The organism is Pedobacter sp. ASV12, from assembly GCF_016429155.1.
Classification (GTDB): Bacteria; Bacteroidota; Bacteroidia; order Sphingobacteriales; family Sphingobacteriaceae; genus Pedobacter.
Genome location: NZ_JAELUC010000020.1, coordinates 1 through 54,413, shown reverse-complemented (window position 1 = coordinate 54,413; position 54,413 = coordinate 1). Strand labels below are relative to the sequence as shown.

General features: G+C 45.0%; 47 protein-coding genes. 30 read left to right on the top strand and 17 right to left on the bottom strand.

All coding sequences use genetic code 11. From position 1 onward, the window contains the following. From trhA to JHD69_RS07480, 5 genes are all read left to right on the top strand, one after another. The coding region (gene trhA / locus JHD69_RS07500) for a PAQR family membrane homeostasis protein TrhA (protein ID WP_199138909.1) at positions 1-634 on the top strand (634 nt) is incomplete at its 5' end. Next, the gene (locus tag JHD69_RS07495) at positions 634-1,185 is read left to right on the top strand and encodes a hypothetical protein (protein ID WP_199138908.1); all 552 of its coding nucleotides are present in this window, start codon (positions 634-636) and stop codon (positions 1,183-1,185) included. The genes trhA and JHD69_RS07495, both read left to right, overlap by 1 nt. A gap of 1 nt (position 1,186) precedes the next feature. Beyond that, a complete protein-coding gene (locus JHD69_RS07490) occupies positions 1,187-1,885 on the top strand; it encodes a peptidoglycan DD-metalloendopeptidase family protein (protein WP_199138907.1) in 699 nt (232 codons plus the stop codon). A gap of 17 nt (positions 1,886-1,902) precedes the next feature. Continuing rightward, the gene (locus tag JHD69_RS07485; protein WP_199138906.1) at positions 1,903-2,556 is read left to right on the top strand and encodes an energy transducer TonB; all 654 of its coding nucleotides are present in this window, start codon (positions 1,903-1,905) and stop codon (positions 2,554-2,556) included. A 3-nt stretch (positions 2,557-2,559) separates the two neighbouring features. Continuing rightward, entirely contained in the window at positions 2,560-2,961 is a 402-nt protein-coding gene (locus JHD69_RS07480) for a hypothetical protein (protein WP_199138905.1), read from the top strand. A gap of 184 nt (positions 2,962-3,145) precedes the next feature. On the opposite strand, the gene JHD69_RS07475 is transcribed toward JHD69_RS07480, so the two are convergent. Beyond that, complete coding sequence (locus JHD69_RS07475; RefSeq protein WP_370583457.1) at positions 3,146-4,042, bottom strand: diacylglycerol/lipid kinase family protein; 897 nt, start codon at positions 4,040-4,042, stop codon at positions 3,146-3,148. Between the two features lie 57 nt (positions 4,043-4,099). Between JHD69_RS07475 and JHD69_RS07470 the strand changes: the two genes are divergently transcribed. After that, positions 4,100-5,074 (top strand): App1 family protein, encoded by a 975-nt coding sequence (locus tag JHD69_RS07470; RefSeq protein ID WP_199138904.1) that lies wholly within the window; start codon positions 4,100-4,102, stop codon positions 5,072-5,074. A gap of 46 nt (positions 5,075-5,120) precedes the next feature. Then, complete coding sequence (locus JHD69_RS07465; protein WP_199138903.1) at positions 5,121-5,519, top strand: META domain-containing protein; 399 nt, start codon at positions 5,121-5,123, stop codon at positions 5,517-5,519. A gap of 7 nt (positions 5,520-5,526) precedes the next feature. On the opposite strand, the gene JHD69_RS07460 is transcribed toward JHD69_RS07465, so the two are convergent. Beyond that, positions 5,527-5,895 carry a YccF domain-containing protein gene (locus JHD69_RS07460; RefSeq protein WP_199138902.1) on the bottom strand — a complete coding sequence of 123 codons (369 nt, stop codon included), beginning with the start codon at positions 5,893-5,895 and terminating at the stop codon, positions 5,527-5,529. A gap of 165 nt (positions 5,896-6,060) precedes the next feature. On the opposite strand from JHD69_RS07460, the gene JHD69_RS07455 reads away from it, so the two are divergent. Continuing rightward, positions 6,061-6,414 (top strand): hypothetical protein, encoded by a 354-nt coding sequence (locus JHD69_RS07455; protein ID WP_199138900.1) that lies wholly within the window; start codon positions 6,061-6,063, stop codon positions 6,412-6,414. Here JHD69_RS07455 and JHD69_RS07450 read toward each other — a convergent pair. Then, on the bottom strand, positions 6,411-7,610 hold the full coding sequence (locus tag JHD69_RS07450) for a DUF1501 domain-containing protein (RefSeq protein WP_199138898.1): 1,200 nt from the start codon (positions 7,608-7,610) through the stop codon (positions 6,411-6,413). The two genes, JHD69_RS07455 and JHD69_RS07450, sit on opposite strands and share 4 nt — an antisense overlap. 70 nt (positions 7,611-7,680) lie before the next feature. Next, entirely contained in the window at positions 7,681-9,111 is a 1,431-nt protein-coding gene (locus JHD69_RS07445) for a DUF1800 domain-containing protein (protein ID WP_199138896.1), read from the bottom strand. A gap of 75 nt (positions 9,112-9,186) precedes the next feature. On the opposite strand from JHD69_RS07445, the gene aat reads away from it, so the two are divergent. Next, entirely contained in the window at positions 9,187-9,822 is a 636-nt protein-coding gene (aat, locus tag JHD69_RS07440; protein WP_199138894.1) for a leucyl/phenylalanyl-tRNA--protein transferase, read from the top strand. Between the two features lie 120 nt (positions 9,823-9,942). On the opposite strand, the gene JHD69_RS07435 is transcribed toward aat, so the two are convergent. Then, complete coding sequence (locus JHD69_RS07435) at positions 9,943-10,605, bottom strand: DUF2927 domain-containing protein (protein WP_199138892.1); 663 nt, start codon at positions 10,603-10,605, stop codon at positions 9,943-9,945. 21 nt (positions 10,606-10,626) lie between these two features. Beyond that, positions 10,627-13,524, bottom strand: coding sequence for a DEAD/DEAH box helicase (locus JHD69_RS07430; protein ID WP_199138890.1), 2,898 nt, complete (start codon positions 13,522-13,524; stop codon positions 10,627-10,629). A 349-nt stretch (positions 13,525-13,873) separates the two neighbouring features. On the opposite strand from JHD69_RS07430, the gene JHD69_RS07425 reads away from it, so the two are divergent. Next, positions 13,874-14,521, top strand: a complete 648-nt coding sequence (locus tag JHD69_RS07425; protein ID WP_199138888.1) for a GIN domain-containing protein — start codon at positions 13,874-13,876, stop codon at positions 14,519-14,521. Between the two features lie 112 nt (positions 14,522-14,633). On the opposite strand, the gene amaB is transcribed toward JHD69_RS07425, so the two are convergent. After that, entirely contained in the window at positions 14,634-16,175 is a 1,542-nt protein-coding gene (gene amaB, locus JHD69_RS07420) for an L-piperidine-6-carboxylate dehydrogenase (protein WP_199138886.1), read from the bottom strand. A 217-nt stretch (positions 16,176-16,392) separates the two neighbouring features. Here amaB and JHD69_RS07415 point away from each other — a divergent pair, with 217 nt between their 5' ends. Next, entirely contained in the window at positions 16,393-18,894 is a 2,502-nt protein-coding gene (locus JHD69_RS07415; RefSeq protein WP_199138884.1) for a M1 family aminopeptidase, read from the top strand. A gap of 202 nt (positions 18,895-19,096) precedes the next feature. Here JHD69_RS07415 and JHD69_RS07410 read toward each other — a convergent pair whose 3' ends face one another. Next, a complete protein-coding gene (locus JHD69_RS07410) occupies positions 19,097-19,564 on the bottom strand; it encodes a nuclear transport factor 2 family protein (RefSeq protein ID WP_199138882.1) in 468 nt (155 codons plus the stop codon). A 244-nt stretch (positions 19,565-19,808) separates the two neighbouring features. Between JHD69_RS07410 and JHD69_RS07405 the strand changes: the two genes are divergently transcribed. The 8 genes from JHD69_RS07405 to JHD69_RS07370 all read left to right on the top strand — a co-directional run bounded on the left by JHD69_RS07405 (position 19,809) and on the right by JHD69_RS07370 (position 27,121). Beyond that, positions 19,809-21,212: a tetratricopeptide repeat protein gene (locus JHD69_RS07405; protein WP_199138880.1), complete on the top strand. Its 1,404-nt coding sequence runs from the start codon at positions 19,809-19,811 to the stop codon at positions 21,210-21,212. Positions 21,213-21,275: 63 nt separating this feature from the next. Beyond that, complete coding sequence (locus tag JHD69_RS07400; RefSeq protein WP_199138878.1) at positions 21,276-22,040, top strand: phosphosulfolactate synthase; 765 nt, start codon at positions 21,276-21,278, stop codon at positions 22,038-22,040. 74 nt (positions 22,041-22,114) lie between these two features. Further along, entirely contained in the window at positions 22,115-22,858 is a 744-nt protein-coding gene (locus JHD69_RS07395; protein ID WP_199138876.1) for a shikimate dehydrogenase family protein, read from the top strand. Further along, complete coding sequence (gene gldD, locus JHD69_RS07390) at positions 22,858-23,445, top strand: gliding motility lipoprotein GldD (RefSeq protein ID WP_441339459.1); 588 nt, start codon at positions 22,858-22,860, stop codon at positions 23,443-23,445. Before JHD69_RS07395 ends, gldD begins: the two co-directional genes overlap by 1 nt. A 36-nt stretch (positions 23,446-23,481) precedes the next feature. After that, a complete protein-coding gene (locus JHD69_RS07385) occupies positions 23,482-24,771 on the top strand; it encodes an alpha/beta hydrolase (RefSeq protein ID WP_199138872.1) in 1,290 nt (429 codons plus the stop codon). Position 24,772: 1 nt separating this feature from the next. Beyond that, positions 24,773-25,411 (top strand): MBL fold metallo-hydrolase, encoded by a 639-nt coding sequence (locus tag JHD69_RS07380; RefSeq protein WP_199138870.1) that lies wholly within the window; start codon positions 24,773-24,775, stop codon positions 25,409-25,411. Between the two features lie 89 nt (positions 25,412-25,500). Continuing rightward, positions 25,501-26,733, top strand: a complete 1,233-nt coding sequence (locus JHD69_RS07375; RefSeq protein ID WP_199138868.1) for an ABC transporter permease — start codon at positions 25,501-25,503, stop codon at positions 26,731-26,733. A gap of 4 nt (positions 26,734-26,737) precedes the next feature. Further along, on the top strand, positions 26,738-27,121 hold the full coding sequence (locus JHD69_RS07370) for a hypothetical protein (RefSeq protein WP_199138866.1): 384 nt from the start codon (positions 26,738-26,740) through the stop codon (positions 27,119-27,121). Between the two features lie 21 nt (positions 27,122-27,142). Here JHD69_RS07370 and JHD69_RS07365 read toward each other — a convergent pair whose 3' ends face one another. Then, positions 27,143-27,997, bottom strand: coding sequence for a menaquinone biosynthesis family protein (locus JHD69_RS07365; protein ID WP_199138864.1), 855 nt, complete (start codon positions 27,995-27,997; stop codon positions 27,143-27,145). A 45-nt stretch (positions 27,998-28,042) separates the two neighbouring features. Next, complete coding sequence (gene mqnB / locus JHD69_RS07360; protein ID WP_199138862.1) at positions 28,043-28,681, bottom strand: futalosine hydrolase; 639 nt, start codon at positions 28,679-28,681, stop codon at positions 28,043-28,045. A gap of 111 nt (positions 28,682-28,792) precedes the next feature. Here mqnB and JHD69_RS07355 point away from each other — a divergent pair, with 111 nt between their 5' ends. From JHD69_RS07355 to JHD69_RS07340, 4 genes are all read left to right on the top strand, one after another. Next, positions 28,793-29,203: a 6-pyruvoyl trahydropterin synthase family protein gene (locus JHD69_RS07355; RefSeq protein WP_199138861.1), complete on the top strand. Its 411-nt coding sequence runs from the start codon at positions 28,793-28,795 to the stop codon at positions 29,201-29,203. 10 nt (positions 29,204-29,213) lie between these two features. Continuing rightward, positions 29,214-29,849: a GTP cyclohydrolase I FolE gene (gene folE / locus JHD69_RS07350; protein WP_199138859.1), complete on the top strand. Its 636-nt coding sequence runs from the start codon at positions 29,214-29,216 to the stop codon at positions 29,847-29,849. A 136-nt stretch (positions 29,850-29,985) separates the two neighbouring features. Beyond that, positions 29,986-30,867, top strand: coding sequence for an ACP S-malonyltransferase (fabD, locus tag JHD69_RS07345; protein ID WP_199138857.1), 882 nt, complete (start codon positions 29,986-29,988; stop codon positions 30,865-30,867). A gap of 49 nt (positions 30,868-30,916) precedes the next feature. Further along, positions 30,917-34,681 (top strand): sensor histidine kinase, encoded by a 3,765-nt coding sequence (locus tag JHD69_RS07340; protein WP_233165765.1) that lies wholly within the window; start codon positions 30,917-30,919, stop codon positions 34,679-34,681. Here JHD69_RS07340 and JHD69_RS07335 read toward each other — a convergent pair whose 3' ends face one another. After that, complete coding sequence (locus tag JHD69_RS07335) at positions 34,682-35,587, bottom strand: hypothetical protein (RefSeq protein WP_199138855.1); 906 nt, start codon at positions 35,585-35,587, stop codon at positions 34,682-34,684. It abuts the gene before it with no gap. A 225-nt stretch (positions 35,588-35,812) separates the two neighbouring features. Here JHD69_RS07335 and JHD69_RS07330 point away from each other — a divergent pair, with 225 nt between their 5' ends. Beyond that, the gene (locus JHD69_RS07330; RefSeq protein ID WP_199138853.1) at positions 35,813-37,354 is read left to right on the top strand and encodes a glycoside hydrolase family 10 protein; all 1,542 of its coding nucleotides are present in this window, start codon (positions 35,813-35,815) and stop codon (positions 37,352-37,354) included. Here the strand turns inward: JHD69_RS07330 and JHD69_RS07325 are convergent, their stop codons facing one another. The 4 genes from JHD69_RS07325 to nagB all read right to left on the bottom strand — a co-directional run bounded on the left by JHD69_RS07325 (position 37,355) and on the right by nagB (position 44,335). Next, positions 37,355-38,140, bottom strand: a complete 786-nt coding sequence (locus JHD69_RS07325; protein ID WP_199138851.1) for a DUF1835 domain-containing protein — start codon at positions 38,138-38,140, stop codon at positions 37,355-37,357. It abuts the gene before it with no gap. A 57-nt stretch (positions 38,141-38,197) separates the two neighbouring features. Then, complete coding sequence (locus JHD69_RS07320; RefSeq protein WP_199138849.1) at positions 38,198-41,059, bottom strand: M16 family metallopeptidase; 2,862 nt, start codon at positions 41,057-41,059, stop codon at positions 38,198-38,200. Between the two features lie 65 nt (positions 41,060-41,124). Next, on the bottom strand, positions 41,125-42,273 hold the full coding sequence (locus tag JHD69_RS07315; protein WP_199138847.1) for an acyltransferase family protein: 1,149 nt from the start codon (positions 42,271-42,273) through the stop codon (positions 41,125-41,127). Between the two features lie 142 nt (positions 42,274-42,415). Then, positions 42,416-44,335 carry a glucosamine-6-phosphate deaminase gene (gene nagB / locus JHD69_RS07310; protein WP_199138845.1) on the bottom strand — a complete coding sequence of 640 codons (1,920 nt, stop codon included), beginning with the start codon at positions 44,333-44,335 and terminating at the stop codon, positions 42,416-42,418. A 114-nt stretch (positions 44,336-44,449) separates the two neighbouring features. On the opposite strand from nagB, the gene JHD69_RS07305 reads away from it, so the two are divergent. After that, the gene (locus JHD69_RS07305; RefSeq protein WP_199138843.1) at positions 44,450-45,649 is read left to right on the top strand and encodes an anhydro-N-acetylmuramic acid kinase; all 1,200 of its coding nucleotides are present in this window, start codon (positions 44,450-44,452) and stop codon (positions 45,647-45,649) included. A gap of 3 nt (positions 45,650-45,652) precedes the next feature. Here the strand turns inward: JHD69_RS07305 and JHD69_RS07300 are convergent, their stop codons facing one another. Beyond that, on the bottom strand, positions 45,653-46,399 hold the full coding sequence (locus JHD69_RS07300; RefSeq protein WP_199138841.1) for a DeoR/GlpR family DNA-binding transcription regulator: 747 nt from the start codon (positions 46,397-46,399) through the stop codon (positions 45,653-45,655). Between the two features lie 242 nt (positions 46,400-46,641). On the opposite strand from JHD69_RS07300, the gene JHD69_RS07295 reads away from it, so the two are divergent. The 3 genes from JHD69_RS07295 to JHD69_RS07285 are packed head-to-tail and all read left to right on the top strand — an operon-like array spanning position 46,642 to position 52,153. Next, a complete protein-coding gene (locus tag JHD69_RS07295) occupies positions 46,642-49,749 on the top strand; it encodes a SusC/RagA family TonB-linked outer membrane protein (protein ID WP_199138839.1) in 3,108 nt (1,035 codons plus the stop codon). An 18-nt stretch (positions 49,750-49,767) separates the two neighbouring features. Next, positions 49,768-51,357: a SusD/RagB family nutrient-binding outer membrane lipoprotein gene (locus tag JHD69_RS07290; protein ID WP_199138837.1), complete on the top strand. Its 1,590-nt coding sequence runs from the start codon at positions 49,768-49,770 to the stop codon at positions 51,355-51,357. Positions 51,358-51,364: 7 nt separating this feature from the next. Further along, entirely contained in the window at positions 51,365-52,153 is a 789-nt protein-coding gene (locus JHD69_RS07285; protein ID WP_233165764.1) for a DUF4397 domain-containing protein, read from the top strand. A gap of 66 nt (positions 52,154-52,219) precedes the next feature. Here JHD69_RS07285 and JHD69_RS07280 read toward each other — a convergent pair whose 3' ends face one another. After that, the gene (locus JHD69_RS07280) at positions 52,220-52,564 is read right to left on the bottom strand and encodes a hypothetical protein (RefSeq protein ID WP_199138833.1); all 345 of its coding nucleotides are present in this window, start codon (positions 52,562-52,564) and stop codon (positions 52,220-52,222) included. Between the two features lie 200 nt (positions 52,565-52,764). On the opposite strand from JHD69_RS07280, the gene JHD69_RS07275 reads away from it, so the two are divergent. After that, complete coding sequence (locus JHD69_RS07275) at positions 52,765-52,980, top strand: hypothetical protein (RefSeq protein ID WP_199138828.1); 216 nt, start codon at positions 52,765-52,767, stop codon at positions 52,978-52,980. Between the two features lie 57 nt (positions 52,981-53,037). Continuing rightward, a complete protein-coding gene (locus JHD69_RS07270; protein WP_199138826.1) occupies positions 53,038-54,360 on the top strand; it encodes a S41 family peptidase in 1,323 nt (440 codons plus the stop codon). Positions 54,361-54,413: the final 53 nt, after the last annotated feature.

Genomic DNA, 54,413 nt, shown 5'->3' with positions numbered 1-54,413 from the left:
CAATAGGTACATTCGCGAACCAGGAAATTTTTTTACCCATGCAGTACCGGCCATTTTGGCCATTCCGGCTTTGTATTTGCTGCTGCAGGCGGCTAGTACCTCTTTTGCTTATACCGCCGCTTATGTGTACGGAATTGGCATTTGGGTATTGTTTAGCGTAAGCGCCATTTACCATAGCCTGCCCAAAACAGAATATGGCATCCGTTTTTGGCAAAAATTCGACCATTGTTGCATCTATTTGATGATTGCCGGCTCGTTTACGCCTACGGCGCTACTGGTGTTTGAGGGCTGGATCCGCTGGTTGCTGTTCGGCTTGGTATGGTCTATTGCCCTGGTAGGTTGTTTGCTCAAGATCTTTAACCGCCTCAAAAACCAGGCGGTATCAACCGGGCTTTACATTGCCATGGGCTGTCTCATTATTCCGTTCGTTACCAAAATGGTCGAAACCTTGCCAGCAATGGCTTTGGTATGGCTTTTTTTGGGCGGTATTTTTTACATCGGCGGCACCTATTTCTATGCCAAGGACAAACCGCTGTACAAATACTTCCATACCCATGAAATATGGCATCTATTTGTGAATTTTGGTGCTTTGTCGCATTTTATCTATAATTACGTCTATGTTTTTAAAGGCTGATGAGAAAGGTATTGTGTTTTGCTCTTCTTTTTGTTAGCGCCCTGTTGGCCAAGGCCCAGCCCTTGACCCAAACCTATATCGACAGCTTGGTAAAGGTTTATAACAATCATATCCCCTCGGTACACCACTATGAATACTTTTTGCCCTATTCGGGATTTTATGAAGCCAAGGATAGTTTGAAGCTCAATAGAAAACTAAAGTCCAAAACGGCTAAGGATTTGTTGCGCGTAATGCTGATGCATCCGATAGCCAATACCGAGGAGGCGCTCGGTGTGGAGGATTTTTCGAAAGGCTTCATCACCATCGAGCTTAAAAGCAGGCAATCCAAGCAACAAAAACGTGAAGCACTTGCCGAAGCTAGGGAAGTGTTTGCCATTGAGGCTGAAAAGCCAATGGTTCGCCCAAATGAGGCAAACGCAACGCTGGCAAAAATCAAGTTTGAGGAGCTGGATGCTATTACCAGGTATTACAGGCCGCTTTCGGCCGCGATTTACGGCCAACAAGGTGCCAATGGAATGATACAGGTTTGGATTCGCCCTTTAAAAAAATAAGATGCTTCCGTTTAAAGAAATCATAAACAAACACATTGGCCTCATTGGCAAAGTGGTAGATTTTGACCCTGCTAGCGACCGGCTTTTGCCTTTCGATTTTACGGCGAACAATACTGAGCTTGACCCAAGCATTTTGGCCGATACCAGTCGTTTTTCGGCTTGGGTTGATGAAAAATTGGCTAAAAACAAGGCGCGCTATGGCGTTGGCGGTTATAACGAACATCGCACCATTTACAGCAGAAGTACGCATTTTGACCAAGGCGAAGAACCTAGACGCCTGCATTTGGGTGTAGATATTTGGGGGCCTGCCGGAACGCCTGTTTATAATTGCTACAACGCCAAAGTACACAGCTTTCGGTTTAACAACAATTTTGGCGATTACGGCGCTACGATTATTCTGCAATATCAGTTTTACGAACTCACCTTTTATGCCTTGTATGGCCATTTAGCGCTAAGCTCGTTGCAAAATCTGTACGAAGGCATGACCATACCGAAAGGCAAGGCTTTTGCGCACTTTGGAAAGCCTGCCGAAAACGGACAATGGCCGCCACACCTGCATTTGCAGCTTATACTCGACATGCACGGTCTTAAAGGCGATTATCCAGGTGTTTGCCAATTCTCCCAGCGCGAGGCCTATTTGCAGAACTGCCCAGATCCGGCCTTGATTTTAACACAGACTTTTGCATCGGCTTTGCCATAAAATTCGTAAATTGAAGCATGATAAGAATAGCCACCCTTTTTTTGCTCTTCGTTTCTACTTTTGCGCAGGCGCAGCAACCTAGTATAAAAGGGGGCTTGTCGGCCTTTATCAAAAGGAACATCATTTATCCTGCCTATTCGTTGCATCACTGCATTCAGGGCACGGTAAATGTAGGGTTTAAGCTCAATGCCAAAGGCGAGGTGTATTACACTGCCATCAACAAGGGCATGGGGACCGATCTTGACGATGAAGCTTTGAGGCTGATCCGGATGAGCAGTGGCAAATGGACTGTACCATTAAGTCACGATACCACGGCTTTGCTGGTGGTACCCGTTAATTTTAGTCTCGACGGCTACGACTGCCGATTTGTAAGTGCCAACGATATCGCTCTTGCAATAAAAGGCTATAAAGATGAGCAGGCGTTGGTTAATGTGGTGCTCAACTATTACCGTAACAAGGAAAATGGCAACCTCAAACCCGAAGAATTGCCCAAAATCATGAAACTCAAAGCCGAATTGGGCATTGACGATGATTACCTGAACAGCAGGATTGAAGCCGGTTTGAGCAAATACAAGCAGGGCGATAAGCTTGGTGCCTGCGAAGAATTCAGCTTTGTTAAATATATGGGCTCTCCAAAGGCCAAGGAGTACTTAGATAAATACTGTAAATAAAAAATGCGCCTACTTTTCCGTTGCTTTGCTTTCCTCGACCTCGTTTCTCTCGTTTTCATGTCCATGCAATTGTGGCAAATCGCTACACAGTTTAACAAACTGCCCAATCAGCTTTCGGCTCAAATTAGCTCCATTTTAATGTTCCCGATGTTTATATTGGTACTGTTGGGAGCTTACGGACAGTTCAGATTGAAGAAATTCGGCTTCGTGCTTTATTACATCCAGTTTCCTTTGAGGTTATACCTGTGGGTGTTTTCGGTTGGCTTTATTACCTTGCTGCCCGAGGCATTGAGCTATTACGGCGATAAATGGTTTGACGTATTGCTCAAAGTCTGCATCATGTTCGAATTTGTAAGGCTCTACCTGACCATTAGAGGTCAAGTAAAGCTAAAAGAAATGCAATAATGCGCTTGGTTTGACCGCCTAAGGCACCTTAGAGTGGCTGAGGTTTGGTCGCTTTAATTCTTCATTTGCTCAATGCCTTAATGGGTTGCCTAATCCAATGTAGGCAGGCTAAGCTGAAAAAGTAATAGTACGCTTGGTTTGACCGCTACGACGTCTCAGGGCGGCTGAAGTTAAGCCGGCAATTTCATTTAGAGCTCGTTTTTGGCGCATGTGAAGCCGGAACGACTATCTGGATTGCCCGAGGGATAATTTTTGCCTTGAGCGCGCTTATTTTACCCAAATATTCGCCGTCTACCTGAAAATGTACCCGATGCTTGGTATTGATGTGCAGCTTGGTAGTTTGAAAGCTCTCTATCTTTTTCGGGTTGAAAGGCAGTTTGCTGATCCATATCTTCAGAATTTCCATTACGGCATATTCTTTGACCAGGATTACTTCAAAAAGCTCATCGTCCAATTTCCCGTCGGGATTGATCTGTAGCCCCGTACCGTATTGCGTGGCATTGGCAATGGCCACCATGGCGGCTTTTTGCCGGATGGTTTTTGGGCCAATTGAAAATTCTACATCCATCTTGCGATGGTTCCAAAGTGCATGCCAGAGGGCTTTGGCATAGGTAATCATCCCTCTTTCGGGTAGTTCGTCAAATTTTTTTACCAAGTAGGCGTTAAAGCCGATATCAGCCAGGTGTATGCACAGCTGGTTGTTGATGAGGATGGCATGGATCTGCTTAGGTTGTCCGCTAGCAGCTAAATCCAGCGCTTCGTTTATCTCCAACGGAATGCCCAGCTCTTTGGCCATGCCATTAGCCGAGCCCGCCGGAATAATGGCAATAGGTGTTTCGCTTTCCAACAGGCATTCGGCCACCAATTTGAGGGTGCCATCGCCACCAACGGCAACTACACGGTCGGCCTTTGCGTTTTTGATGATGGCTTTCAGCTCTTTCATGGCACAGTTTTTAGGCAGCTGGTAAAGCTCAGCCTGCTCCTCCCTGTCGTTAAAAAAAGAAACAATGGTTTCGGCAAAATTTTGGGTTCCGTGACCAGAACCTGGATTGATGATAAAAAGAAGCTTTTTTGTTTTCACGTACCTAATTTGAAGTGCCTACAAAACAACTGGTAGCCAAAGCCTGTTTTAAATATCATGAATAAAAAACTGAGCGTAAAAATATACCATGGCTATGGACATACCCATAACTTGGTGCTTTATGGCCATGTGTTTAAGTTCAAAGCCAAAACCAAGCAGGGCTTTAGCCGTAATTTTTTGGTTAATATGGTGCACCTGTTTAAATTGTTTATGGTAAAGCCGTATCCTTTTGCCCGGGTCAGGTTGCATTTTAATACGCAGGTTATCCATCAAAAAGCAGCGTACGACGGTTTTTTCAAGTTCGAGTGGCAAGCACAAGAAAACGTAGCGGCTGGTTGGCACCAGGTAAGGGTTGATGCGGTTGACGAGGCCGATCAGGTATTGGCAACAGCCAATGGCGAGATTTTTGTGCCCCACATTACCCAATACGCCTTTATTTCTGATATAGATGATACGGTTATGGTGTCGCATTCGGCAAAATTGGGCCGGCGATTAAAAGAACTCTTTACCCGTAATCCGCGCACGCGCAAAACCTTTGCCATGACGCAAATGCATTACCAATTATTGGCCAATGCCCATACCGAAGCTACGCAGCCTAACCCTTTCTTTTATGTATCGAGCAGCGAATGGAACCTGTACGATTACCTGGTAGAGACTTTTAGGTTTAACCAATTGCCAGAAGGCGCATTTCTGCTCAATCAGCTTAAGCGATGGAAAAGCCTCTTTAAAACCGGGAAAACCGGACACGAGGGAAAACTGCTTAGGGTGATGCGCATTATTGATGCCTTTCCGAAACAACGGTTTATCTTTTTTGGCGACAACTCGCAGCAAGACCCAGTCATTTATCATACCATTGCCAAGCGATATCCGCAAAACATAGCTGCGGTTTACATCAGAAACATCAGGCCCAAAAAACAAAAGGAAACCTTGGCGCTTTTAAGCGAGCTCGAACAAAGCCAAATACACACCTGCCTGTTTACGAATAGCGAAGAAGCCATCAGCCACTCGAAAAAGATCGGATTAATTGCTTAGCAGGCAAATGCTGCTTATCTTTAGGTAAACCCTATTCAAAATGACCATGAAACATGTATTCTTTGGCTTAGTAATGATATTGATTGTTCAAGCCTGCGCCCCAAAAATGCAAAGTGCCAATGTAGCAAACACCAAATGGGTATTAAGCGAATGGCCCGGTAAAACCCTGCCTGCCAAGGCCAAAGCTACTTTGAGTTTTGACGGCAACAATCGCGTTAGTGGTAAATCGTTTTGCAACGGTTTTGGTGGCTCGGCAATCATCAAAGGCGATTCGGTAAAATTTGATCAGCTTATTGGCACCATGATGTACTGCGAAGAAGTGGGACAGGCAGAAAACAATTTCCTCAACAATCTTAAAAGCGCCAATACCCTAAAAGCAAGCGCTAATAAGCTACAGCTTTTGAAAGACGGGACGGTACTTCTGGTATTTACCCCAGCTAAATAAAAAACAACTAGCTGATTGATTTGCCAAACGGCGAAAAGGCCAGGCTCATTAGCTTAAAGTGCTGCAGGCCGAACGGAATGCCTACGATGGTTATGCACAGCAAAAGGCCAAAAAGCAGGTGGGTAAGCACAATGCTTAAACCGCCGAAAATCAGCCAGATGATGTTCATGATGGTCGATAAGCAGCCTACGCCATAAGTAGTGTGGGTAATTTTAACGCCAAATGGCGCCAATCCAACGATGGCAAATTTAAAGCATTGAATACCGAATGGAATGCCAACAATGGTTAAGCAAAGAATAAGGCCACCAAAAATATATTGGAAAAAGATCAATAACCCACCAAAAATAATCCAGATAATATTGCCAATCAGGTTCATGTATATGCTTTTTATTAAGAGCGAATACCTGCCCGAATGTTACAGCGCCTAGCGGGATGTTTCTGTTGGATTTTCATGCCAAACTCATGTTAAATTAACCCTAATTACTTATTGGGATATTACAATTGTGTATATTTAGGATACACACAAATAATCAATAAGAACATGAAAAAGATGATTTTTTTAATGGCTATGGCCATTGGTATGACATTTGGCGTCAAAGCACAAACCGTAGGCGACCAAAAACTGAGCGAAATCAAGTCGCCCTACATCGAGCTAAGGGAAGTTGGAAAATTTCTGAGCAACAAAAGATGGGTAAAGCTGGATTATGGCCAGAAAATAAACCAGGAAGAGGAAGCCTATATCAAAGATGACAAGGGCAAGGAACTCGAATTCAACTCGGTGCTCGATTGCGTAAACCAAATGAAAAACTATGGCTACGAGCTTTTTCAGGTCTATGTAATTGTAGGCGAATATGGAAGCTACAAATATTACGTACTCAAGCGTACAGCCAACTAGATAAAATCCAGGGTTTGGAATTTCTTGGTCAGGATTTGCTGATTGCTTACATCGAGCCAGTTGTCTAAAATGGTTCCATAAACCTCTCTAAAATCTACTTGGTACTTAAGGTCGCCATTGTCTAAATCACTTAAATTCGGGGCATTGTTATAAATGCCCTGTTTTTTTAACCGGCCCCCAAATAAAAATAGGTTGTTGGCAGTGCCATGGTCGGTGCCGTTGCTGGCATTCTGTTCTACCCGGCGTCCAAACTCAGAAAAGGTAATCACTAAGGTGTCGTTCAGTTTGTCGTGCTGCTTCAGGTCGTTTAAAAACGCGGCCATGCCTTCGCTGTATTGCTTAAACAGGTTGCCCTGTTGCTGCAGCTGGTTGACGTGGGTATCGAAACCGCTTAGGGAAACATAGTAAACCTTGGTTTTTAAGCCAGAAGAAATAAATCTCGATACCGTTTTAAGCTGATTGGCGAAACCGCTGTTGGGATAAGTGGCTTTGCTTTCATAAATTTTGGAAGTCTGCTGAATATAATTGGCCGACGAGGAGGTTTCGACCATGGTTTTGTACAGGTAGCCCAAATTATCTTCATCCAAATGGTCTTTGCTGCTGTTGAGCACTTGTTTAAAAAAGGCTTCGTTGGTGTTTCTAAACAACGTGTTGGGGTCTTTGAGGGCAATTCCCTTTTTCGAGTTTCCCTTCAGGGCCAACGACAGGCTATCGTCTACCTCAATTGCCGTATAGGGGAATTTGCAGGTTTCGCAATTCGAATCGAGGTAGCGGCCAATCCATCCGGTAGAAAGAAACTGATTGCTGTCGCTGCCGGTTTGCCAAATGTCCATCGAGCGGAAGTGCGAACGGTCGGGGTTGGGATAGCCCACGTCGTTGATGATGGTCATCCAGCCTTGGTCGTAGATTTCCCTCAAGGCACCCAGGTTAGGGTTAAGGCCCTGCATGTCGTTCAGTTTGATTACATCCTCGGGCTTAATGGCAATGCTCTTTCTTTTTTGGTAATAAATGTCGTTGCCAAAAGGAATAACCGTATTGAGGCCATCGTTGCCACCCGAAAGCTGTACCACCACCAGGTTTTTGTAAGGGCTCAGCTCGTCTAAGGCCAAGGCCTCGAAAGGTTTCATAAACACCGGAACAAACAAGCTGCCGGCGGCGGCAAGGGCAGAATTCTTTAAAAAATCTCTTCTTTTCATCTTCTTAGGTTTATGGTCCATGTCGATAGTTAAGGCACATAAGCGGTGGACTATCAACTATAAGCCTTTGTTAGCAGAGCTGATACTCTGGCAAACTGGTTACTTCTATGGCTGTGCTTTTCAGGCCTTGGTTGTTGACTATCATATCGGTAATTCTTTGGTTTAGTGCAGGCTGCAGTAAGAACCTGGCCAAGTCGAGGGGTTTGGTTCCTTTGGGCAGGCTTGCCAAAAACTTGGGCCAATCGCTTTGCGCATCTACATACGATTTGGGTTTGGGCTTGGCATTGGCTGGTTTGTTCAAGGCAATTACCGCTTCGTCTTCGGGGTCGGCCTTGCCGCTAAAGTCAATCTGGCCGTCGTTTAGCACCAGCGATGGGATTTTCATCCTGAGCATAAGCGAAGAGCTGTCTATCCAGTTTTTGCCACCCGGCCAACCTGCTACGTTGGGCGGATTAAACAGGTATTGCCCTAAACTGCTTTGCAACTGGATGAGTACCTGAGGCTTGTTGTAGGTCACATAAAATTCGCGGCTCAAGCCAACCAAAAATTCGGCCGGCGATTTGATCTTGGTGCCCACATTGGGCGCGCTGTAAAACCAGTCGGCCATAAACATCTTTTTCAGCACCGCCGAAATATCGTACTGACTGGCATGAAAATAATCGGCCAGTTCCTTTACATGCGCTTCGTTTGGTGTTTCGTTTACAAAAAACACATACAACTTTCTCGAAATGAAAACGGCTGTTTTGGGGTTTTCCAAAATCATGTCGATGATCGATTCGCCATCGAAATTGCCTGTTTTGCCAAAAAAGGTTTTGTTGCCTTCATCGTGAAAGGCTGGTCGCAGCTGAAAATCGCCATTTTTATCATAGGTCCAGCCGGTAAACGACCGTGCCGATTCTTTGATGTCCTGTTCGGTATAATTGCCAATGCCCAAGGTAAAAAGTTCCATCAGCTCGCGAGCAAAATTCTCGTTGGGCCTGCCTTTGCGGTTCTGTTGGTTGTTGAGGTATTGCAACATGGCCGGCGACTTGGAAACCTCAACCAGCAAAGTCCTGAAACTGCCCAGTGCGTATTGGCGCTGTATATTGTTGAGCTGTTGGGCAAACATGGGGTTGTTAGAACGGCAGGCAAAATGGCCATGCCAAAACAGGGTCATTTTCTCGCGCAGCGATGCATTGGTGCTGATCATGCGCATAAGCCAATCGATGTTGAGCGAACGGCTCCTTTCGTTCTGTATTTTGGTAATTTCCTGTCGCTGATCTTTTTCTTCCTGGGTAAGTTCTTTTTTGGCACCTAGGGTTGCCTGTAATTCCATTTGCTGTCTTACTTCGGCCGGATCTACGCTTTTCAGTTCTTCGAAAACGGCAGAATCCTTAAAGAGCTGTTCTACTACCTTGTTCAGGTTTTTTCTGCTGAGGTCTTGCAGCTTGGGGTAGGAAATTCCGAAAGAGGCGCGGCTATATAAATGCTTAACACTGTTGAAATTATCTTTTCTCTCCATGGGAGTTCGATTTACAGTTATGACTCTTTTAAAACGCTTGGGTTTAACTATTGTTTTGTTTGCTATTATTGCAGCATGATTTTTAGATTGCTAGACGATGTGCTGCTTTTTCCGGATACGGCTTTGGCCGAGCCCGATGGGTTATTGGCCATTGGAGGCGATCTGCGTGTAGAGCGATTGGAACTGGCTTATCAGCGTGGCATATTCCCTTGGTTTAGCCATGGCGATCCTATTTTGTGGTATGCACCGCATGAGCGTTGCGTAATTTTTCCGGAACGGATAAAGGTGAGCAAGAGCATGGCCAAGGTCATTAAAGACGGCGTTTTTGAGGTCACGGTAAACCTGGATTTCGAAAATGTGATCAGGAATTGCGCGGCTGTGCCCCGCGAAGGACAGGATGGAACCTGGATTACCAACGAGATGCAGTCGGCTTATGTCAAACTTCATCAAAAGGGACTGGCGCACAGCATAGAAGTTTGGCAGCAAGGCCAACTGGTAGGGGGCTTGTATGGCGTTAAAATCAATAAGGTGTTCTGTGGCGAAAGCATGTTCAGCTTGGTGAGCAATGCCTCTAAAACAGCACTTATTTACCTTTGCCAAAACATGGGTTTTGAACTGATCGATTGTCAATTGCCAAATGAACATTTGATGAGCTTAGGCGCCGAAATGATTAGCAGGGAGGCGTATTTGGAGATTTTGCAGGGTGACTGATTTATTGCTAGCGTAGCTTGTTGGTGAAGAACACCAACAAGTGCATGAAATCTGATGAACGGAGGGGGAATAGCGGTGTAGGCTATCGTTTGGCGTTCTTCACCGGTGATAAATCAAGCATTAATTCGGCTTTAAAATAGCATCCACTTCCTCTTTGGTCATTCCTGGCCTGATGCTTTCCTGGTAAAAGGCCGAAATGATATGCGCATCGAAATCATCTATTTTGAGTTTGTCGTTATGGTCCGAATAAAACAAGCTGTTCGCGTTGCGCTCGGTAGGGGTTAACAGGCCGATACTTCTTAAGAGGTTCTTTTTTAGCGAATGCCTCAAAGGGGCTCTATCCCGGTAACTTTCGGGAAAAATCAGGTTTTCGGCCCGGTAAATTTCAGATTTGCTGTTCGATTTGAAATAAAAGCCTCCATAAGCATTGGCATAGTTCACGATGCCTTCAGATAATTTGTTCAATGCGCTTTCTTCCCGCCCCGCTACGATCAGAAAATTTACCTCATCATCATCGTTGGTTTTTTTGATGTCGAGTTTGGTGAGCCTTCTGATTTGGCTAAAGGTACTGTCAATTTCCTTCTTGATGTACTGGCTGGTATCGCCATAGATTTTATACCTGATTGGAACCACCCATTTTACAATTACCCTATAGTCATTAGGCCTGGCTCTGTAAAATGCAATATCGTCAAATGCGGCCTTTTCTTTTTCGTTAAGTTTTTGGGCAAAAGCACCCAAACTGAAGCCCAGTAAGAGGAAAATAAGCAGTTTGATCTTTTTCATCAGCAAGAAGTTTATAGGTCTCTAATTCAACAACTCTCTAATATCGTCTTTACTGAGCGATTTGAAGAAACTTTCTTCGGTGGTAATCAGTGAATTGGCCAATGATTTCTTGCGTCGCTGCAGGGCTAGTATCTTCTCTTCAACGGTATCTTTGGAAATGAATTTGTAGATAAATACCTTTTTCTCCTGCCCAATGCGGTGCGTACGGTCGATGGCCTGTTGTTCTACGGCCGGGTTCCACCATGGGTCGAGGATAAACACGTAATCGGCTTGGGTAAGGTTTAAGCCCACGCCACCAGCTTTGATCGAAATCAGGAAAACCTTTAAATCGGTATTCTGCTGAAACTCGGCCACAATTTCGCCACGGTTTTTGGTACTGCCGTCTAAATAAGCATAGGGGATATGCTCTTTCTCGAAGTAGTTCTTGAAAATGCCCAAATGCCTCACAAATTGTGAGAAAATCAACACTTTATGGCCACCTTTCAGCACATTGTCGAGCGTGTGCACTACGTTTTCAAATTTGCCCGAATCCGATTCGTAGCCTTCGTCAATCATCGCTGGATGGTTGGCCAGTTGCCTTAAAGCGGTTAAGCCTTGCAGCAGTTGTACCTGTTTTTTGGCATAGGTGCCATCGTCCATGCTGGTCAGGAGGTCGTTACGGTAAGCCGACTTGGTTTTCTCGTAAACGGCCGCCTGGTCTTCGCTCATGTCGCAATAAAAAATATGCTCGGTTTTGGGTGGCAGTTCGGCGGCAACCTGCTCCTTGGTTCTTCTCAGTACAAAAGGCTTGATGATGGCCTGTAGTTTTTTGGCTTTGTCTTCGTCCTTTCTTTTTTCGATGGCCTGTACGTATTCTTCGTTAAAAAAAGATTGGGTGCCCAACAAACCTGGATTCAGAAAAGTAAGCTGCGTCCATAAGTCGGCCACCGAGTTTTCTACCGGCGTACCGCTCAAAATAAGGCGATGGCGCGATCGGAGCATGCGTACGCTTTTGAACGATTTGGACGAAGGATTTTTGATGTTCTGACTCTCGTCTAAAATAATATAGTTGAAATAAAACTCCCTCAGCAGCTCGGCATCAACCCGGGTAATGCCATAGGTGGTAATCACCAGGTCGTACTTGCCAAAAAGGCTGATGTCTTTGTTGCGGAAAGTGCCGGTGTGGGCATGGATCTTGAGTTTGGGCGTAAATTTTTTGGCTTCGTTTAGCCAGTTGTAGATTAAAGAAGTTGGCATAATGATGAGCGAGGTGCTGTGCGTACCGTTTTGCTCGTCTTCTTCCTTCAGCTTTTGCAACATGGCCAAAGTCTGGATGGTTTTACCCAAACCCATATCGTCGGCCAAACAGCCTCCAAAATTGTATTCGCGCAAAAAGCTGAACCAGTTGTAGCCCGCTTTTTGGTAATGGCGCAGGTCGCCTTTAAAGTGGGTAGGCATGGCGCTGTCGGCAATATGCTCAAAATCGTTCAGGCGTTGCAGTTTACGGTCTAAAGTGACGTTGGCCAGGCTATCTTCGGCCAAATCGTTGACCAAACCGATGTGGTGCTTTTTCAGCTTCAGGTTTTTGTTGCCGTCGGCCAGGCTGAATAAGGTGCTATATTGTGTAAACCATTTTTCGGGGATAATGGCAATATCGCCGTCAGGCAGGGTAAATTCTCTCTTTTTATGGAGGATGTGCTGTTTTAAGGCGATAAACGGGATGGGATGGATGCCAAAATACACGATGGCATTGATGTCGAACCAATCGTTGTCTTCCTTGATTTCGAAATCGATTTTATTGGCGCCAAAAACAAAGCGTTTGCTGCTGTTGGCCTGCTCAATTTCATAGCCATGTTCTTTCAGCAGGTCGATATGCTCGTTTACCCAGGTAATAATGGCGTAAGACGGATTATGGCTTTCGTCGAGGTTGGGCAGTTCCAGGTGATGAAAGAGCGCACTTGTTTTTTTGAGCCCCAGGCTTTGCAGCAAGGCAAATTTCTCCTTCTCCCATTCGCTGTTGCGTTTGATGCGGGTAAAAGTATAGTTGTCGTTTTCCTTGCTTAGCCTAACCGTTACCTTTTGATCGTTGCCCATGGCAAAGGCATATTGACCGTACTTAAAATATAGCTGCAGCTGCGAAACGCCGCCATCAACATAAATGACCTTGATGACAGGCCTGGCTTCCAGTTTTTCGGTTCTGATTTCGAAACCTTCGGCATAAACATGGTATTTTTCGATCAGCGGACCTACAAACTTTTCGAAATAGGTGGCTTCGGTAGCCTTCGGAATGGTAATGTAGCGCTTGTTAAGGAAGGGCATCAGCTTTTTGCCCTCTATATCCTGTTCAAAGAAATACAGTACATCGTTAAGCAGGAGCCAGGCCGGCTGGTTGCAAACCACCTGTGCCTCTTTAAACATAAAATCGATGCGCATGCCCTGGTACTTGATGGTTGGGAAGTACCGCGTTTCGGTTTCGCTGCGCCTGAAATGGAAAAGCACCGTAGCTGGTTCGGTGGCCAGGTCTATCTTACGTTCGGCAGGCCAGCCGTCTTTGTCCATCAGGTAGAGGCCGTCCTTGGTTTTGAGGATTTCCAATACCTCGGCCAGTTTTTTCTCGATTTTTGGCCTTACGTTGTCGTAGAACTTCTCGTCGAAAAACTTGCTGAAGAACTCGAAAGGCCTGATGGCTTTTTTGTGGTATTTTTTGATGATGAAATCCTGTTCGGTTTCGTCGAGGATCTTGATCAGCTTAAAATCTACTTCGCTCAGGTGCTTGGCAAATTCTTTGGCCGTATGCGTAAACAGCCGCTGGTAGGTGAGCGAGAAATCGCCCTGCGGATTGAGCTGTACAATGTGCGGTTCGATCAAATAGCCCAAAAACTCATGCTTACATAATGAATATACGATTTGGCAAGGACTGGAACTATTTACGCGTAACATTGAATAAAAGCTAAAAGAAAGAAAAGCTAGGCATCTAAAAAATGTTAAACATACATCAAATTGTTTTTTATTCAAACAGCGAGGGCATAAATTCTGAACATTTTATCGTGCCTTGCAATCCAATAACCTTACAAATCAAATAGTTGCTTATCGACGAAATTTTTTTGTGCGAGTTCGTCGAAAAATTACAGGCGTTCGTCTAGTGTTACCCAAGGCTGGTATAATACGCCGATTTCCGGTGCAACTTTTCTCATCTGATGCAGTCTTATTTACGAAACCCGCCCAGAAGAACGGCGGGCCCAAACAAAAAATAAATAACAGTTATACAACAGTTTAAAATATTAAAGTCATGAAAACCTCTATTAAAACCTTATTCGCAGCCGCCTTATCACTAGTCGTATTAAGCAGTTCTGCATTTGCTTCAACAGGAGTAAAAGAAAACAACAATGTAACCGTGTTAAACCAAGTAAAAAACATCAGCAAAATCGAAGTAAAAGGTAATGTTGAAGTGATCTTGGTACAAGCGCCAACAGAAAGCGTAAAAGTGTACGACAGCTACTATGCTAAAAACGCTTTGGTACAGCAACAAGAAGGCGTGTTGCGCATCAGCTCTTTCCAAAAAGAAACCTTAACCGTAGCGGTTTATGTACGTAATTTGGCTGCCATCGAAGCTTCCGATAACGCCGTTGTTAGAACTTACGGAAAAGTAAACTTCCTTAACCTGAACATCGACTTGAAAGGCGCCGCCAAGGCCGATATCAACGCCAGTACCATTAACTTGTACACTTCGGTTAAAGATAGCGCGAACTTAAAATTGAGTGGCAGCACGACCGAGCACTATGCCGTACTGGGATCAAAAGCGAAAATGAGCATGGATCAGTTTGTTGCCGATAGCACCAGCGTAAACACCGTAGCGCCGCTAATTGCCAAAGTGGCTCCGGTTAGCCAAACTTTAGAGAGCATTATCCTTGCCGAAGATGCCAAACTTGCAAAGTAATAAGCCCATCATATATCAGTTTTTTTAAAAGGAAAGCGCCCCGAATTCGAGGCGCTTTTTTTTGGCAAACACTTCCGAAGTTTCAAGAATTGCGGAAGTGTAAAATTGAATTTTAAAGGTCAAATTTTATGCCCTGTGCTAAAGGCAGGGTATTCGAATAATTGATGGTATTGGTTTGACGGCGCATGTAGGCTTTCCAGGCATCCGAGCCGCTCTCGCGACCGCCACCGGTTTCTTTTTCGCCACCAAAGGCCCCGCCAATTTCGGCGCCAGAAGTACCGATGTTTACATTGGCAATGCCACAATCAGAGCCCTGGGCCGATAAAAACTGCTCGGCTTCCCTTAAATTGAGGGTCATGATGGCCGACGATAAACCTTGTGGAACGCCATTTTGCAAAGCAATGGCCTCTTCGAGTTCTTTGTATTTGATCAGGTATAAAATTGGCGCAAAGGTTTCATGCTGTACAATTTCATAATCATTTCTTACTTCGGCTATGCATGGTTTGACATAGCAGCCAGAGCTGTAATCGCCACCGCTCAAAACACCGCCTTCAACTATAAAGTTTCCGCCTTCGGCCTTGCATTTGGCTATCGAATCTAAATAGCTGGCCACGGCATCGGTATCGATCAGTGGCCCTACATGGTTGTGCTGGTCTAGCGGATTGCCAATGCGCAATTGGCCATAGGCTTTGACAAGTTTCTTTTTAAAGGCCTCGTATACGCTTTCGTGGATGATGAGCCTGCGGGTAGAAGTACAACGTTGTCCGGCAGTACCTACCGCACCAAATACCGCTCCGATAATCGACATATCGAGGTCGGCATCTTTAGATATGATGATGGCATTATTGCCACCCAATTCCAAGAGGCTTTTGCCCAGACGTGCACCTACAGCGGCTCCAACGGCTTTGCCCATGCGGGTAGATCCGGTGGCCGAAACCAGCGGAATCCGAACGTCTTTGCTCATGAGCTCGCCAATGGTTCTGTCGCCGATAACCAGGTTCGAAACCCCTTCTGGAACATCGTTAGCCGTTAATACGCGACTAATAATGTGCTGACAGGCCACAGCAGTTAAAGGTGTTTTTTCTGATGGCTTCCAGATACAAACATTGCCGCAAACCCAAGCCAGGGCCGTATTCCAGCTCCAAACTGCCACCGGGAAATTAAAGGCCGAGATAATGCCCACAATGCCTACCGGATGCCATTGCTCGTACATGCGGTGCGAAGGCCTTTCGCTGTGCATGGTTAATCCGTAAAGCTGGCGCGACAGGCCAACGGCAAAATCGCAGATGTCTATCATTTCCTGTACTTCGCCAAAACCTTCTTGCAAACTTTTGCCCATTTCGTACGAAACCAAGGTGCCCAAAGCCTCTTTGTTTTTTCGCAATTCTTCACCAAACTGGCGCACCATTTCGCCCCGTTTGGGTGCAGGTACGGTTCGCCAGTGTAAAAATGCCTTTTGGGCAACCTCAACCACCTGGTTGTAGTCTTTGGTCGATGCCACTTGCACCGACGCTATTTTTTTGCCATCAACGGGAGAGTGGCTGTCGATAATTTTTTCGTTGCTCGGGTTTGCCCAGTTTTGGCCTGTGCTGTAGGCCGGATTGATGGATTCTATTCCTAATTGCTTTAAAATAGCACTGATATTTGTTTCCATTCTATTAAGGTTTGATCTGAAATCGATTTCTACAAAGCAACAAAAAATTAAGGAGGATTGCCACAAAATAAGCGGATTTAGGTTGACAAACCTGCACGGCTGAGTTGCAGTACACGCTTGGCCATGTTGCTTTTGCCCAATTACTTGTCCTGCTGGTTGTAATTGTATGCGTTAACTTTGCTACATTAGCCCATTGCAAACCAAAAGCACATCAGTCATGAATAAAATTTTTACTACCGGTTTAATTGGGTTGGCCCTGCTTTGTGGCCTTACTTCGCTCCATGCACAGCAAGAAGCACCCAAAACCAATCAGGTGTACAGGGCTACGCCTACCAAAATAAACGATTTGGTGCATACCAAGCTCGACGTCAGTTTCGACTATGCCAAACGCTACTTGTATGGCAAGGCCTGGCTTACCTTAACGCCACATTTTTACCCAACCGATACGCTTACCCTCGATGCCAAAGGCATGGACATTAAAAGCGTAGCCTTGGTAGGGGCCAAGGCCAATACCCCGTTAAAATATACCTACGATAACGAACAGTTGTTTGTGCAGCTGAACAAAAAATACACGCGCAATGAGAAATACACCATTTACATCGCTTACACGGCCAAACCCGACGAACTGAAAGTAAAAGGCAGCGCAGCGATTACCGATGCCAAAGGCCTGTATTTTATCAACCCTGATGGCGCCATTAAAGATAAGCCGATCGAAATCTGGACCCAAGGTGAAACCGAAGCTTCTTCGGCGTGGTTCCCTACCATCGATAAGCCCAACCAAAAAACCACGGCCGAAATCGCCATGACGGTACAGTCTAAATATACCACTTTGTCTAATGGCAAGCTGGTATCGCAAAAAGCCAATGCCAACGGCACCCGTACCGATGTTTGGAAAATGGACCAGCCACACTCGCCATACCTGTTTATGATGGCTGTTGGTCCTTTTCAAGTCTACAAAGACACCTGGAAAGGCAAGGAGGTAAGCTATTATCTAGAACCAAAATATGCACCTTATGCCAAGCAGATTTTTGGCAAGACGCCAGAAATGATGACGTTTTACAGCAACATCTTGGGCATAGACTACCCTTGGGTAAAATATGCGCAGGTAGTGGCCAGAGATTATGTGTCGGGCGCAATGGAGAATACTTCGGCAACCCTGCATGGCGAGCATGTGCAGAAAACGCCGAGAGAGCTGATTGATGCCAACGAACAAGGCACCATTGCACACGAGTTGTTTCACCAATGGTTTGGCGATTATGTAACCGCCGAATCGTGGTCTAACCTTACCATGAACGAATCATTCGCCACTTTTGGAGAGGTAGTTTGGCACGGCCACGACGAGGGTAAGGATGCTGAAGACGAATCGCGCTATGGCAAACTGACTTCTTATTTGAGCTCGACCAAAAACGGCGAAAGCCCGGTATTGGCCCGTTTTTACTATAACGATAAAGAAGACATGTTCGATAACGTAAGCTATGCCAAAGGATCGATTATTTTATACGCTTTAAAAAACCTCTTGGGCGACGATGCCTTTTACAAAGGATTGAACCTTTACCTCAGAACCAATGCCTATAAAAACGGCGAACCTCATCAATTGCGCTTGGCTTTAGAAGAAGTAAGCGGCAGGGATTTATTGCCTTATTTTAACCAATGGTATTATGCGGGCGGCCATCCGATTTTGGACGTGAGGTACGATTACAAAAATGGCAATGCGGTGATTGATGTTAAACAAACGCAGTCGCCCGATGTACAAACCTTTACCTTGCCATTGAAAGTCGATTTGTATGTGGGCGGGCAAAAAATCAGCAAGGAAATAACCATTAACAGCAGGGAACAAAGCTTTAGCTTCCCGGTTTCGGCTAAACCCGACCTGATTGATCTTGATGCCGACAAAATTTTGGTAGGACAAATCAAAGACAACAAAACCTTCGATAACTATATTTTCCAATACAGCTATGCGCCATCTTATGCAAACCGCTTGAAAGCTATCGAGCAGGCCGTGATCAATAACAAAGAACAAGCCGCGCAACAGTTGCTTTTGAAAGCGCTCGACGATAAAAATGCAACATTAAGAGCTGCGGCTTTAAAAGGATTTAACCTTAAAGACGATCAGATTAAAGCGATGGCCGGCGAAAAAATCGTGGCCCTGGCTAAAAACGACAAAAACTCAAACGTCAGGTCTACCGCTATTGCAAGGCTGGCCATGAGTGGCGATAAAGCTTACATACCGGTGTTTCAAAATGGCTTGAAAGAGCAATCATATAAAGTAATCGGTACCGCGTTGCAAGCCATGAACATGGTAGAGCCAACGGCCCTAGGCCCAATTGTAGCGGGTTTGGATCAGGATACGAAAGACCATGTGCCGTCGCAGCTGGCGCAGATCTATGCCAGTTTAGGCGACGACAGCTTCCATCAGTTTTACCTGAACATTGCCAACACAGGAAACATCAATGCCCTGGCTGGTGTGGTAATGGCTTATTCGAACTATTTGGTAAAAAACAAAAATCCGAAGATTACCCAACAAGGTGCACAGGCCATTGTTAACGGCATGAACCGCACCAAGTTGGCCCAGTATTACGGCAAGCAGTTCGTACAGGTATTTACCACGGCTGAGCAAACCAAAATCAAAGAAGCAGAAAATGCCAGTGGCGATGCCAAAGACAATTTGTTGATGCAAGCGGCTTACTTTAAGGCCGCTGCCGCAGAATTGAATAAATAGTTCGTCTTGGCGATGAGCCTGGCGAAAAATCTATCTCTTTCAATAAAGCGCCCGCCTGAATTTCAGGCGGGCGCTTTCGTGTAGACTAGGAGATGAGGGGCTTAATCCGCCCCATGCGATATGCTGCTCCCACAATATGTTGACGTCTTCCCTGTGCTGGCCACAGCAAACCCTGGTTGCGTATAAGAAGTTTATAAGTGCATTATTTCACCGCATCACTACACCCCTCTTTCCGTCTCGTATCGATAATGTAAATGATTTTCCACCCCTCTTCGCCCTTAAACAGCTGGAACGAATTAACGCCGCAATGGCTAAACTTGTCGCCGATATAAAATTTATAGTCGGTCCAAACGCTAGCCAGGTTGGCATCTACCAACACTTTGGTAAACACAATGCGCTCGTCGTATTTTTCGGGATGCGGGGTCCCAACGGCTTTGACAAAGCCATCAACGCTTTCGGTGCGGACGATCGATTTGCCGTCCTTACCCTTCACAATGGTCTGCATTACGTTTTGCTTGGCAAAGGCCTGGCGCACCAAGGCGGTATCTGCCTTGCGCATGCCCTCAAAAAGTTGGTTAATGGTTGTTTTTACAGCTTCTTCTTCGGTGGTTTGGGCAAAAGAGGTAAACCCCAATACCCATAGTAAAACAATAATGCTAAGGTGCTTCATGACTTAAATTTTACGGTTATCAAACTAAATATATGTAAATTTGTAGTCTATTTAAAAGAACGGCAGCCACCTGACCTACCTATTGCCGGTCGCTCACAGCCCCTTATCGGCTAAATCTTTTATTATTAATCAATTATGGAAAGGGGTGTGTGTATGTTGATAATTATATTTTTGCGCCTCTTATAAATAGCGTAAACTTATGATTAATTAAACAATTGGGCTGTTCTTTAAATATTCAGGATACATGGAAGAAGAATTTGAATTTGATTTTAATGAAGATGCGCAACATTCTGTAGAACGTTATGAAGAAATGATCCGCAATGAGGATCAGTATTTTTTCGATGCGCAGGCATTTGAATATATAATTGACAATTATATAGAGAAGAACGATCCAGTTAAGGCTTTGCAGGTGATAGAGTATGCCCTGAGCCAACACCCCTACGCTGCGGTTTTTTTGATTAAACAGGCCCAGCTCTTATTGTTTACCAATCAGGTAGAGAAGGCATTTGCTTCGCTTGAAAAGGCAGAAATGCTCGAGCCTTCCGAAGCAGATATCTATGTGCTCAGAGGCAACATCTACCAAAACCTAGACCGCCACTCGGAAGCTTTAGAAAACTTTGAAAAAGCACTGGGACTGGCCGAAACCACCGACGAGATTTTACTGCAGATGGCTTACGTGTACCAAAACATGCACGATTATGAAAATGCCATCGTTTACATCAAGCGCAGCTTGGAACAAAATATGGAAAACAAAGACGGTTTGTACGAACTGGCCTTTTGCTACGATATTTTGGATAAACAGGAAGAAAGCATCCATTTTTACCAGGAATATATAGACAACGATCCCTATTCGTATGCGGCCTGGTATAACCTGGCCAATTCGTACCATAAATTGGATCTTTTCGAAAAAGCCATCGATGCCTACGATTATGCCATCCTGATCAAAGAAAACTTTGCTTCGGCCTATTACAACAAAGGCAATGCACTGGTGCAGCTCGAAAAATACGAAGACGCCATTGCGGTTTATAAGCAGACTTTCGAGTACGAACCACCCAATGCCGATACCTATTGCGCTATTGGCGAGTGCTATGAGAAACTGGAGCAGATGGGCGAGGCACGTGCCTACTACAAAAAATCGGTTAAAATGGATTCAAAAATGGCTGATGCCTGGTTTGGCATTGGCGTAACCCTTAATTTTGAGGAACGTTTCTTCGAATCGCTGCATTTTTATAAAAAAGCGCTGGAGCTGGACGAAGAAAATCCTGATTTTTGGTTTGCCATTGCCGATGCTCACTATAAATTGGGCCAGATAGACCAATCGATAGAGGCTTACTACAAGGTATTGGAATATAATCCGGTTGATGTAGAGGCCTGGCTCGATTTCTCGACGGTGCTTTATGAACAGGGCAAATTGGTAGAAGCCTCTGAAACCATGGCCGAAGCCATCAAAAACAACCCCGATGCGGCCGAACTGTATTACCGCATGGTAGCCTACCTGTTTGCCTTGGGCCAGAGCAAAGATGCCATTGCCTATTTGGAAACAGCCCTGGTTACCGATCCCGAAAAACACTACATCTTGTTCGAATACCTGCCCCAGTTACAGGACAATGGCTTGATTATCGACGTAATTAATAAGTACATCAAATAGAAATGTCATTAATTAGATGTTTATTTTAAAAAATAGCAGAGTTTTTTAACCTTTGCATCCTATATGAACTACAAATTAAACGACATTCCTGAGCGCTCGGTTAAACCCCGCCAAAAGGGCTTAACCATGGTGATGGACAAGGGCCTAAGCCTAAGGCAAGTAGAAGATTTTATAGAAGTTGCTGGCGTACATACCGATATTGTTAAGTTGGGATGGGCCACTTCTTTTGTAACGCCTAACCTCAAAGAAAAATTAGCCATATATCGCAGTGCGGGTATTCCAGTCTATTTTGGAGGAACCTTATTCGAGGCATTTGCCATCCGCAACCAATTCGACGATTATTGCAGGGTTTTGGAAGAGTTCGGCATGGAATATGCCGAAATATCAGACGGATCGATGGATATTGAGCACGAAGAAAAATGCGAATTCATCCATAAATTGTCTAAGCAGGTTACTGTAATTTCTGAAGTAGGCTCTAAAGATGCCACCAAGATTTTCGCACCCTACAAATGGATCAAACTGATGAAGGCCGAAATCGAAGCGGGTTCGTGGAAAGTAATTGCCGAAGCCCGCGAAGGCGGCAACGTAGGTATCTACCGCGGTACCGGCGAAGTGCGTGAGGGTTTGGTAGACGAAATCCTGACCCAAATTCCGGAAGAAACCATTATCTGGGAAGCCCCGCAAAAAGAGCAACAGGTTTGGTTCATCAAGCTGATCGGAACCAACGTTAACTTGGGCAATATCGCACCGGCAGAAGTCATTCCGTTAGAAACCATCCGTTTGGGTCTAAGAGGCGATACTTTTGATTATTTCTTGAACAAAAAATAAATCGTCGACGAGCGGAGCATGAAGCCTCATAGAAATGTCTTCTTCCTGCTTCCTCGCCATGACCTTATTCGCCTATGAGACTTTTCGGATTAATCGGTTTCCCGCTTTCGCATTCTTTTTCGAAGAAATACTTCACCGAGAAATTCGCAAAGGAAGGAATAGCCAATTGTCGCTATGAGCTTTTTCCAATCAGGCAGGCCAGTGAGTTTGGAGACCTGATTTCGGCATATGCCGAGCTTTGCGGCATCAATGTAACCATACCCCACAAAGTAGAAATACTGCCTTTTTTAAACGAAATTGACGAAGCGGCGGCGGCAATAGGGGCGGTAAACTGCATCAAGATCGAAAGAAAAGACAACTTGCCATCGATTAAAGGCTATAACACCGATGCCTATGGTTTTGCCGAATCGCTAAAGCCATTGCTTGACGAACGTCACCAAAAAGCCTTGATTTTCGGCGATGGAGGCGCGGCTAAAGCCGTTAAGTATACCTTAGAACAATTGCAGATCCCGTACCTCACGGTAGTCCGCAACCCTGCTCCCGATGCTATTCTGTACAGTCAGGTAGACGAAAAATTGCTAAACGAGCATCAGTTGCTCGTCAACACCACGCCTTTGGGCATGTCGCCAAACTACGATAGCTTTCCGCCTATTCCCTACCAGTTTTTAGGGCCTCAGCATTTGGCCTACGACCTGGTTTATAACCCGGAAGAAACCGAATTCCTGAGCAAAGTGAAGACGCAGGGCGGAAAAATCAAGAACGGAATGGAAATGCTCTACCTGCAAGCCGAACGTTCTTGGTATATTTGGAATACATGATGACCAACCGAAACATTTTTTTGCTGTTGTTTATGGCCGCAAGCCTTTTGGCCTGTACCCAGCAACAGCCAAGTACACCTAAGCCACGAGGGTATTTTCGAATCGATTTTCCGAAAAAGGCCTATCAAACCTTCAATTCCGATTGTCCCTTTACTTTCGAATATCCGGTGTATGCCGTTATGGCCAAAGATAACGACCGCAATGCCCAGCCTTGTTGGAACAACCTCAATTTTCCGCAATTTAATGGGGTGTTGCACTTAACCTATCATGGTGTTTTTTCTAGGGAAGCATACGATAAAATGACCGAGGCCGCCCGTTTCCTAGCCATGAAACATACGGTAAGGGCCAACGCCATCGACCAAAAGCTCATTAATTATCCCGAGCGAAAAGTATATGGCATTTATTACGCCATAGAAGGCAATACGGCATCTTCGGTACAGTTTTTTTTAACCGACAGCGCCAAGCACTATTTTAGGGGAGCGCTCTATTTTAACGAACGCCCGCAATATGATTCTATCCAGCCAGTGGTTAAATTCATCAAGAAAGACATAGACCGGCTCATCGAAACGTTTAAATGGAAAAATTAATAGTCCGATGTTTTAAATGCCATTAAACAGATTATCATGAAAAAAATTACGTTATTGTTCTTCAGTTTTTGTTTGGCTACGCAGGTTTTTGCACAAAGTGAAAACATCAATCTTGCCAATCAGTTCTTGGCCGATTTTAAGGCCAAAAAATTCGAAGTGCTAAGCAACTATTTCGATGCCAGCATAGCGGACAAGATTACGGTCAAGCTGATGCAACAAACCCATACCGCTTTAACCGCGCAATTTGGCGATTTGCGTACCGGCGATGCGGAAGAAACAAAGTCAGGACAATACCAGTTGGTAAAAATGCCGGTGCTCAATGAACCCCAAAATATGGTGGTACAGTTCATTTTTAACGCGGCTCATAAAATGTTGGGCTTTACATTGGTGCCCAAGCCTAAAGTCTCGCTGTATAAAGATCCTGCCTATGCAGACGCCAGCCTGTATGTCGAGGAAAAAATAACCATTACAAGTGGCAATTTTAAGTTGCCGGGTATTTTAACGAAACCCAAAACCGGCAATGATTTTCCGGTGGTTATCCTGGTGCACGGTTCTGGACCTGGCGATAGGGATGCAACCGTTGGCAATACCAAAGCCTTCAGGGATTTGGCTCTGGGTTTGGCCGCCAAAGGCATTGCCACCATCAGGTATGATAAACGTACCCGGGTATATGGCCCTAAATCGGCCCCCGACGGTGTAGCATTAACCATTAAGGAAGAAGTAACAGACGATGTACAAGCCGCCGTTAGATTGGCGCAGCAGCTGCCTGGGCTCAACGCCAAAAAAATAGTGGTACTGGGCCATAGCTTGGGCGCTATGCTTGCCCCAAAAATTGCAGCAGAACAGCAGGGGCTGGCCGGCATCATCATGATGTCTGCTCCGGCACGTCCTTTTGGCCCTACCATTAAAGACCAGTTTGCCTACCTCATCAAAGATCAGGAGCAGCTACAAAAACAGCTCCATTTGGCCGATGAAATTACGCACGCCGATACGGTTAAAGACCAGCATAAACTGATAATGGGCATTGAGGCCAGTTACTTTACCAACCTTAACCAATATAACCAGGTTAAAGTGGCAAAAGCACTTCGATTGCCCATTTTAGTGTTGCAGGGCGAAAGAGATTATCAGGTTACCTTAAAAGACCTGGCTATTTGGAGAGCCGAACTGGGCAAAAACAAAAATGTAACCATTAAAAGCTATCCCAAGCTTAACCATTTGTATACCGAGGGAGAGGGCGCGCTCAGTACGCCTGCCGAGTACGAAACTCCGGCAAATGTGCCTTTATACGTCATAGAAGATATCGCTAATTGGATTTTAAAACACTAAGATGATCAGTTTACAAAAATTTACTTTCAATCCTTACCAGGAAAATACTTATGTTTTGTTTGATGAAAGCAAGGAATGCGTAATTATAGATCCGGGCATGTACGATGGGAGAGAGCAGAACCAGTTGGCCTCGTTTATCAACGAAAACGATTTAAAGGTGGTGCTTTTGCTCAATACACATTGCCATATTGACCATGTGCTGGGCAATAAGTTTGTATTTGACCATTGGGGGTTGAAACCGCAGTTTCACCAAGGCGAACTGTACATTTTACAAGCCGTACCTGGTTATGCGCCACAAATGGGCATGCGTTACGAACTTTCGCCAGAGCCGGAGACCTTTTTGCCTGAAAGTGGTACCGTTTATTTTGGCAACAGCCAGCTGGAGCTGATTTTTGCCCCGGGACACTCGCCTGCGCATCTCTGCTTTTATGCCAGGGAAGAGAATTTCCTGATTGGAGGCGACGTGCTGTTCCATCAAAGCATAGGTCGTACCGATCTTCCGGGTGGAAACCACCAGCAACTGATCAACAGCATTAAGCAACAACTGTTTGTATTGCCCAACGATTGCGAGGTGTTTCCGGGCCACGGCCCTTCTACTACCATAGGTTTTGAAAAGCTGAACAATCCTTTCTTAAGGTAGGATGTAAGCGCCGAGAGCAGATAGGCTTGGGTTCTCTCGGCCTTTTAACCTCTTCCTCCCACCTTGAACCTTTTCCGTATATTTGTCAAGTGAACACCGCATTTTATATCGCCCGCAGGTATCTTTTTGCAAAAAAATCAACCAATGCCATCAATATCATTTCGGCCATTTCGGCGGTTGGTGTTTTTGTAGGCAGCACGGCCTTGGTTATTATTTTGTCGGTATTTAACGGATTTGAGGAAGTGGTGCTCAACATGTTCAATACCATTACGCCTCAAATTCTGATCGAACCGGCAAAAGGGAAGACATTTGACCCGAATACAGCTGATTTGCAGACATTGCGCAACGATAAGTCGATTTTCTCGTACACCGAAGTACTTTCAGAAAATGCGCTGGTTAGGTACAACGAAAAGCAGTCGCCGGCCTTGATTAAGGGGGTAAGCAACGATTTCCTGAAAAATAAAAGCTTAGATACCGTGATGCTGGAGGGCCATTTTGTGCTCGAAAACAGAAACGGGCCAAATGCGGTGGTTGGTTCGGCCCTGCAGGCTTATTTGGGCATTAATTCGAGCGATCCTTTTGAACAACTGCAGATTTATTCGCCCAAAAAAGATGTTCGGGCAAGTTCTATCAATCCGATGGACGATTTTACCGTGCTGAATATCCCGCCTTCGGGTGTATTTGAAATCCAACAGGATTTTGATAACTTGGTTATCGTGCCCTTGTCTTTCGCAAGGCAGTTGCTTGGCGAAGAAAAAAAAGTGAGTGCCATCGAAATCAATTTGAATGACGGGGTGGATGTTGAGAAATTTAAGCAACAAATTGAGGATAAACTGGGAATTTCTTACTTAGTAAAGAACAGGGTACAGCAGAACCAAGCGCTGTATAATGTTTTGGGTTCAGAAAAGTGGATGGTGTACATCATACTGACCTTTATTCTAATCATTGCCATTTTCAACATTATTGGTTCGTTAACCATGCTGGTGATCGATAAACTTAAAGATATTGCCGTGCTGAACAGCCTTGGGGCCGGAAAAAAGCTAATTAAGCGAATTTTTTTGGCAGAAGGTATGATGATCACCTTAACAGGTTGTATCTTTGGCCTGTTAATCGGATTCTTGTTCTGCTTGTTGCAGCAGCATTACGGCTGGGTAAAAATGGGCGAATCAAATTTATTGATCAGCAATGCTTACCCAATCGCTTTCAAGTGGAAAGATTTTGTGCTGGTTTTCGTAACGGTTAGCTTTTTTTCTTTTATTGCATCAGCTTTGGCATCAAATTTAAGCGTAAAGAAAATAGACCATTTAAATCAAGACCTTTAAAAACATGAACACCTATAAAAGTCTCCTGCTCGCTCTATTTGCTTCCTTGTTTGTATTGGCGGCCTGCAACCGCAATAAATCAAGTGATTCTGGCCAAAAAACAGCCGTTGTTGCCAAGGGGCTTTATAGCTTTGGGCCAGAAATCAGGTCTTTTACCGATTGCGAGGAAGGACGCGAATATTGGGTAATTGATAGTGCCAAAACGCTAGAACTGGCCTATAGCAACCTGGGCTTCGAAAAACCTTATACACCGGTTTATATCGAGGCAGAATGTCACTTTATCAAGTCTGATACCACAACGGTTACCGGCGACTATGATTCGACGATGGTGGTTACCAAACTGCTCAAAATCAGCAAGCAGATCCCGGAAGGGCCTTGTAACCAATAGTTAAAAGGGATAGGCCGATTTTTAAGGATTGACGTAAAGAGGCTGGCCGATCGGTGGAATCACTTCGCGTTCGGTAGCCATGTCAAACAAGGTGTCTATCGCTTTGCGCCCAGCGATGCCCAAATCAACAGAATAGTCGTTTACATACAGTTCGATATGCTTGTACATAACGGCTTCTTCCATTTCCTGTGCATGCTTACGGATAAACTCGATGCCCGATTTGGGGTGGGCGAATGCAAATTCTACAGATTGACGCACCAGCCGGTTGATTTGCTGCTGTACTTCTACTGGCAACCTGCGGTTAACCACAATGCCTCCAAGCGGAATGGCGCAACCCGTTAACTGCTCCCAATAGCTGCCCAAATCAACCACCTTATGCAAGCCTTTTTCCTGATAGGTAAAGCGGTTTTCGTGGATGATAAGGCCTAAATCTATGGCCTCGTTCAGCAAGGCATCTTCAATGCCCGAAAATACCATTTCCTGTTTGTTGGTTAATTGCGGAAAGGCTACCCCCAACAAAAAATTGGCCGTGGTATATTGGCCGGGGATGCCAACTCTGAGATTGGAGATTGGAGATTGGAGATTGGAGAGGATCTGCTCTTGGTATTCTTTTTTGCAGATGAGTAGAGGGCCTACGCCGAAACCGAGCGCACTGCCTGCATCTAAAAGCGCATAGCTGTTGGCCACATAGGCAAAAGCATGGAAACTGAGCTTGGTAATGTCGAGCTGGCCCTGCATGGCCTTTTGGTTCAGCGTTTCCACATCGTCAAAAGTTACCTCAAATTCGAGGCCTTCGGTATCTATTTTGCCATGGATCAGCGCATCAAAGATAAAAGTATCGTTAGGGCAGGGCGAAAAGCCAAGGGTAAGTTTCATGCCGTAAAAATAAAGTTAAATGTAATTTCAATCGTCATGTCCAGTTCATTTCCTGTCGTTTGTCACGAAATTGATGAGCCAGCTGTTCAGGTTTTGAATGGCCAATCCAATTTGCCAGCTTTCCCGGTTTCTGGGCTCAACGTAGTTGGAAATGCTTCTTACCTGTAGGCAGGGTAGGTTCAGTTGGCTACAGGCGTAAAACACGGCGGCGCCTTCCATGCTTTCTGTTTGCGGCTCAAAACGTATCTTGGCTAAGGCAATGCTCTGCGTCTGGCCATGTACTTGGTTAACGGTAATGCCTTTTACCTTGGGCAATTGGTCTACGGCTGGCGATGTCTTTGCATAATTATTGAAATAGGTAGAGGTACCAAAGCCCAATTGGTCGATGCTCAAGAACGAATCATGGTCTTCTGCACCCAGTTCGGCAAAAATATCGGTAGTGATGTTGACCAGGCTGCCCAGCTTCAGTGTTGGGTCAAAGCTGCCGGCAATGCCAACATTCAGCACCAAGCCATAGCTTGGGTTGAGCTGTCTGCCTAAGGCAAAGGCCGTGGCCGTCATGCCCACGCCTGTAATCAAGATGTCAAATTTGGGCGTTTGCACAAAGTTGGCTTCGGCCAGTCCAAAATGCTGGTAAAGACCGCTGATTTCTACGCTGGTGGCAGCAACTACCAATAATTTCATCAGGTAAATTTAACATTTTTTGTTTGCTTATTTATCCGGATATTGTGCCTTAGGCAAATTAGGGCATAGGCTTGGCCATTTATCCGTATATTTGCCTTTTATTTGTAAGCAATGATTTATATAACCCGAAAAGCAAGTTTTAATGCCGCCCATAAGCTGTCGAGAGCCGATTGGAGCCCCGATAAAAATACCGAAGTGTATGGCAAATGTGCCAACCCCAATTGGCATGGGCACAACTACCAGCTTTATGTAACCGTAAAAGGGGAAGTAAATCCGGAAACCGGATTTTTGGTAGACCTCAAATGGCTAAAAGATGTAATCAATACCTACGTAGTTGATAAAATCGATCATAAAAACCTTAATTTGGATGTAGATTTTATGAAAGACAAACTGGCTTCTACAGAAAATTTAGCCATCGCCATTTGGCAAGAACTCCTTGCGCCTATTACCGAAAGCGGCGCACAATTGCACAGTATTAAGATTTACGAGACCGAAAACAATTTTGTTGAATACTTCGGTTAACAGCATTTATATGGAACACGACAAATACGATCACGACGAAGAAGTATTGGGCTACCAGAAAATAGACCGCTATGATGATGATAAAATCAACTCGGTAGCTACCCATTATAAAGATATTTTGGCCCAATTGGGCGAAGACCCTGCCCGCGAAGGTTTGGTTAAAACACCAGAGCGCGTGGCCAAGGCCCTACAGTATTTAACGCATGGCTATGATATCCAGCCGGACGAAATCCTGCGCTCGGCCATGTTTAAAGAAGATTATAGCCAAATGGTTGTGGTGAAAGATATCGAGGTTTTCTCCATGTGCGAGCACCACATGCTGCCTTTCTTTGGCAAGGCGCATATTGCCTATATCCCTAACGGACATATTGTTGGCCTGAGTAAAATTCCGAGAGTGGTTGATGCCTTTGCACGCAGGCTACAGGTGCAGGAGCGCCTGACCAACGAAATCAGAGACTGCATCCAGGAAACCCTGCAGCCTTCGGGCGTTGCAGTGGTTATTGAGTGCAAGCACCTCTGCATGGCTATGCGTGGTGTACAAAAACAGAACTCGGTAACAACCACATCGGCATTTACCGGCGAGTTTATCAGCAACGATAAAACAAGAGCAGAGTTTTTGAGGTTAATTACAGCAAACCTGCACTAGTTAAACGAATTTCAATAAGGCCATTTCGGAGAACAATATCCAAAATGGCCGAAAACATTTATCAATAAACCTTAAACAAAAAATAGAGGCCGGTATTGGCATGGTTTCAAGCCAATGCCGGTTTAAATCTGTAAGTATGAAAGCATACGTTTTTCCAGGGCAAGGTGCCCAGTTTTCGGGTATGGGCAAAGACCTTTACGAAAACCCGATGGCCAAAGAATTATTTGAAAAGGCCAACGAGATTATGGGGTTTCGCATCAGCGATATCATGTTTGGCGGTACCGACGAGGAACTTAAACAAACCAATGTAACCCAGCCTGCCATTTTCCTGCATTCGGTTATCTTGGCCAAAGTATTGGGCAGCAGCTTTAAGCCTGATATGGTTGCCGGGCACTCCTTGGGCGAATTTTCTGCTTTGGTGGCCGCCAATGCGCTTTCTTTTGAAGATGGCCTTAAATTGGTCGTGGCACGTGCCAATGCCATGCAAAAAGCCTGCGAAATCCAACCTTCAACCATGGCCGCCATTTTGGGCCTTGCCGATGAAGTGGTTGAACAGATCTGTGCCGAAATTGACGAAGTGGTTGTGCCGGCCAATTACAATTGCCCTGGACAGCTGGTAATTTCGGGCAGTATTGAAGGTGTTGACCTGGCTTGCCAGAAACTAACCGAAGCCGGTGCCAAAAGAGCTTTGAAACTCAACGTTGGTGGTGCATTCCACTCGCCATTGATGGAGCCCGCCAAACTGGAGTTGCAAGCGGCTATCGAACAAACACAGATTTCGGCGCCGGTATGCCCAATTTACCAAAACGTAAATGCCCAGCCTACCACCGATCCCGAAGTGATTAAAGCTAACCTGATTGCCCAATTAACCGGTGCTGTAAGGTGGACACAAACCGTAGCCAACATGATTGCCGATGGCGCTACAGAATTTGTAGAAGTTGGCCCAGGCAACGTGCTGCAGGGACTGGTGAAAAAAGTAAATAGAGAAACACAGACCAGCAGCGCATCTTTGGCCTAAAATATGCTGTGCCTAACGCATTGCTTTGGCATGGCCAAGGCAATGCGCTTTGATAAATACCCTAACTAAATTAAACTTTAACGTGAGTATTGGAGGTAAAATTAGGTTTCTGTTATTGATTTTGGGCCTTTGCTGTATTGTAACGGCATTGTCGCTCGATAATTCGATTACCCAAACCGATCTCCTTTTGCACGAAGCCGGCGAGCTGCAGCGTAACCTTTCGGCCAAAGAACGCATTGTACAGCAGTATCTTTCCGATCCGGAGAAGCTAGCCGAACTCCAATCGCTGTATAAAGACGACAAACTTGCCGTTAAATTCATTAACGATTACCGCGAACAGGGTATCAACGTGCTGGTTTACCAGAACGGCATCCTCGATTTTTGGAGCTCTGCCAAGGCCTTTCCGGCCAATGTAGAGCGTTTAAAGGAAGGTACTTCATTTAGTCAGCTGTCTAACGGCTGGTATGAACTGATCAAAAAAACGGTCGATGATCATATTTTTGTTTTCCTTATTACCGTAAAAACACAGTTCAGCATTGAGAACCAATACCTCAAAAACCAGATCGCGCCTGAGCTTTTTGCCAATAACAGCCTAGACCTGGCCACTTTTACGGACAAAGACATTACCGAGATTTTCAACATCCACAAGGAATACCTTTTTCCGGTCAAGCTGAGCGAAGAATACTCTAAAAATATTTACAGCACCATTCAGCTTTGGCTTTGGATAACCGGCCTGCTCAGCATCTGTATCTTTGTCAATTCGTATTGCTCGTGGCTAGCCAAAAGGGGCTTTATTTTATCAGCTACCTTGGTGCTTGCCATTTTTTTTACAGCCGTAAGGCTTACCGACTTGCAGTTCTTTTGGTTTAACCACCAGTTTAACCTCGAAATCTTCAGCCCATCCATTTATGCAGAAAGCGATTTTTTGCCCTCCCTGGGCGATTTGTTGCTGAACGTGCTTGCCATTACCTGGGTCTCGCTTTTTGTGTACGTGCATCGCTATAAGTACCATTTCCCCAAAGGCATAACCCAGAGCAGGCTTTTTGGCTATCTGTTTCATATCCTGGCCTTATTGGTATTGGCTTATATCGGTTTTTTGGTTGACGATGTGTTTTTTGGCCTGATTTATAACTCAAAGATCAACTTTGATATCACCAATATCATCAACATGGGCTGGATCAGCTGGACAAGTATCTTCATTCTCTGTCTGGTCTGGTTTAATGTTTATCTGCTGGTTAATGTCATCATCGAGCTGAGCAAGCAGTTCCATTTTAACAACCGCGAACGCCTTTTTATTTTCCTGGCTTTGCTGGCCGTTTATTTTGTGTACAAGGTCATCGACGATTTTAATGTTTTCTTCCTGGTATACGCGCTGTTCATTTTTATCATTGCCTGGAACGGCTATATACAACATCGACGGTTTTCTATCGGTATTTTTGCCACTTTGTTCCTGTGCATGGCTTTTTTAACCGCCATTAAATACATCAAATACATCGATATCAAGGAAAGGGGCATCAGGGCCACCATTGCCGAGAAGCTTCCTTATTCAGACGATCCGAAAGTTATCAATTCGATTGATAGCTTTGAAAAAGGTGTCTCGTCCGATTCGCTGGTGGTCGACTATTTTAAACGCCCATTGCTTAGTCAAACCAACAGTTTCCACAATTACATTGTTAAAAGGTACCTCGATGGTTATTTGTCGCGCTTCGATTACAGGATGTACGAGTATAACAACCAGGATTCGACCTTGAAAAAGGAAGAAGTAATTCCCTTTTCGAAGTTTAGGGACCTGGTAAGGTCGGGTGCAGTAAAAGTACAGGAAACAGAATTTGCCTATCGCATTAACAATACCTTTGGCTTTCAGAGCTATTTTTGCATTATTCCGATCCTCGAAGGCAAAAACCTGTTGGGCAGTATGGTGATCGAACTCAAGTCGCAGCCTTATGATTCGAATAGCCACTTCCCTGAATTGCTAATAGACGGCAAGCTTAAAAGCGATGAGGACTTTAGCGATTATTCATTCGCATTTTATAAAGACAACAAGCTTTACGGCCAGTCGGGTACCTACACCTACGACATGGTTAACCAGGATTTTAAGGGGAGCATTGGCAAGGTCGAATTTTTGAATGAGGATACGGCCGATGGAACCAGCTATAGCCATGCCATCTATAAGCCAGATGCCTCGAAACTGATTGTCATTACCAAGAGCAAAATTCCTTATGTAGTGCGCTTGGCTACTTTGTCTTTCTTTTTTCTGGTATTTATCTTGTTTGGCATCTTGCTGTATGTTTTTATGTGGCTGGTCAAAAACATCAACAGTAACCAGGGAGGCTGGTTCAGCCTTAATCGCTACCTGATGATCAATGCCAATAAGATTCTTTATAAAACCCGCATCCAGTTCTCCATTGTGTTGTCGGTTGTGGCCACCTTGCTTATTGTGGGTTGGACTACCTTCTTTTACATCAAAGACGAATACCTGAAGCAGCAGGAGGGGGCTATCAGAGAAAAGCTGAGGAAAGTACAGCTTTCTTACGAGCGCCAGATCTTGAACAGCGGCATGCTTAAGAAAGATGCCGAGGCCGAATCGGCATTTAGCCAGTTTGCCGATGTGAACGCGTCGTTCCTGAACCTTTACCTCACCAATGGCGATTTATACCTTACCTCTTTGCCAAAAATGTACAATTATGGTATTTTGGGCCGGAAAATGGCCTCCAAAGCCTATATTGAACTACACCTGAAGCAGCGCTCAGAATATTTGAATACTGCAGAAAGAATAGGCAATTTCAAATATGCGGCAGCCTATGCGCCGATCCGTAATGCACAGAATCAGACCGTTGCCTACATCGGCATTCCGTATTATTCGAACGAAGAAGATTATGAAGCGAAAATAGGTTTGTTTATCAATACACTGATCAACATCTATGCTTTGGTATTCGTGCTTATTGGCGTATTGGCGGTGTTTTTGGCCAACCAGATCACCAACCCGCTTACTTTTATACAAGAGAGCATCAAAAAGACCAAACTGGGTCAGAAGAACCAGCCCATTGTTTGGCATCGGCAGGATGAAATCGGGTCTTTGATTAAAGAGTATAATAAAATGATTGCCGCCCTGGAGGCGAGTGCCAATAAGCTGGCCCGCTCCGAACGAGAAAGTGCCTGGCGCGAAATGGCCAAACAGGTGGCGCACGAAATCAAAAACCCGCTTACACCCTTAAAATTGGGCGTTCAGCTGTTGGAAAAATCATGGAAGGAAAAAGATCCCAATTTTGAGAAAAAGTTTGCGAGCTTCAACAAATCTTTCGTAGAGCAGATTGATAGCTTGGCTACCATTGCCTCAGAGTTTTCGAACTTTGCCAAAATGCCCGATACCAAGCTCGAAAACCTGGAGCTGTTGCCGGTTATCGAACAGGCTATTGCGGTATTCAATACGGCCGATAATATAGAGATTGCGGTAATTAACCGTACCAATAAAAACATCGTGGTTTTAGGAGATAAGGACCAGTTGCTGCGTACCTTCAATAACCTGCTTAAAAATGCGATAGAAGCCTCGGAAGGCCGCGAAAGATGTGCCATCAAAATACACCTCATCAACGACGAAAAAAAGGTTTACATCGAAGTTGAAGACAATGGCAAAGGCATAGATCCGAGCCTGCAGCATAAAATCTTCGTGCCAAACTTTACCACCAAATCGTCGGGTACAGGTCTGGGCTTAGCCTTTGTTAAACAGGCCACAGAGAATGCGGGAGGAACAATAGAGTTTCGGTCGGAAGTAAATAACGGAACTACGTTCTACTTCAGCTTCCCTTTGGTTTAGCTATTTGAGTACGATCTGGTCTTTGCCCATCACAAAGCCATCGGCATAAAGAATAACGGCATAGGCGCCTTTCATAAACTCTTTTGGATTGGTCCAGTCGATTTTATAAGCCGTATCGTCATCGTTGTACGAAATCTCGATGGCGCTGCTATACTGCATCTGTTGTCCGTCGGCTTCAAACAGGTTGTTGCCATTGGCAATGAGGTTGCCTGCCGGATCAAATACACGAAGATAGATTTTATGGTAGTTTTTTTCGGCCAGGGTATTGGGCGCAATAGAAAAGTCGATCACCAGCTTTTGGGCTGTGCTGGCTCGGGTTACCTCTACCAGGCGGCCGCTGCTTTTGACCTTAAATGCGGTAATGTTTATTTTGGCCGCCTTTAAGGCGGCCCCCACCTTTACTTTTGCGCTCAGGTTTTCGTTTTCGCGCTCTAGGCTTTGTGCTTTTTGGTTAATGGCGTTGGCGGTGTTCTTCAGGCTGTCGCGCTCTGATTTAAGGTAAGAGTTCTCTTTTTCGAGCCTGATGATCTGGTCGTTATAGTTCTTTACAAATTCCCTCAACTCTTTTACCTGTGCCTGCGCCTTGTCAAGGTCGCCCTGGGTGAGTTCGCCCTTTTGCAAGGCCAGCTTAAGTTCGGCTATTTTTTCGCGGGCCAGCTTCTGTTCGTGCTGCAGTTTTTCGCTCAGGCTTACATTAATGGCATTTACGCGGTCTAATTCTACTTCTATTTTTTCAACCTCGAGTTTAAGCCGGTCTTTTTCGGTGTTTACGGTAACAAAACGGCTGCTTTGCTGTTTGTCTTTGAAATAGAGATAGGCGTTGATGCCCAAGAGCGCGGCGATAACAACAACCAAAAAATAGACCTTATTCCTATCAACTTTATTTACGGGATCCTGATTCTGCATAGTCATTAATTTTTACTGACATCAAAGCGAAGGCAATAAACTTTAATTTAATTTTCATTTTACGGGGAGGCTAACATAGTATAAAAAAATGAAAAGCTTAAATTTGCAATGTTTTTGTATCAGATTTTTTAGAAAAAACCGTTTACTTATAAAGTTTAACACCAAGGTGTACCTTTACGACTACAAAATTTAAACCGAACATATTTGCTATTACCAAACCAAATAATGAATAAAAGCCCTTTTATTGCACTTTTACTTTCATTAGTAACCTCATTTTCCCTAACAGCGCAAACTACCACAAAAATTACTCCAAAACGAGAGTTTAGAGGTGTGTGGGTAGCTACCGTAACCAATATCGACTGGCCCTCAAAGCCAGGCCTTTCCGTTGATCAGCAAAAGCAAGAGCTGATAGGTATTCTGGAGCAACATAAAAAGAACGGAATTAATGCGATAATGTTGCAGATCAGGCCTACGGCAGATGCACTTTATGCAAAATCGCGCGAGTTGTGGAGCCACTGGCTGATGGGCAAGCAGGGATTGGCGCCTACGCAAGACTATGACCCCTTAGCATTTGCCATTAAAGAGGCTCATTTAAGGGGCATGGAACTGCACGCCTGGTTTAATCCCTATCGTGCCACCATGAGTGCCAATGCAGTAACCAGTCCAGAACACATTACCCGAAAACGGCCCGAGCTGTTCTATACCTACGGCGGCCAGAAGCTGTTCGACCCGGGATTGCCCGAAGTGCGGGACTATATTACGCAGGTAATTTTAGACGTAGTGAAAGAGTACGATATTGATGGCGTACATTTCGACGATTATTTTTATCCCTACCGCATTGCCGGACAAACCATTAAAGACAGTGCAACTTTTGCCAAATACCCGAACGGATTTACCAATATAGACGATTGGCGCAGAAACAATGTAGACCTGCTGATTAAAATGGTGAACGACAGCGTGCATCATTATAAAAAATACGTAAAGTTTGGCGTAAGCCCCTTTGGCATTTGGCGCAACTACCGAGAAGATACGTTAGGCTCTAAAACCAATGGCCTTTCCAATTACGGAGAGCTTTATGCCGATTCGAGGAAATGGATTAAAGAGGGCTGGGTAGATTATATCAATCCGCAGATTTACTTTACGTTTAGCCGTCAGGCGGCACCTTTTGGCGTGCTGCTCGATTGGTGGAGCAATAATACTTATGGCAGGCACCTCTACATTGGGCAGGCGGCCTATCTGGTGCACGGCATGCCTTCGAGGCAGGAAGCTGCCTGGGGCAAGCTCAGCGAAATTCCTAACCAGATCAGATACATCAGGGCCAACAACCGCGTGCAGGGCAGCGTATTTTTCAGTTCCAAATCGCTTTCTACTGTAGCTCGGGCGGTTGCCGATTCATTGCGCAACGATTTGTACAAATATCCGGCCCTGCCACCACAAATGCCTTGGCTAGACGATGTGATGCCTAACCAGCCACAAAACCTGACTGCCGAAGCCGAAGCGGAGGGCGTAAACTTGAAATGGACGAAGCCTTTAAAGGCCAAAGATGGCGAAACGGCGTCGGGCTACGTGGTGTACCGCTTTGAAGAAGGCGAGAAAATCTCCATTTTGGATGCCAAAAACATCGTGCATATTAGTTTTGAAGATTTTACTTTTTACCTGGATACCAATGTGGAAAAGGGTAAACGCTACAATTATTTGGTCACGGCACTGGATCGCTTAAAGAACGAAAGCGAGCCAAGCGGACCGGTTGGCATACAAGCCAAGTAATTAAGATGTTAGGGTTGCCGTCATCTTGCCTTTGCTTTGCAATTGGTTTAAGATGTGGCCTAACTGTAAATCGGTGAGCCCATAAATGGGTTCCCTTTCTCCAAAGGCCTGATAGATTGCGGGTTTGCTGTATGTACCCGAATCAATGATTTCGAGCAGTGTTTTTTCGATGTGGTTGAGACCATCGGGTGTTTGTGGAAAACGTAGCAAGTGTGCCTGCAGTGCTTTTCTGAGCAAAAGCAATTGGCCAAAATCACGATTAAGGAAGGCTTCGAGTTGTTCAGGGTTATTTTCTACATAGAATTGCCAAGCCTCGCTGGCAAGGGCCAGGTCGCTTTGGTGCAATTTGATCCGGCTGGCCCATAAACTAGCCAGCTGTTGCGGGTTAAGCTCGCCCAGGCCCTTAAAATTAGGCATGCCGTCGAAATGGTCTGGACAGATCAGGTAGATGCCGGGCAATTGTTTGGCCGATTGATGGAGGATGTTTAAAATACAGCTCAGGTTGATTTGGCAAAGCAAATCGTACTCGAACCAAAGCACAAGTTCGTTGTACTGGCCAAGATGGTTTAACTTCTCTATTTCGGCAAGTACTTTTTGTTGGTAGGCAGTGGTTGTTTCGCCATAAGTTTCACTGATCCATTTGGCCCGGGTTGGCCAGAGATCGGTTGTTGAAACAGGTCCTTCGGATAAAATTTCGCGCCAGACCAAAACGTCGCCTTTTAAGGCTGTTTGCTCAAAAATGTGCCGGGTAGCATCGCCGTTTAAAATATGTAGTGTGCTGTTCATGGCCAAAAAGAAAAGGGGTGTATGGCCTGAAACTATACACCCCTTGTAATTTTACGATTATTTCTCTGGAACCAATACCAGGCGGATATAATTATCGCCACTGAGGTATTTTTGCGCCGAAGTTTTGGTGCTGGCTACGGTTACGCTGTTTACGCGGTCTTTGTCGCTCAATACCTGCTCAAGGCTTTCGCCATATTTGAGGCGGTTAGCCAGGTAGCTTAGCCAGAAACCGTTTTCCCTGAGGCTCAATTCTTCTTGCCTTAGTTCTTCCGATTTGAATTTTTTGATATCCTCTTCGGTAGCGCCATTTTGCCTGAACGAGTTCACCTCGTCTAGTGCAGCATTGATCAGCTTGTCTACATTAGCCTTGGCACAGTTGAAAGAGATGGTGAAATAATAATGCGCTGAAGGGTATTTTTCTACGCTGAGCTGTACGCCCGGACTGTAAACACCGCTTTCCTTTTCGCGCAAACGCTCTAGGATTTTGATTTCCAAGGCACTTTTTAAGGCTTCTAACTGTGTGTTGTTATCAGCATTATAATCGTAATCGCCATGGAAATACAATTGTACGGTGGCTTTGTCTTCCAGGCCTTTGTATACGGTTTTGCTTACTTTGCCTTTTGGCGGATTAAGGCCAAGGTCTACAAAATTTTCGTTCCTGTTCAATGCTGGCAGGCTGGCCAAATAAGTCGTAAGAAAGGGCTTTATTTTTTCAACGTCAAAATTCCCGACAAAAACAAAGGTTTGTCCGCTTGCATCGGCAAAACGGTCTTTGTAAAAGGCAAAGGCCTTGTCAAGCGAGATGTTGTCGATGTCTTGCAGCGTAGTTGGCATGCCCCTCTTGTTGTAATTGGACATTACCGCTTGTACGGTATCTGCGTATACGCTGGTTGGGCTACTGTTTTTGTTGGCTGTAATTACCTTAAAATCGCTGATGTTCTTATTGAATATTTCAACGTCTTTGCGCGGATTGGTGGCATAGGCATAAATCAGCTGGAATGCGGTTTCGAGGTCCTTAGGTGTGCTGCTACCCGAAAATCCTTGATATTCTGAATTGATGTAGGCACTGGCCGATACCGCCTTGCCAGCCAGGTATTTGGTGAGCTGGGTAGGGTTAAACTCGCCTACGCCGCTTTGTGCAATAAGGTTGGCGTTTTCGGCCGACTGATAATCGTTATTGCTGGCCAGCGACGAGCCACCTTTGGCAAAGGAGTAGAAAATAACCTGGTCGTTTTTAAAATCGGTAGGTTTAAGCACCACTTTTACGCCGTTGCTTAGGGTTAGGCTGGTAACGCCCACTTTGTCGTTTTTGCTTTCGCTTACAATTTTGCCTGCAGCTGGCTTAGTGGCCAAAAGCGGTTTGTTTACCGCATTGTCTACATAAGGTTTTACGTTGTTGCCCGCATTTTTAAGCACAGCGAGCAATTGAGCCTCGGTTGGGAGGTCTTTGGCCTCTTTTTCTGGAGCCTGTACCACGATTACCTGATTGGTTTGGGTAACCAGGCTTTTGGCCATGGCATTAACTTCTGCCAAGGTTAGGCTTTGAAGTATTTTTTTGGTTTCATTATAATTATAATCGGCCGATGGCATGCTGGCGCCAACCAGGAAATTTTCCAGGTATTGGTTTACATAAACCGCCGATTTGGTTTTGTCTTTTTCCTTGTACTGCTTTTCTATGCCTGCTTCTACTTTTTTCTTTACGGTTTCGAACTCGCTGTTGGTGAAGCCGAATTTGGCCATGCGTTCGTTCTCTGCCAGGGCGGCGCTCAGGGCATCTGCCAATCCGCCAGCGGTTTTAGCTACTGCGATGGTTTGAAGTGCGCTGATGCCCCAAACCAGGCCTCCTTGGTAAGGAGCGTAGTTGCTTTGCGCAAACAAGAAAGGTGCATTGCCTTTTTGGGTAATTTCCTGCAAACGGGCCCCCAGCATGTTATTGATCATGCTTTGGATCAGGTCGTTTTTGAAATCTGCGGTCGTTTTTGTAGGGCCTTCGTGGTGTTTATAAATAACCTGGGCTACGTTGTAAGGCTGCTCTTTGTCGGTAACGATTTTGACCAAGGGCTGTACATTGTCTGGCAAATCGTAGTTGAGCCTTGGTTTGGCATTTTTAGGATTGCTGAGGTCAGAAAAATTGGCTTTGATCAGGTTTTCTACCTCGTTTACATCGAAATCGCCTACAGCAATAACGGCTTGAAGGTTTGGCCTATACCAATCGGCGTAGAAAGAACGGATTTTATCGTGGGTAAAGTTGTTCAAAATATCAACCTTGCCAATCGGGATGCGTTTTTCATAGCGCGAGTTGGCCAACAGAAAAGGCAACAGCTGGTTGCTGATCCTTTGTTGGGCATTTTTGCCACGTTGGCGATCTTCTTCAATAATAACGCCCCTTTCGCTGTCGATGTCGGCACCGTTCATGCTTACTTTTCCGGCCCAGTTGGCCAAGATTTTGAAGCCGGTTTTGAAAACCTCGATGCTGTCTGTTGGAATTGGTAATTGGTAAACGGTTTGGTTAAAGCCAGTATAAGCATTCAAATCGGCACCAAAACGAACGCCCGCCTTTTGCAGGTAATTGATGATTTCGTTTTTTGGAAAATCCTTGGTGCCGTTAAAGGCCATGTGTTCGGTAAAATGCGCCAAACCCTGTTGGTCGTCGTTTTCCATGAGCGAACCTATTTTGTTGGCCAGGTAAAGTTCGGCTCTTTTTTTAGGTTCGGTATTTTTACGGATGTAATAGGTTAATCCGTTAGGCAACTTGCCAATTTTTACATTGGGGTCGTTGGGGATCAAGGCGCCTGTTGAGGCCTTTTGTACGGTTTTAGCCGCTGGTTTTTTGGCCGGTGCTTTTTGCTGGGCAATTGCTGGCTGGGCAAATAGCAAGGCTACCAGCCCCCATGTCAGAATTTGATGGTGGTTTTTCATGGCTTGTTTTATAAATTTAGTCAAGTAACGCGTTCATTACATTAGTAGCGTTTGGGTCTTAATAGTTACACCTTAATGATAATATTCTTCTTGTACATGATCCAAAGGATAACGTACCAGAATAGGATGAAAACAATTGCATAAGCCAAGGAAGCATTGATTGGCGAAAAATAGGGAGGAAAGAATTTTTGATAAAACCAGCTCAATGCGCCCAGTTTGGAGCCGTCGGCCATATCGATTTTGATCATGTTGAACAAGCGCGGCGTTAATCCGGTTAAGAAAAACACCGTTATGGCATTTACCCCATAAACCACAAAAGGCTTGGTAAAGCGGTTGTATTGGTTAATGTCTATAATCCAGTAGGATAGCGCCAGGCCAATGGTGGCCAATCCGCCGGTATACAATACATATGAGCTTGTCCAGAGCGATTTGTTGATCGGGAACTCAAGGTCCCAAAGCAACCCGGCCATTACGCACAATAAGCCGGTAGCGAATAACCAAGCCACTTTAGTTGCCGCTTCAACATCTCTGCGTTTCAGGTAAACACCAACCAATACTCCAAACAAACAGGTGCCAACGGCTGGCAAAGTACTCAAAATGCCTTCTGGATCCCAGGTCTTAGCCGATTTCCACAAATGAGCTTCGGTTAACAGCGTGCGGTCTAACCAAGCGCCCAAGTTGGTTTCTTTTTCCAGATTGGCAGGTCCAAAATCAGGAACTGGTACAAACATCATCAACGCCCAATAGGCAACGAGGATCAAAATAATGGTCCTGAAAATGCTTTTTTCCGATTGCTTGAGGAAAATCAGGGTCGAAATAAAGAAAACAACCGAAATGCGTTGCAATACGCCTGGTATGCGCACATGCTTTAACGATTCGACGAGGTTAAAATCTTGGAAATTCCTGGGGAAAATAGCCAGGATAAAGCCCAGTGCAAAAAGAGTGAGCATCCGCCTGAAGGCCTTTTTGAGGAGTTGCCCGTGGCTTTTCGGATCGGTTTTCTTGCTGCCCATGGCATAGGCGATAGAAACCCCTACAATAAAAAGAAAAAAAGGAAATACCAGGTCGGTTGGCGTACAGCCGTTCCATTCGGCATGCTCTAGCGGCGCATAAATATGCCCCCAGTCGCCGGGATTGTTCACTAAAATCATGGTGGCTACGGTAAGGCCACGAAAAAAATCGAGCGACAATAGCCGCTGGGGTTTGGTTTCCATTTTTTGAAATTTATAAATAAGGAGATTGAGAACTAATATAGATAAATTCCAAAAAAAAACATCCGAAGTTTTAGATGCCGGTAGCAAATAACTCTTCGGATGTTAGGCTTGCGAAGTTTTTAAAACTTCGCAAGTATGGTTTCTAGAACTTATACCTTACAAAAGCTTCCATGGCTTCGTAATCGGCAAGGCCTAAACTATCATAAGCTTTGGCGGTTTCCCTGTTTCTGTCTTCGGCCCTTTGCCAAAACTCCCTGGCATCGTCGCCCGGAAACACGGCCCTGTCTTTTTGCGACTGGTGCTTAAAGATGGCAAATTTCTTGCGCTCCACTTCTTGCGGGCTCAATGGTACGGCCATTTCAATTTCGTAGGTTTCAAATTCAAGCCAAGCACCACGGTACATCCACAACCAGCAGTCTTTTACCCATGCCTCGGTTTTTTGCAAACGCCTTAAAGCTTCGAGTATAATGTTGAAGCAAACAATATGCGTACCGTGCGGGTCTTCAAAATCACCGGCTGCAAAAACCTGGTGAGGCTTTATTTTCTGCAACAGCTCCATGGTCAAAATCACATCGGCTTCGGTAACCGGGTTCTTTTGGTTTTTGCCGCTTTCGTAAAAAGGCAAGGCCATGAAATGGATATGGTCGTCTTCCAAGCCGCAATAACGGGCGCCTGCAATGGCTTCGCCTTTTCTGATCAGGCCTTTTACGCTTTGTATTTCTGGCGTATCGATCTGGTTGGGTTGTTTTTGCTCAATAAACTTGCGCATTTTGTCGTAAACCTCTTTCATTGCCGGCTGATCGATACCCATTCTTTCGGCAAAATCGATGTTGAACTCCATAAAGCGCAGCACATCGTCGTCCCAAACGGCTGTATTGCCCGAAGTTTGGTAGGCTACGTGCACATCGTGGTGCTGATCAACCAAGCGGATAAACGTACCGCCCATCGAAATCACGTCATCGTCAGGATGCGGCGAGAAAATAACCACCCTCTTTTTGGCAGGCTCGGCCCTTTCTGGCCTTTGGCTATCGTCGGCGTTAGGTTTTCCTCCCGGCCATCCGGTAATGGTATGTTGCAGCTTGTTGAAAATATGGATGTTGATGTTATAAACCGGACCTTTTTCTAGGGCCAGCTGGGCCATGCCGTTGTTGTTGAAGTCGTCTTCGGTGAGTTTAAGTACCGGTTTGCCCAAGGTATTGGCCAGCCAAATCACTGCTTTTCTGGTTAGTTCTTCTGTCCATACACAGTCTTTTACCAGCCAAGGCGTGTCAAAACGCGTCAATAGGCAGGCGGCATCTTCGTCTAAAATAAACTCTACGTTATCAGAAAGCTGCAGGTAGGTAGCCGGTACATCACTCGACATTTCGCCCTCTACGGCTTTTTTAATGATGGGTGCTTTTTTCTTGTTCCAGGCCATGAGTACAATCTCACGAGCCTTAAAAATGGTGCCGATACCCATGGTAATGGCTTTGGTTGGTACAAAAGATTTGCCGCCAAAGTCTCTGGCTGCATCTCTGCGGGTCAAATCGTCTAAGGTAACCAGGCGTGTTCCAGAGTTTGGCGCCGATCCCGGCTCATTAAAACCGATGTGGCCCGTACGTCCAATACCTAAAATCTGGATATCCAAACCGCCCAATTCTCCGATTTTTCGTTCGTAATCTAAACAGAACGCCGGAATTTCTTCCAGTTTCAGGGTGCCATCCGGAATATGTACGTTTTTCTTTTCGATATCGATATGATCGAACAGGTTTTCGTTCATAAAGGTTACATAGCTCTGCGCGGCATTGGGTTGCATCGGGTAATACTCGTCCAAATTGAAGGTAATTACATTTTTAAAGCTCAAACCTTCTTCTTTATGCAGGCGCACCAGTTCGGCATAAACGCCAATTGGCGTAGCGCCGGTAGCCAGGCCCAGAACGGCCGGTAAGTTGTTTTTTTGTTTTTCCTTAATGATGTTCGCAATGCGATTGGCTACGTTTAAGGATGCTTCTTTCGGGGTTTTGAATACGGTAACAGGTAGTTTTTCGAACCTCGTTTCTTCTAAAAGATTTAATCTTGCCATTAATCTGTGTTGTTTAGTGAACGGAGCAGTAAATATATAGAGTATTTTTAAAAAGCGTGACAAAATTTACTGCGAATACGTTTGCGCTATTTACCTTTATCGAAATTTAATGCCATGAATCCACAGCTTGCCCGCCTTTATCAGATTGCCCAGCAACAAGAACGCAAAATCATTGGCCTCATGTCGGGTACTTCGCTCGATGGCCTCGACATTGCGCTTTGCCTGTGCAGTGGCAGCGGCCGGCAAGCAGCAGTCGAGGTGCTTCATTTTATCACTTTGCCTTATACCGATGCGTTTAAGGCCGACATCAAAAGCGTTTTTTCCAGAAAAGATGCCGATTTGGAAAAGGTATGCCTGCTTAATGAGCTGGTGGGCCTCAGGCATGCCGAAATGGTTTTGGAAGCTTTAAGCCAATGGGGAGTAAAACCCGAAGCGGTAGATGCCATTGCCAGTCATGGGCAGACTATTTTTCATGCGCCCCAATCGCTGCATGGGCAAGCGGGCTATCCGAATGCCACTTTGCAAATAGGGGATGGCGATCATATTGCCGTTAAAACAGGCATCATTACCCTTGCCGATTTTAGGCAAAAACACTTGGCTGCCGGTGGCGAAGGTGCGCCCTTGGCTGTATATGGCGACTACTTGATTTTTTCGGCAACAGGCGAAGACAGGCTCATGCTGAACATTGGCGGCATTGCCAATTTTACCTATCTGCCAGGCGATAAGGATGCCGGCAAAGTGTTTTCTACCGATGTTGGCCCAGGCAATACGCTGATGGACCAATACATACAGCGGCATTATCCGGGCTTGTATTACGATCAGGATGCGGCCATTGCCAAAAGTGGCAAAGCAGATAAAAAACTTCTGGAAGCTTTGCTCGACAATAAGTTTTTCGATGCCGATTTCCCCAAAACCACAGGCCCAGAGTTGTTCAGCATGGCTTACCTATTAAAGGCCCAGGCGCAAAGCAATACTTCAGGTTTGTCCCACGAAGACGTATTGGCTACGCTTTGCCATTTTTCGGCCCAAGGAATTGTACAGGCGGTAAAAAAAACAACAGGTTCGGTGCAAGGTCTACGTATCATCATGAGCGGGGGAGGGCTGCACAATCCTTTATTGGTGCAGCTCTTAAAAGAAGCTTTGCCAGAAGTGCGTTTTGGCACCACCGATGAGTTGGGCATTCATCCAGATGCCAAGGAAGCCGTGTTGTTTGCCTTGCTGGCCAACGAAACCCTGGCAGGAGAACCGATCAATTTCGGGCCTCGCGAAGGCGTACCCTCGGTGTGCATGGGCAAAATCTGCCTGCCCGCCTAAAGGTTATAGAATCTGTAGCGATTTGGCCGTATAATTGGCCAATTGTGCATCTTTCGCTTCGAGTTCGGTAACCAAATAGTCTATATTTTCTAAAGAAGCCACCTTTAGCCTTAAAGAAATATTCAGTTTTTCGGAAATGCACAGTACGGCCGATTTCCTGGAACAGCTGAGCATTGTTTTTTTCAACTGGTTGATTTCCCAATCGGTATCGGTAAGGCCATCTAGTGGATGTAGCGCACTGGTTCCCATCAGGCACAGGTCGGCGTTAATCTCGGAAAGCTGATTGATGACGTGTCCGCCATAGGTAATTTGCGAATTTTTGGAAAAGAGCCCGCCAATCAGGATGACTTCGATGCGGGCATATTTGGCCAGTTCTACAGCTACCAGCGGACTAATGGTAAAAAAAGTGGCCTGAAGGCTCTCCGGCAACTGCTTAACCAGCTCTATAATGGTAGTTCCGCCACCAGTAAGCACCACCATGCCATCTTTAATAAGCGAAATTGTTTTCTTGGCGATGGCTATTTTGGCTTCTTTGGCGTAAACGGTACTGTCGTCAAAAGAAGAGTGGTACGATTTGGAAAGCGCGCCGCCATGCACCTTATACAGCAGGTTGTCGTCTGACATTTCCTGTAGGTCTCTCCTGATGGTGTCTTCAGAAACATTGAGCAGTTGTACCAAGTCTGACGTGAGCACCCTGTTATGCAGGTTGATCTGGCGCATGATGAAATCGTGTCTCTCTTTTTTTAACATAGGTTTTTGCTGTTTGGACTAGTAAAGATATAAATATATGAAAATAAAAATATCCTGCGGGTTTTTGCTGGTTTGTGCAATAATAGTTTGCAGAACCTTATCAAAATAGTTACTTGTTTTCTTTTTTTACTGAAAAACATTTATCATATTTACTTGACAATTGTTATTTTGCGTGTTACTGCGTGTTTTCGGCAAGATAAAAAACAACAACAAAACTTAAATTATTAACCAAATTGGCGTTTATGAAAAAAAAACTACTCATGCTGTTTTTGGGCACGTTTTTGTTGGCTATTCAAGTAATGGCTCAGCAAATAACGGTTACGGGAAAGGTAACCTCTACAGAGGATAACCTGCCTATTCCGGGTGCTACGGTAAAGATCAAAGGAACAGAAACAGCCGTGCAGACTAGTCCGGCGGGGATGTACTCGATCAAAACCAAACAAGGAGATGTACTTCAATTCATCTATTTGGGCTTAACAACCCAAGAAAAAACAGTGGGCTCAAGCACTGTAATCAACGTAGCTTTAGTTCCAGATTCTAAATCACTTAACGAAGTTGTGGTAACAGCTTTGGGACAAAAGGTGTCTAGAAAATCTCTAGGTACCGCACAACAGGAGGTAAAAGGCCAGGATTTGGCCAATACCCAAAGAGAGAACTTTATCAATGCCCTGCAAGGCAGGATTGCCGGGGTAGAGGTAACCAGCTCTTCGGGCGTACCCGGCGCATCAACCTCGATTACCATCAGGGGTGTGAGCTCGATCAGTGGCAGCAACCAGCCGCTATTTGTGGTAGATGGTTTGCCAATCGACAACAAAACGCTGAATACTTCGGCTTTCTATTCGGATAACAGCTCGAACACGGCATTTTCTAATAGAGGTGTCGATTTTACCAACCGTGCTGCCGATATCAACCCTGAAGACATTGAGAGCTTAGTGGTATTGAAAGGCCCTGAGGCCGCCGCGCTTTATGGTATCGATGCCGCCAACGGGGCCATCGTTATTACGACCAAAAGAGGTAAGGCAGGCAAAGGTTCAATTAACTATAGCAACAGTTTCCGTATCGAAAAAACCAGCAGCCAACCAGAAATCCAAGGCGTTTATGGTCTGGGCACTGGTGGCGTAGCCAGTGCAGGTACCCTACAGTACTTTGGTCCGGCCTATGCGCCTGGAACAGTGCTGTACAACAATATCGACGGCTTTTTCCAAACTGCGCTTACCCAAAAGCACAACTTGTCTTTTGATGGGGGCAGCCAAGATGTAACCTATCGTATCTCGAGTTCTTACACCGACCAAAACGGTGTAGTGCCAAATTCAGACTATGAGCGTTTTACCTTAAATGGTTCAACCAATGGCAAAATAAACGATTGGTTAAAAGTAGACCTTTCTATGAACTATACTTATGCAGTGAATAACCAGCCTTTTAAAGGCTCGGGCGGTCCGCTAATTGGTTTGTTGCTTTGGCCGCAAGAAGACAATGCCAAAGATTACCTTACGCCAGCAGGTACCAGAAGAAGGTTTACTACAGCAACAGATTTGACCTCCGAAATAGAAAACCCTTATTTTAATATCAATAAGAATAAAATCAACTCGATCCAGAACAGGATCACTTCTAACTTCGGGTTTACCGTTACGCCGGTAAAATGGCTGAACTTAAAATCTAACATCGGTTTTGATGTGTACAACAACAGAAACCTTTTGTTAAGCCATCCAGAGAGCTCTAGGGGCTTTAGCCGCCAGGGTATTTTGGATATCGCGAACGATAATACGCGAAACGTGAACATCCAAAACTTGTTGAACCTGACTTCGCAAAAAATCACCAGCGATTTGTCTATCGACGCTACTTTGGGTAATGCTATTCAAGATTTGAAATCTTCTATCGATTCGCAATATGGCGAAGGCTTTTTAGATCCGAATTTCGTGTCTATCAACAATACTACGCCAACCTTAAGGAACGCAAAATCGACAATCACGCAACGAAGATTGTTCAGTTTGTTCGGAAGAGCGACCTTAAATTATAAAAACTACCTTTATTTAACCGCAACTGGCAGGAACGACTGGACTTCTACCATTCCGATCGGGGCTAACTCATTCTTCTATCCTTCGGTATCGGCAAGTTTTGTGTTTACTGATGTGCCGGCATTTAAAGATGGCTTAAGCAAGATTTTTACTTCTGGTAAAATCAGGGCCGCCTTTGCCAATGTAGGTAAAGATGCCAGGCCTTATTCTTACGTGCCTTCGCTAGAGAGCAAAACTACGGTGGGCGGCGGTTTTGGTTATGGCTTTACGGGCCCTAACTTGGATTTGAAGCCAGAGTTTGCAAGTTCTTACGAGCTGGGTACCGAATTGGCCTTTTTTAACGATCGTTTGGGCTTAGACTTTACGGTTTACCGCAAAGAAACTTCAGACCAGATTGTAAACGATATCAGGGGCAGTTATGCAACAGGTTATGTGTTATTTAACCTTAACGGTGCCAAAACCCGTAACGAAGGTATCGAGGTTACCGTAAGAGGTACGCCAATCAAGACCAAGGATTTCAGCTGGAACGTATTGACCAACTTCGAAAGTGCAAAAGGTACGGTATTGGCCCTGCCAAACTCACTGCCCGAGTCTTACGTATCTGATACTTGGGTGTATGGCAACGTGAGAAATGGTAACTCGCCAGGCTATTCTACCCGTTCGCTAACCGGTTATTTCTACTTGAGAAACAACAATGGCGATATTTTGATTAACCCTGCAACCGGTTTGCCGGTAAGGTCTTCTATCTTTATTCAGGGCCCTGGAAAAGGATACGACAGACAGCCAGATTTTTCTATCGGTATAACCAATACCTTTACCTACAAAAACTTCTCTTTGTCTTTCTTGTTAGACATGAGAAAAGGTGGCGATGTGCTAAATGCCACACAACATTACTTGACCCAAAAAGGCTTGAGCATGATGACCCTAGACCGATTGAATCCTAGGATCGTAAATGGTGTATTGCAGGATGGAAAAGAAAATACGGCCAATCCAACCAAAAACAACATTGTGGTAACACCTTTCTATCAAAACAGTTATTATAGCGGTATGAGTGAAGAGCTGTTCATTGAGAAAAACATCAACTGGGTTCGTTTAAAAGACGTAACCTTGCAATACAGGCTGCCACAAACTTTGTTGAGCAAGCAGAAGTTTGTTAAAAACGCAAGCGTTTTTGTTACCGGTACAGACTTGTTCCTGATTACCAACTACTCTGGTTTAGATCCGGTAGTAAATGGTAACACTGCAGCGGTAGGTGGATCTGGAGCTTCAGGTATCGATTATGGTAACTTCCCTATTCCTATCGGTATCAACTTCGGTGTTAAAATTGGTTTATAATTAGGAGAGCATTAAAACATGAAAAAATTATTCATAACATTTACAGTGGCTGGTCTTATTGTTCTTAGCGGATGTAAGAAGTTTTTGGATGTCAATACCAATCCAAATGCGCCACAGGTGGTAGAAGCCAACCTTTATTTGTCGCCAATGTTGCATTGGATGGCTACTGCACCTCAATACGACGGTATCTATATAGGCCGTTATACCCAAAACTTTGCTTCTGTTTCATCGGGCGACCTTTGGGAGAAAATGGGGCATAACCAAGGCGGTAGTTCGCCAGACCAAGGCGGACAGATCTGGAAAACAACGTACTACGATTTTGGCCAAAACTTGGTTGATATGACCAACAAGGCCGAAAAAGAACAACGTTGGGATTTGTTGGGCGTAGCTCAGATCTTAAAGGCCTGGGGCTGGCTAACAGCCACCAACTGCAATGGTGAAATTATTATTAAGGAAGCCATTGATGCCAGCAGAACTTCGTTCGATTATGATACACAGGATTTTGCCTACCAAGAAACACTCAGGCTGATCAATGCGGCTATTGTTAACCTGAACAGAACCGATGGTGGCGTAAACGAAGGCTACCTGGGCAAAACAGACTTTGTATACAAAGGCAAAAGAGCGCAATGGATTAAGTTCGCGAATGGTTTAAAAGCCATGACCTTGAACCAGCTTTCTAACAAATCGGCTTTGTATAAACCCGATGATGTCATTGCCGCTGTTGATGCTTCGTTTGTAAGCAATGCAGATGATGCCTTGATCCCGTATGCCGGTAGTGCAAATGACGATGCCAACTTTCTTTCGGCAACCCGAAATAATATTGGTAGCTTAAGGCAAACCAAGTTTATTGTAGCCCTGATGGATGGTACCCAGTATGGTGGCGTGGTTGATCCTCGCATGAGCAGGATGCTGGCACCAGCACCCGATGGCGTTTACAGAGGCCTGGAGCCAACTTTCGGTACAGGAGCCTTAACAGCCTCGCAACAACCGCTCAACCTTTGGGGGTATACTACACAGGCTTTGGCCAACGCCACTACCACCACGCCGGCAAGATATTTGTTTGCGCGTAAAAACAAGTTCCCGATCATGACTTATGCGCAGCTACAGTTTGTTAAAGCAGAAGCCGCCTACAAAAAAGGAGATAAGACTACGGCCTTGAATGCCTATAAAAATGGCATTTCGGCGCATATCGATTTTGTAAATGCACGTAATACCGACGATGGGCAAACGCCAACACAAATCAGCGCAGCCGAAAAAACAGCCTATCTTTCGTCAACTGCAATTGTTCCGGCACTGCCAAGCAGTCTTACGCTTTCGCAGATCATGTGCCAGAAGTATATTGCACAATGGGCTTGGGGCCATGTTGAGCAATGGATGGATTTGAGGAGGTATCATTATACCGATATTGATCCGGCCACCGGTAACCAAGTGTTTACAGGTTTTGCAGTGCCTTTGGTTTTGTTCTCAGAAAACAACACCAAAGTGGTACAAAGGATGCGTCCGAGATACAATTCAGAATACGTTTGGAACAGAAACGGACTAAACGCGATTGGAGGCTTGGCTACAGATTATCAAACTAAAGAAATGTGGGTAACAATTCCTCAATAATTAGATTATGAAAAGAAACTATATATTAATAGCAGTACTTCTGCTATCCACCATAATTTATTCTTGTAAGAAGAATGCTGTGCAGGACATTTCGAGCCCTATAAGCGGCGCGCAGATCAAATTCTTCAATTTTGGTTTAAATAGTCCGGTGGTTAACTTTTATGCCAATAATACCAAGGTTTCGGCGGCTTCTTCAACTACGGGTACAGAAAGTGCTACTACAGGCGTAGCCTTTGCAGCGGTATATCCAGCTACCAATGCCTATGCCATTATTACGCCAGGTACCTACGACCTGAAGGCGAAACGCCCAAGCACTTCTACGGTAGATCCAGATCAGGTGATTGCTTCGATCAGCTCTACCTTGGCCGATGGCAAAAACTATTCGCTGTATACTTCGGGCTTGTATAACACCACGACTAAAACCACTGATGTGTTTGTGGTGGAAGATGCTTTGCCGGCTATCGACAGCTCTGCGGCGTATGTACGCTTTGTACATGCCTGCTACAATGCCAACGCCTTCACTTTTATCATGAAGAATACCACAACCGGCATAGAAACCGTTGTAGCCCCGAGTGTTTCGTATAAGAGCGCATCTGCGTTTTTCAGGATTCCAACGGGTGTTTACGACCTGATTTTGCGCTATCCAAGTGCACCTACTACCAATGTTGTAGTCAGAACAGCCGTGAGTGTAATCAAGTCGAACACCTACTCTTTCAGTTTAAGAGGGGATATAACCCTGCCTTATACGGGTTCGGCAACCAATAGGCCTTTTATAGATAATACACCTAATAGGTAATAACCCTGTTGTTCCTTACAAAAAAAGCCACTCCAATAGAGTGGCTTTTTTTGTAAGCGCTTAAGATCAATAGCAGTTGGCCATAATGGTAAAGCCCGGAGTGTCTGCATCGATTACAAAAGTCATCGAGCCAGTAGAAGTAGTTACCTGATGGATGAAAGGCGGACTGCAAGGCGTGCCTGCCGATACCACAATGTAATTGCCATAAGGCACATCTGTAGAACCTTGTGTATCTACGGCGGTAATGTCATAATAAACGTTGGTATCGGTATTTTGGATGGTTGCCGAACCGCCGTGCCCCGAAAAAGAGCTTATTTCGAGATAAACAGAGCCCGTGGTAAATTGGCCTTTAAAAGAACTCAATGCAAAAAATGCGAATACTGCTGCCAAACTGAGAAATAGTTTTTTCATAATAATTAAATTTTAGTGAGGGATTAGTTACCTGCTTAAATTTACTAAAATATCTAAACTATTGATGTTCAGTTTTTTGACATTTTAAACAGGGTTGATTTTGTTAATTTTTAATTAACAAACATTGCTGGGCCAGCCTTAACAATTACTTGCGTGTATTCATAAATATTTAATACTTTTGCATTCCAAAGTATTATCCAATGGCAAGCTTTACCCTTACTCCCGAAACCTGGCAAAAAGTTAAAATCAAATTTTTGAGGAAGTACCGCGAATTGGCGCAGGCCGATCTTGCGTTTGTGCCAGGACAGGAAGACCAACTGGTGCAGCAACTCATGCAATTGGTTAACAGAGACAAAAGCTATATCGAATTTACAATCCGCAAAGCCTTGGCCGATCCCAACGGCAACCGGTTATAGCATCGTTTTTAATTTCCTCTGCTTTTTTGTAAGTTTACCTTTATTTCACATTGGTAGATGAAGAAAACTAGGGTATATATTCTGTTGTTGGTTGTGTTGTTGGCCTCGTTAACGATGGCTTTCCGGGAAGACTTGTTCTTGGTTTCTAAGAACCTCGATATTTTTGCTTCGCTGTACAAGGAAATCAACATCAACTATGTAGAAGAAACTAATCCTGCTGATTTGATGCGCAACGGCATCGATGCCATGCTGGGCGGATTGGATCCCTATACCGAGTACATTCCCGAATCGGAGATCGAAGATTATAAGCTCAAATATGTAAGTACGCAATACGGTGGCATCGGTATCGGCACCTTAAACATTGAGGGCAAGCTGTATGTAAACGAAATCAGCGAAAACAATCCTGCCTACAAACAAGACATCAGGCCGGGCGACCAGATTACCAGGATCAATAATGTAGAGGTTCAAGGCAAAGACCGCAACCAGGTTAGCCAGTTGATGCGCGGCCCCAAAGGCTCGGCAGTAAGCCTGGTGATTATCAGGGAAGGTACAGTACTCAACAAAACTTTAACCCGTGAAGAAATCAAACAACCCAATGTTTCCTATTCGGGCATGCTCGACGGACAGATCGGCTATATCCGCCTAGACAAGTTTTTGGAAAATTCGGGGCAGGAGGTAAAAGATGCCCTCGAAAACATCAATAAGGAAAAGCCTAAAGGCCTGATCCTCGATTTAAGGAACAATGGCGGGGGCATATTGCAGGAAGCTGTTAAGATTGTAAACCTTTTTGTAGGCAAAGACGTGTTGGTGGTTACCCAAAAGGGAAGAAATCCAGAAAAAACAGTCGCTTATAAAACCGTCAGCGAGCCTATCGCTCCAAATCTACCGCTTATTGTGCTGGTCAATAATGGTTCTGCTTCAGCCTCTGAAATCGTAGCCGGCGCTTTGCAGGACTTGGATCGGGCAATTGTTGTTGGCCAGCGCAGCTTTGGCAAAGGCCTGGTGCAGCAAACATTCAGCCTGCCTTACAACAGCTTGGTCAAAGTTACGGTAGCTAAGTATTATACACCATCCGGCAGATGCATCCAAGCCTTGGATTATGCACATAAAGACCAGAATGGAATGGCCGAAAAATTTGCCGACTCAGTAATGAAAGCTTTCGATACCAAAGCGGGCCGTACAGTATATAATGGCAACGGCGTATATCCCGATGTTTTTGTGGCGCCGGTCAAATACAGTCCGATTACTATTTCCTTGGTGAGCAAGAACCTGTTCTTTGATTATGCCAATAGTTATAAAAAGGCAAATAAAACGGTGCCCAATGTGAAAACCTTCCAGATTAGCGATGCTGATTACAACCTGTCTCTTATACACATCTAAAAGGGGGGGGGGGGGGGGGGGGGGGGGGGGGGGGGGGGGGGGGGGGGGGGGGG

What these genes read in the sequence shown, in the direction of transcription:
- JHD69_RS07495 (WP_199138908.1), top strand. Translation starts at nt 634, where the DNA reads ATGAGAAAGGTATTGTGTTTTGCTCTTCTTTTTGTTAGCGCCCTGTTG.
- JHD69_RS07490 (WP_199138907.1), top strand. Translation starts at nt 1,187, where the DNA reads ATGCTTCCGTTTAAAGAAATCATAAACAAACACATTGGCCTCATTGGC.
- JHD69_RS07485 (WP_199138906.1), top strand. Translation starts at nt 1,903, where the DNA reads ATGATAAGAATAGCCACCCTTTTTTTGCTCTTCGTTTCTACTTTTGCG.
- JHD69_RS07480 (WP_199138905.1), top strand. Translation starts at nt 2,560, where the DNA reads ATGCGCCTACTTTTCCGTTGCTTTGCTTTCCTCGACCTCGTTTCTCTC.
- JHD69_RS07470 (WP_199138904.1), top strand. Translation starts at nt 4,100, where the DNA reads ATGAATAAAAAACTGAGCGTAAAAATATACCATGGCTATGGACATACC.
- JHD69_RS07465 (WP_199138903.1), top strand. Translation starts at nt 5,121, where the DNA reads ATGAAACATGTATTCTTTGGCTTAGTAATGATATTGATTGTTCAAGCC.
- JHD69_RS07460 (WP_199138902.1), bottom strand. Translation starts at nt 5,895, where the DNA reads ATGAACCTGATTGGCAATATTATCTGGATTATTTTTGGTGGGTTATTG.
- JHD69_RS07455 (WP_199138900.1), top strand. Translation starts at nt 6,061, where the DNA reads ATGAAAAAGATGATTTTTTTAATGGCTATGGCCATTGGTATGACATTT.
- JHD69_RS07450 (WP_199138898.1), bottom strand. Translation starts at nt 7,610, where the DNA reads ATGAAAAGAAGAGATTTTTTAAAGAATTCTGCCCTTGCCGCCGCCGGC.
- JHD69_RS07445 (WP_199138896.1), bottom strand. Translation starts at nt 9,111, where the DNA reads ATGGAGAGAAAAGATAATTTCAACAGTGTTAAGCATTTATATAGCCGC.
- aat (WP_199138894.1), top strand. Translation starts at nt 9,187, where the DNA reads ATGATTTTTAGATTGCTAGACGATGTGCTGCTTTTTCCGGATACGGCT.
- JHD69_RS07435 (WP_199138892.1), bottom strand. Translation starts at nt 10,605, where the DNA reads ATGAAAAAGATCAAACTGCTTATTTTCCTCTTACTGGGCTTCAGTTTG.
- JHD69_RS07430 (WP_199138890.1), bottom strand. Translation starts at nt 13,524, where the DNA reads ATGTTACGCGTAAATAGTTCCAGTCCTTGCCAAATCGTATATTCATTA.
- JHD69_RS07425 (WP_199138888.1), top strand. Translation starts at nt 13,874, where the DNA reads ATGAAAACCTCTATTAAAACCTTATTCGCAGCCGCCTTATCACTAGTC.
- amaB (WP_199138886.1), bottom strand. Translation starts at nt 16,175, where the DNA reads ATGGAAACAAATATCAGTGCTATTTTAAAGCAATTAGGAATAGAATCC.
- JHD69_RS07415 (WP_199138884.1), top strand. Translation starts at nt 16,393, where the DNA reads ATGAATAAAATTTTTACTACCGGTTTAATTGGGTTGGCCCTGCTTTGT.
- JHD69_RS07410 (WP_199138882.1), bottom strand. Translation starts at nt 19,564, where the DNA reads ATGAAGCACCTTAGCATTATTGTTTTACTATGGGTATTGGGGTTTACC.
- JHD69_RS07405 (WP_199138880.1), top strand. Translation starts at nt 19,809, where the DNA reads ATGGAAGAAGAATTTGAATTTGATTTTAATGAAGATGCGCAACATTCT.
- JHD69_RS07400 (WP_199138878.1), top strand. Translation starts at nt 21,276, where the DNA reads ATGAACTACAAATTAAACGACATTCCTGAGCGCTCGGTTAAACCCCGC.
- JHD69_RS07395 (WP_199138876.1), top strand. Translation starts at nt 22,115, where the DNA reads ATGAGACTTTTCGGATTAATCGGTTTCCCGCTTTCGCATTCTTTTTCG.
- gldD (WP_441339459.1), top strand. Translation starts at nt 22,858, where the DNA reads ATGACCAACCGAAACATTTTTTTGCTGTTGTTTATGGCCGCAAGCCTT.
- JHD69_RS07385 (WP_199138872.1), top strand. Translation starts at nt 23,482, where the DNA reads ATGAAAAAAATTACGTTATTGTTCTTCAGTTTTTGTTTGGCTACGCAG.
- JHD69_RS07380 (WP_199138870.1), top strand. Translation starts at nt 24,773, where the DNA reads ATGATCAGTTTACAAAAATTTACTTTCAATCCTTACCAGGAAAATACT.
- JHD69_RS07370 (WP_199138866.1), top strand. Translation starts at nt 26,738, where the DNA reads ATGAACACCTATAAAAGTCTCCTGCTCGCTCTATTTGCTTCCTTGTTT.
- JHD69_RS07365 (WP_199138864.1), bottom strand. Translation starts at nt 27,997, where the DNA reads ATGAAACTTACCCTTGGCTTTTCGCCCTGCCCTAACGATACTTTTATC.
- mqnB (WP_199138862.1), bottom strand. Translation starts at nt 28,681, where the DNA reads ATGAAATTATTGGTAGTTGCTGCCACCAGCGTAGAAATCAGCGGTCTT.
- JHD69_RS07355 (WP_199138861.1), top strand. Translation starts at nt 28,793, where the DNA reads ATGATTTATATAACCCGAAAAGCAAGTTTTAATGCCGCCCATAAGCTG.
- folE (WP_199138859.1), top strand. Translation starts at nt 29,214, where the DNA reads ATGGAACACGACAAATACGATCACGACGAAGAAGTATTGGGCTACCAG.
- fabD (WP_199138857.1), top strand. Translation starts at nt 29,986, where the DNA reads ATGAAAGCATACGTTTTTCCAGGGCAAGGTGCCCAGTTTTCGGGTATG.
- JHD69_RS07335 (WP_199138855.1), bottom strand. Translation starts at nt 35,587, where the DNA reads ATGCAGAATCAGGATCCCGTAAATAAAGTTGATAGGAATAAGGTCTAT.
- JHD69_RS07330 (WP_199138853.1), top strand. Translation starts at nt 35,813, where the DNA reads ATGAATAAAAGCCCTTTTATTGCACTTTTACTTTCATTAGTAACCTCA.
- JHD69_RS07325 (WP_199138851.1), bottom strand. Translation starts at nt 38,140, where the DNA reads ATGAACAGCACACTACATATTTTAAACGGCGATGCTACCCGGCACATT.
- JHD69_RS07320 (WP_199138849.1), bottom strand. Translation starts at nt 41,059, where the DNA reads ATGAAAAACCACCATCAAATTCTGACATGGGGGCTGGTAGCCTTGCTA.
- JHD69_RS07315 (WP_199138847.1), bottom strand. Translation starts at nt 42,273, where the DNA reads ATGGAAACCAAACCCCAGCGGCTATTGTCGCTCGATTTTTTTCGTGGC.
- nagB (WP_199138845.1), bottom strand. Translation starts at nt 44,335, where the DNA reads ATGGCAAGATTAAATCTTTTAGAAGAAACGAGGTTCGAAAAACTACCT.
- JHD69_RS07305 (WP_199138843.1), top strand. Translation starts at nt 44,450, where the DNA reads ATGAATCCACAGCTTGCCCGCCTTTATCAGATTGCCCAGCAACAAGAA.
- JHD69_RS07300 (WP_199138841.1), bottom strand. Translation starts at nt 46,399, where the DNA reads ATGTTAAAAAAAGAGAGACACGATTTCATCATGCGCCAGATCAACCTG.
- JHD69_RS07295 (WP_199138839.1), top strand. Translation starts at nt 46,642, where the DNA reads ATGAAAAAAAAACTACTCATGCTGTTTTTGGGCACGTTTTTGTTGGCT.
- JHD69_RS07290 (WP_199138837.1), top strand. Translation starts at nt 49,768, where the DNA reads ATGAAAAAATTATTCATAACATTTACAGTGGCTGGTCTTATTGTTCTT.
- JHD69_RS07285 (WP_233165764.1), top strand. Translation starts at nt 51,365, where the DNA reads ATGAAAAGAAACTATATATTAATAGCAGTACTTCTGCTATCCACCATA.
- JHD69_RS07280 (WP_199138833.1), bottom strand. Translation starts at nt 52,564, where the DNA reads ATGAAAAAACTATTTCTCAGTTTGGCAGCAGTATTCGCATTTTTTGCA.
- JHD69_RS07275 (WP_199138828.1), top strand. Translation starts at nt 52,765, where the DNA reads ATGGCAAGCTTTACCCTTACTCCCGAAACCTGGCAAAAAGTTAAAATC.
- JHD69_RS07270 (WP_199138826.1), top strand. Translation starts at nt 53,038, where the DNA reads ATGAAGAAAACTAGGGTATATATTCTGTTGTTGGTTGTGTTGTTGGCC.